The sequence below is a fragment of the Bacillus sp. R45 genome, assembly GCF_021729365.1.
In the GTDB taxonomy this organism is placed as follows: domain Bacteria; phylum Bacillota; class Bacilli; order Bacillales; family Bacillaceae; genus Bacillus; species Bacillus velezensis.
In genome coordinates, this window is record NZ_CP091421.1 from 1,077,533 (window position 1) to 1,133,038 (window position 55,506).

Consider the following 55,506-nt stretch of genomic DNA (forward strand, 5'->3'; position numbering starts at 1 on the left):
GAACTGGTATAGAAGAAAGAAGAATCGCCGCTGAAGATATGTATTCATCCGGCATGGCCGCTGAGGCTGCGCAAAAAGCGCTTGATCAGGCCGGCATTTCCGCTGAGGAGCTTGATATGATCCTTGTGGCGACGGTTACTCCTGACCAGTCTTTCCCGACCGTTTCCTGTATGATACAAGAGAAGCTCGGGGCCAAAAAAGCGTGCGCGATGGATATCAGCGCCGCATGTGCGGGTTTTATGTACGGTATCGTAACCGCCAAACAATTCATTGAATCGCAAACATACAAACATGTCCTCGTGGTCGGCGTGGAAAAGCTCTCAAGCATTACCGACTGGGACGACCGTAATACGGCTGTGCTGTTCGGAGACGGAGCCGGAGCGGCGGTCATCGGACCGGTCAGTGACGACAGAGGCATACTTTCATTTGAGCTCGGAGCAGACGGTACAGGCGGTCAGCACTTGTACTTAGATGAAAAAGGGCATACAATCATGCATGGAAGAGAAGTATTCAAATTCGCCGTCCGGCAAATGGGTGAATCGAGTGTAAATGTTATTGAAAAAGCCGGCCTCTCCAAAGAGGACGTAGACTTTTTGATTCCGCATCAGGCAAACATCCGCATCATGGAAGCGGCACGGGAACGTTTGGAGCTTCCGGTTGAAAAGATGTCTAAAACAGTCCATAAATATGGAAACACATCCGCAGCATCCATTCCGATTTCATTAGTAGAGGAACTGGAAGCAGGCAAAATTAAAGACGGCGACGTCATCGTCATGGTCGGTTTCGGCGGAGGATTGACATGGGGCGCCATAGCATTACGCTGGGGACGATAAAAAAAGGTGAGGTGCACACAAGATGAGTAAAAAAAGAGTAGTCGTTACAGGGCTTGGAGCCTTGTCTCCGCTTGGCAACGACGCCGAAACAAGCTGGAAAAATGCAATCGGCGGCGTATCCGGAATCGGACCGATCACACGTGTGGAATCGGACGAGTATCCGGCGAAAGTAGCTGCTGAATTGAAAGATTTCAATATTGAAAATCACATGGATAAAAAAGAAGCGCGAAAAATGGACCGCTTCACGCAATACGCTGTCGTAGCCGCGAAAATGGCCGTTCAAGATGCCGGTCTGAACATCACAGACGAGATCGCGCCGAGAGTCGGCGTTTGGGTCGGGTCCGGAATCGGCGGTCTTGAAACGCTTGAATCCCAATTCGAAATCTTCCTGACAAAAGGGCCGAGAAGGGTCAGCCCGTTCTTTGTTCCGATGATGATTCCGGATATGGCGACAGGCCAAATCTCAATCGCTCTCGGAGCAAAAGGAGTCAACTCCTGTACGGTGACGGCATGTGCGACGGGAACGAACTCTATCGGTGACGCGTTTAAAGTCATTCAGCGCGGCGATGCCGATGCGATGATTACGGGCGGAACGGAAGCGCCCTTGACAAGAATGTCATTTGCGGGCTTCAGCGCAAACAAAGCCCTTTCTACAAATCCTGATCCGAAAACGGCAAGCCGCCCGTTTGATAAAAACCGTGACGGCTTTGTCATGGGAGAAGGCGCGGGGATCGTCGTGCTTGAAGAGCTTGAGCATGCCCTTGCCCGCGGTGCGAAAATCTACGGGGAAATTGTCGGCTACGGCTCAACGGGTGACGCCTACCACATTACCGCGCCTGCCCAAGACGGGGAAGGCGGTGCGAGAGCGATGCAGGAAGCAATCAAAGATGCGGGCATCAAGCCTGAAGAAATTGATTACATCAACGCTCACGGCACAAGCACGTACTACAATGATAAATACGAGACAAAAGCCATTAAGACCGTTTTCGGTGATCATGCGTACAAGCTTGCCGTCAGTTCGACAAAATCAATGACGGGTCATTTGTTAGGCGCTGCCGGAGGAATTGAAGCAATCTTCTCCGTCATGGCAATTAAAGACGGCATTATCCCGCCGACGATTAACATCGAAACACCTGATGAAGAGTGTGATTTAGATTATGTACCGGACAAAGCGCGCGAGCAGGATGTCAACATCGTTCTCAGCAACTCGCTCGGCTTCGGCGGACATAATGCCACTTTGATCTTTAAAAAATATCAATAATACAGTTTTTGACCGGCTGCCTGAAAAAGGTGGCCGGTTTTTTTGTGCGTGCATATGATAACAACAAGAGGAGGCGAACCGGTATGAGCGTCAAGCAGACATATCAATGGATGGAAAAGGCGGCATCCGTAAATGACCTGGCCCCGCATCTTTTGCCGCTTTTTTCAGGGGCCGATAAGAAAGAGTGGAAGCCGATACTCGGGATGCTGCAAAACCACGGCATGTTCCGCCATCTGAAGGACGGCGTTAGGACCAGTAAACGGCTGAAAGAAAAAGGATGCTACAGCCATATACAAAAAGAGGAAGCCTATTTAAAGGAGAAGTGGAACGGGCCGGACGTGCCGATCGTAGTTTTGCCCGTTGATGAACGAAACCGGAAAATCCGTCAGGAATTCGGATCAAAATCCGGTCTGGCCTTTCGGAACAAAATGTTCCTCTTTCTATCGTCGGATAGTTCCAATTCAGCTGTATCCGCCCTTATGACACATGAATATAATCACGTCTGCCGGTTAGAACATGTGACAAAGGACGAAAAAGATGAGACATTTCTTGATACAATCATGATGGAGGGGCTGGCAGAATATGCTGTATATGAGCGGTTCGGCTCAAGTCTTACGGCGGAATGGACGTCCTACTATACGCCTGAGCAGCTTGATTTTTTGTTTGAAAAAAGAGTCAAGCCGAACCTCCGCTTAACGAGAGACAGCAGAATGTTTTCCCAGCTGTTATACGGAAAAGGATACTTCCCCTCAATGCTTGGCTATGCCGTCGGATTCAATATAGTAAAAAAATATTTAACCGACCATCAAAAAACAGTAAAAGAAGCATTGGCCATCCCTTCAAAAACCTTTCTGGAAGCAACGCTTTAATAGATTAAAAGAATGGAAATTATTTAAGGATATTACATTTATCCTAAAAAATTCTTGCTTTTGTAATAATGATGTAATAATATACAACTATAAAATTTTTCGACTATTCTATATTTTGTGATAGCGAAACGTATGTTTCCCTCTGCTTCAGCGGAATGAGAAAGGGGCGTATCATGAGCACACTATTAGAAGTGAATAATTTAAAGACCTATTTTTTCAGAAAGAAACAGCCGATCCCTGCAGTCGACGGGGTTGATTTTCACATTAACAAAGGCGAAACCGTCGCTCTTGTAGGAGAATCCGGCTCGGGCAAAAGCATCACCTCGCTTTCTATTATGGGACTTGTCCAAAGCTCGGGCGGAAAAATTATGGACGGCTCGATTAAGCTGGAAGGCAGGGACCTGGCCTCCTTCACCGAAAACGAATATTGCAAAATCCGCGGAAATGACGTCTCTATGATCTTTCAGGAGCCCATGACTTCCCTGAATCCGGTGCTGACCATCGGCGAACAGATTACCGAAGTGCTTGAATACCATAAAAAAATGAATAAAAAAGAAGCGGCTAAAAAAGCCGTTGAGCTTCTGGAACTCGTCGGATTCTCCAGAGCGGAACAAGTGATGAAAGAATATCCGCACCGTCTTTCCGGAGGGATGAGACAGAGGGTGATGATCGCCATTGCGCTCAGCTGCAATCCGAAGCTTCTGATCGCTGATGAGCCGACGACGGCGCTTGATGTGACGATACAAGCCCAAGTATTGGAGCTGATGAAAGACCTCTGCAAAAAATTCGATACTTCTATTCTGCTGATCACTCACGATTTAGGTGTGGTTTCCGAAGCCGCCGACAGGGTGATCGTTATGTATTGCGGACAAGTCGTAGAGAGTGCGGGTGTGGAGGACTTATTTTTAAACCCTCTTCATCCGTATACCGAAGGGCTGTTAAACTCCATACCGGTGATAGATGGAGAGATTGATACATTAAAAGCGATCAAAGGCAGTGTCCCGACACCGGATAATCTTCCGGAAGGCTGCCGATTCGCCCCGAGGTGTTCAAAAGCGATGGACAAATGCAAAACAGGGCAGCCGGAGCTGATAACGCATGAAAGCGGCCGTTCTGTAAGATGTTTTTTATATGAGGAAGAGGGTGCCCAATCAAAATGACAGCTGCAGGCCAAGAAACGATTTTAGAGCTGAAAGACGTAAAAAAATATTTCCCGATCCGCTCCGGTTTTTTTCAAAGGAAAGTCGGTGATATAAAGGCTGTTGACGGCGTTTCTTTTTCACTGAAGCGCGGGGAGACGCTCGGCATCGTCGGTGAATCAGGATGCGGCAAATCAACGGCGGGAAGGACGATGATCCGTTTATACAAGCCGACAGACGGCCGGATTCTTTTTAAGGGGCAGGATATCTCCGGCTTATCTGAAGAAAAGCTGAGAAAAAGCGTCCGCAAAAACATCCAGATGGTCTTCCAAGATCCCTTCGCATCCCTTAACCCGAGGAAAACGCTGCGTTCCATTATTAAAGAGCCGTTCCAGACTCACCATATGTACAGCATGAGCGAGCGGAACGAGCGAGTGGAGGAGCTGCTGGCGAAAGTCGGCCTTCACCCGAGCTTTGCAAACCGCTATCCGCACGAATTTTCCGGGGGGCAGCGCCAGCGGATCGGGATTGCGCGGGCTCTGACGTTGAATCCCGAGCTGATTATTGCGGATGAACCCGTTTCCGCACTCGATGTCTCCATTCAGGCCCAAGTCATCAATCTGATGGAAGAACTGCAGGATGAATTCAACCTGACCTATTTGTTTATTTCTCATGATTTGAGTGTTGTCCGCCATATCAGCGACAGAGTCGGCGTCATGTATCTGGGAAAAATGATGGAGCTGACCGATAAACACGAGCTGTACGGCAATCCGCTTCACCCTTATACGCAAGCGCTTTTGTCTTCAGTGCCCGTCACGAGAAAAAAAGACGCCGTCAAGCGGGAACGAATCATCCTGAAAGGAGAACTGCCAAGCCCGGCAAACCCGCCGAAAGGCTGCGTGTTCCACACGCGGTGCCCGATGGCCAAACCGATCTGCAAGGAACAAATCCCGGCATTTGAAGAAGCCGCTCCCGGCCATTACGTCGCCTGCCATTTATATGCCTGAAATGACAAGCATCGAGAGGGGGTATGCCGGATTACATAACCAGTTTGCTGCATATATATCACAAAGGGGGAATTGATATGAAATTACGTAAAAGCGCACTGATGATGCTAAGTGTTTTTATGGCGCTCGCCATCTTCCTGTCAGCCTGCTCCGGCTCAAAATCCACAAGCACCGAATCCAAACCGGCAGGAAAACCGCAAAAAGGCGGAGATTTGGTTGTCGGGTCAACCGGGGAACCCACACTTTTTAATCCACTTTATTCTACCGATGTTGCAAGTTCTGATATTGAAGGCATGATTTACAGCACATTATTGGAAACGGATGAGAAATTAAACGTCAAGCCGTCGCTGGCTGAAAAAGTAACAGAAGCTGACGGGGGATTAACGTATGATGTAAAACTGAAAAAAGGCGTTAAATTCCATGATGGAAAAGAGCTGACGGCCGATGATGTTGTTTTCACCTACAGCATCCCTCTTAACAAGGATTACAACGGTGAGCGTGGCTCGGGTTTTGAGTCCCTTAAATCCGTAACGAAAAAAGGAAAATATGAAATTCAGTTTAAAATGAAGAAAAAAGATGCCTATTTCTATAATGTCGTTCTCGACAGTTACGGCATTTTGCCAAAACATATATTGGGTAAGGTGCCGGTTGCAGATCTGGGAGAGAATGAATTTAACCGTAAAAATCCAATCGGCTCCGGTCCGTTTAAGTTTGTTGAGTGGAAAAAAGGTGAGTATGTCAAACTGGAAGCAAATGATGATTACTTTGGCGGCAGACCTTACCTTGATACAGTGACAGTCAAAACAATTCCTGATTCTAACGCGGCCGTGGCCCAGTTAAAAGCGGGAGATATTGATTTCTTCGTTGTGCCGGGCACAGATTTTGATACGGTTAAAACGTTTGGAAACGTGAAGGTCAAATCTGATCTTGGCTTAAACTACAGCTATATCGGCTGGAATGAGAAAAAAGAGCTTTTTAAGGACAAAAAAGTGCGTCAGGCATTGACTTACGCTCTTGACAGGCAGGCAATGGTGGATCAAGTGCTGAACGGAGACGGTAAGGTAGCGGATGTTCCTGAGAGTCCGCTGTCATGGAATTATCCGAAGTCTAAAGTGCCGACATTTGATTATAATCCGAAAAAAGCAAAGCAGCTGCTAAAAGAAGCCGGATGGGAAGACCATGACGGTGACGGCTACCTTGATAAAGACGGAAAAAAATTCTCATTTGAAATTAAAACGAATCAAGGCAATAAAATTCGTGAAGATTTAGCTGTTGTCGTTCAGCAGCAATTAAAAGAAGTGGGAATCGAGGCTAAACCGCGAATTGTTGAATTCAGTGCGTTAATCGAACAGACAAGTGCCCCTAATTGGGATTATGACGCTCTTCTTCTCGGATGGAGTCTTGCAACGTTCCCGGATCAATTCTCTATCTTCCATTCAAGCCAATCGAAAAACGGGCTGAATAATATCTGGTATAAAAACCCGAAAGTCGATAAGCTGCTTGAAGAAGCGAAGACAATTACAGACAGAAAAGAATACCAAAAGAAGTATGAAGAGATATACAAATTGATTGCTGAAGATCAGCCGTACAGCTTCTTATTCTATTACAATTACCACAGAGCGATGCCGAATAATTTACAAGGCTATGTATTCCACCCTAAAAATGACTTGTACAATATTGAAAAATGGTGGCTGGATCAAAAATAGCAAAAGCCCTGGAGAGGGAAGGAGGTTCCTTTCCTCTCTTATCCTATTTAAAAAGGGGACAAGAATATGGTTACATATATTTTACGGCGAACATTAATGTCCTTGCCGATTCTCTTAGGCATTACAATTTTGTCGTTTGCCATCATGAAAGCAGCGCCGGGAGACCCGATGTCACTTATGATGGACCCTACAATCAGTCAAGCGGACAGGGCGAAATTCATTGAAAAATACGGGTTGAATGATCCGGAACCTGTTCAATATGTGAAATGGCTGGGGAATATGCTGCAAGGGGATTTTGGGACTTCTATCGTCAAGAAAGGCACTCCGGTTTCTGAACTTATCTTATCCCGCTTACCGAATACGATTGTGCTTATGCTTTTCTCAACCCTTGTCGCTCTTCTGATTTCTATTCCATTTGGTGTTCTGTCAGCGAAACGTCCTTATTCAAAATTGGATTACGGGATAACTGTTACTTCATTTTTAGGGCTTGCCATTCCGAATTTTTGGTTCGGTTTGATTTTAATCATGGTTTTATCTGTAAATCTGGGGTGGTTTCCCACTGGCGGAGTAAGCACTTTGAATGCTGACTTTAACATATTTGACCGATTGCATCACTTGATTCTGCCTGCTTTTGTGCTCGCCACGGCAGACATGGCAGGGATAACGAGATACACAAGATCCAGTATGCTTGATGTGTTAAAACAGGATTATATACGAACGGCGCGTGCGAAAGGATTCCGAGATAATAAAGTGATTTTTAAACACGGTTTGAGAAACGGACTTCTTCCTGTCATCACTATTTTTGGTTTGATGATACCGTCATTTATCGGGGGAGCGGTAGTGGTAGAACAGATTTTTACTTGGCCGGGTCTCGGCAAATTGTTTATTGATTCAGCCTTTTCGCGGGATTATCCGGTTATCATGGCCATGACGGTCATTTCAGCTGTTTTGGTTGTAGTGGGGAATTTAATTGCGGACATCTTATATGCGCTGGTTGATCCCCGCATTGAATATTAACAAAGAGAGGTGAGAGGTCAAATGTTACAGCCAAATACCGGCACACCCCCCAGCGAAGTGAAATTAAAGGAAAATATTCAATCCAAACCGGAAACAATGACGAAGATTTTTTTCGAAAAGTTCTTTCAAAATAAACTAGCTGTAATCGGAGCCGTTATATTAACCATCATTATCTTGTCAGCTTTATTCGCTTCGGTAATCGCTCCTTACTCTCCGGAGAGTCAATCTCTCATCAATCGTTTGAAGCCGCCGAGCTTAAAACATCTAATGGGAACTGATAAATTCGGAAGAGACATCTTTACGAGGGTTCTGTACGGGGCGCGCGTCTCCTTGCTTGTCGGATTCGCTTCTGTGATCGGCGCGATTACAATCGGGACAGTTGTCGGAGCCGTTGCCGGATATTTTAAAGGGTTTGTCGATGCCGTTCTCATGAGAACCGTTGATATCGTATTATCCATACCTGATATATTTTTGTTAATTACACTTGTTACGATTTTTCAGCCCGGAATGGATAAATTAATTTTAATTTTCTCCCTTACAGGCTGGACAACAACGGCACGCCTTGTCCGAGGAGAGTTTTTATCGCTTCGTTCCAGAGAGTTTGTATTAGCTGCAAAGACGATCGGTACAAAAAACCATCACATCATCTTTTCTCATATACTGCCGAATGCGCTCGGACCGATTATCGTCTCAGCCACATTAAAGGTGGGAACGGTTATTTTGGCGGAATCTACATTAAGTTATCTCGGTTTCGGGATTCAGCCACCGATCGCAAGCTGGGGCAATATGCTTCAGGATGCACAGAACTTTACGCTTATGATACAGGCTTGGTGGTACCCGTTATTCCCGGGTTTGTTGATCCTTCTTACCGTATTGTGCTTCAACTTTGTCGGAGACGGGCTGCGTGATGCGCTTGATCCGAAAAATGTGAAATGATCTCCCGGACGAACGGGAGATTTTTTTGTTGCAATGCAGTCGGAAATCCAGCTCCGTAAAACGGAAATCTCATATTGAAATGGAATAATTTATCTATCCCTTGCCTATACTGTGGACAACAGTTTTTATAAAGTGAGGGGTCGAATATGTTATTTCTTCATGATGTATGGGTTAATTGGTTTGAAGGGGAAGAAAACGGCTACAATGTATGCCATTTTCACGAATGGCGGAAGGAAGACACGGTTGAGCTTTTGGATCAGACGCCGCTGCTCAGAGTGCCGTCGGTATTATTTCATTACATAGAAAACGACTTATCAGAGCTTCCGAAAGAGCTGCTTGACCAAGTCCACCAGAAGTCATACGTGCGAAAAAATCATGAGCGGACAAAGCTGGAGTACTGTTTTGTCGTGACAGACGGGATCGGCATCATTGCCGTGGATACGATCGGGTATACCATTCCGGTCAGAAAGAGCCGCCTGATTCCGAGACAGGAGCAGCTTGTTTATGAAATGGTAAAGGATGTAGAACCGGAATTGTTTCAATTTGAGCCGTCGCAATTGGAGTCTTCAAAGGAATATCACATTTTGTCATTGGCGCCGGAGCATGTCAGAGGTCTGACGAGAAAAGAGCGGCAGATCAAGCAGCTGATGTTTATGGCGCTCGACCAGCTGAAAGGGCTGAAAAACCGTGCGGAAATTGTGTATTGGTACACGGAATGGAATCCGCATATGTATGAGCAGATCAAACGGATGAGTTTTGAAGAGATCTGGGACATGCTTTACAATGAAACAATTGAAGGCTGGTCGGATAAACATCTTGCGTTCTGTGAAAATTTGATTAAAGGGCAGCCGTTTTTCGAAAAGCTTTGGGAAATGGAACAGGAATCAAAAGTGAACTAAAAAAAGAGGCGGGGATTCTCCCGCCTCTTTTTTTTATCTTCTTTTCCGTCCGAGACCCATGGCGTTTTCCATTTTCTTCACCATTTTGCCGGCCGTTTTGTTTGCGCGCGCCGCCCCTTCGTCGAGAATGCGGTCAAGCTCGTCGCTCTCAATTAATTCACGATAGCGCTCTTGGATCGGTGTCAATGCGCCGATAACGACTTCGGCTAAATCGCTTTTGAATTCACCGTACCCTTTGCCTTCATATTTAGCTTCTAATTCTTCAATTGATGTGCTTCCTAAAATAGAATAGATCGTCAAAAGATTAGAAACGCCCGGTTTGTTTTCTTTATCATACTTTACAATGCCTTCAGAATCAGTCACGGCGCTCTTGATTTTCTTCTCGAGCTGCTTCGGCTCATCAAGCAGCGTGATGAATGCCTTTTGGTTCGGATCTGATTTGCTCATTTTTTTGAGCGGATCAGCCAGTGACATGATGCGCGCGCCTGATTCAGGAATTTTCACCTCAGGAATCGTGAAGATGTCATTGTATTTTTTATTAAAGCGTTCCGCCAGGTTGCGGGTCAGTTCAAGATGCTGTTTTTGGTCTTCTCCGACCGGAACAAGATCCGTTCCGTACAGTAAAATATCGCCGGCCATCAGCGGCGGATAGGTTAACAGTCCGGACACGACGGCTTCTTTGCCCTTTGACTTATCCTTAAATTGCGTCATCCGCTCAAGCTCGCCGATATATGCGACGCATTGGAGCATCCACCCCGCCTGGGCATGAGCGGGAACCTCCGACTGGATAAAGAGGGTCGCTTTCTCGGGATCAAGTCCGACGGCCAAATAAAGAGCCGCGAGATTGCGGATGTTCTTCCGCAGCTCAAGCCGATCCTGCGGAACCGTAATCGCATGCTGATCGACAATACAGAAGTAGCCGTTGTAGTCATGCTGCAAATCAACAAATTGCTTCATTGCGCCGATGTAGTTGCCGAGGGTAACGGAACCGCTCGGCTGAATGCCTGAAAAAATCGTTTTCTTCATAGTTCTTACCTCATTTCTTAAAACATAATAAAAAAAGCCCATTCTTCCCGTAGAAAAAAGGGACGAATGAACCGTGGTGCCACCCTGATTATTCCATTACAATGGAATCGCTCGAGACGTTGGTAACGGAGGCTGCTCCGGCTGGGCCTACTAACGTTCGGTCAGCTGCTCAGAAGTCCATTCCACATCGCCCGTTACCTGCTCCCAGCACCGCAGACTCTCTTCAAACGGATGAAAATGTGTACTACTCTTCATCATCGCAATCACAACAAATGTATTTGATTGATCTATTATAAATCAATTATAGCCAAATGTCATCAGAGGAATACAAGCTTATTTCCAGTTTACTTTAGAGGTGGAAATCCTCAAAAAGAACTGAAAATGCTTAAATGATAACGTATATCAACATTTCGTATAACGAATATTATATGTAAAAAGCAATATGAACTGGAAATTACATTAAAAAAATTTAGTTAGGTCATGCTTTAAACTATAGAAGTGTATCACCTTTTTGACAGAAAAACTGACCAAATTTAAATATTTTAAATTGAGAAAATAGTATTGCAATAAATTATTCATTTCATTATAATGAACTTGTTCACTCTATTGTTACAGCTTCTTTACATAAAATAATCAGAAAAGACGGAACACAATTAAAGTTTAGAAAAATATTAAGTTATTTTGTCTGATATTTCTGAGTATTTAGTAGTAAAGGCTGAAAAATTTGATTAGGGGGTTAGTGCATGAAAAAGCGTTGGTCTATTGTAGGTTTGATGCTTATCTTCTCGCTTGTATTAAGTGCGTGCGGCGGATTCAGCGGCGGATCAGGCGGCGGTAAAAAAGACACCAAAGGACAGACTTCACTTAATATCAATATTAAAACCGAGCCGTTCTCATTGCATCCGGGTTTAGCGAATGATTCCGTTTCAGGAGGCGTAATCCGACAGACTTTTGAAGGATTGACACGCGTAAACTCCAAAGGTGAGCCTGAAGAAGGAATGGCATCTAAAATTGAAACAAGCAAAGACGGAAAGACCTATACATTTACGGTTCGTGACGGTGCGAAATGGTCTAACGGCGACCCTGTGACGGCGCAGGATTTTGAATATGCATGGAAATGGGTGCTTGACCCGAACAACGAATCACAATACGCTTATCAGCTCTACTACATCAAAGGCGCTGAAGCTGCCAATACAGGAAAAGGCAAGATTGATGATGTAGGCGTAAAAGCCGTAAATGACAAAACATTAAAGGTTGAACTGAATAACCCGACACCTTATTTCACGCAATTAACTTCATTCTATACGTATATGCCGATCAACAAGAAAATCGCCGAAAAACATAAAAACTGGAACACAAACGCGGGCGAAAATTATGTGTCAAACGGCCCGTTCAAAATGACGGCCTGGAAACACAGCGGTTCCATCACGCTCGAAAAGAACGATCAATATTGGGATAAAGACGCTGTGAAATTGAAGAAAATCAACATGGTGATGATTAACAATAACAACACCGAACTGAAAAAATTCCAGGCCGGTGAGCTTGACTGGGCAGGAATGCCGCTCGGCCAGCTTCCGACTGAATCTCTGCCGACATTGAAAAAAGACGGATCTCTTCACGTTGAACCGATCGCAGGCGTGTATTGGTACAAATTCAACACAGAAGCGAAACCGCTGAACAATGTTAACATCCGTAAAGCCCTTGCTTATGCGATCGACCGCTCGTCCATCGTGAAAAATGTAACCCAGGGCGAACAAATCCCGGCCATGGCTGCGGTGCCGCCGTCAATGAAGGGATTCAAGGATAACACAAAAGGTTACTTCAAAGACAATGACGTCAAATCAGCTAAAGAATTCTTAAATAAAGGACTGAAGGAATTAGGCGTCAAGAGTGCCTCTGACCTTCCGGCGATCAAGCTGTCCTACAATACGGATGACGCGCATGCGAAAATCGCGCAGGCCGTACAGGAAATGTGGAAAAAGAACTTGGGCGTCAAAGTTGAACTTGATAACTCCGAATGGAATGTTTACATCGACAAGCTGCACAGCCAAAACTACCAAATCGGGCGTATGGGCTGGCTCGGCGATTTCAACGATCCGATCAACTTCCTTGAATTGTTCCGTGATAAAGAAGGCGGAAACAATGATACCGGGTGGGAAGATCCTGAGTTTAAAAAGCTGCTGAACCAATCTCAGCTTGAAACGGATCCGGATAAACGTATCGAAGAGCTGAAAAAAGCAGAAAAGATCTTTATCGACGCAATGCCGGTCGCGCCAGTTTATTTCTATACGGATCCTTGGGTGCAGGATAAAAACCTCAAAAATGTGATCTTGACAGGAACAGGCGAAGTTTACTTCAGAAACGCTTCTTTTGAATAAAAGCCGGTTCTGAAAACAAAAGACCCAAGGTATATGGGGAGGATGTCCCCATATACCTTTCTTACTGATTACGTATAAAATTGTAAAAAACATGGAGGTGTTCACCTTGCTGAAATATATCGGTAAACGATTCATTTACATGATCATCACATTGTTTGTGATTGTGACCGCCACGTTCTTCTTAATGCAGGCAGCGCCGGGCGGACCATTTTCCGGCGAAAGAAAGCTGCCGCCTGAAATTGAGGCAAACTTAAACGAACACTATGGTTTGGACAAGCCTCTTTTCGTTCAATATGTCAGCTACTTAAAATCTGTGGCGATGTGGGACTTCGGGCCTTCTTTTAAATATAAAGGCCAAAGTGTTAATGATTTAATCAATTCAGGCTTCCCCGTCTCATTCACTCTCGGTGCAGAAGCTATTCTCCTCGCTTTAGCGTTCGGTGTGCTTTTCGGGGTGCTTGCTGCCCTGTACCATAATAAATGGCAGGATTATACCATTGCGATTTTAACGATCTTTGGGATCTCAGTTCCGAGCTTTATATTGGCGACGATTTTGCAATATATTTTCTCAATTAAATTAGAACTGTTCCCGGTCGCAGGGTGGGAATCCTGGGCATACACCTTTCTGCCCTCCATTGCGCTCGCTTCCATGCCGATGGCGTTCATTGCCAGACTCTCCCGTTCAAGCATGATTGAAGTGTTAAACAGCGATTACATACGGACTGCAAAAGCTAAAGGACTTTCCCGTCCGTCAGTCACCGTGCGCCATGCGCTGCGAAACGCGCTTTTGCCGGTCGTGACATATATGGGGCCGATGGCGGCATCCATTTTAACGGGAAGTTTCATCATTGAATCCATTTTCGGAATTCCCGGTTTAGGCGCGCATTTTGTAAACAGCATTACAAACCGTGATTATACGGTCATTATGGGAGTTACCGTGTTCTTCAGCGTGCTCCTGCTTCTATGCGTATTAATTGTAGACGTGCTGTACGGATTAATCGATCCGAGAATCAAGCTTTCCAAAGCAAAGAAAGGAGCCTAGACCATGCAGAACATTCCTAAAAATATGTTTGAACCAGCTTCAGCTAATGCCGGCGATGCCGAAAAAATAAATAAAAAAAGCCTTTCCCTCTGGAAAGACGCCATGCTCCGCTTCCGCAGCAATAAGCTTGCGATGGTCGGGTTCGTACTGATCGTTCTTATTATTCTGATGGCGATTTTTGCGCCTATCTTTTCAAGGTATGATTATGCCACTACCAATCTATTAAATGCGGATAAAGCGCCGTCGAAAGATCATTGGTTCGGCACGGATGACCTTGGAAGGGATATATTCGTCCGGACATGGGTGGGCGCGCGGATTTCCATCTTTATCGGTGTCGCAGCTGCCGTGCTTGATTTATTGATCGGCGTAATCTGGGGCAGCATTTCCGGATTCCGCGGCGGACGCACAGATGAAGTGATGATGCGCATCGCCGACATTCTGTGGGCTGTTCCTTCATTATTAATGGTTATTTTGCTGATGGTTGTCCTGCCGAAAGGATTGCTCACCATTATCGTCGCCATGACGATCACGGGCTGGATCAATATGGCGAGGATCGTCCGCGGACAGGTGCTGCAATTAAAGAATCAGGAGTATGTGCTTGCTTCACAGACACTCGGTGCCAAAACCGGCCGGCTTTTGTTTAAGCATATCGTCCCGAACGCGATGGGCTCTATACTCGTAACGATGACACTGACGGTTCCGACGGCGATTTTTACAGAAGCGTTTTTAAGTTATTTGGGCCTCGGCGTACCTGCGCCGCTTGCGAGCTGGGGAACGATGGCCTCAGACGGATTGCCTGCATTAACCTATTACCCTTGGCGTCTGTTCTTCCCTGCCGGCTTTATCTGCCTGGCGATGTTCGGCTTTAACGTTGTCGGCGACGGGTTAAGAGACGCGCTGGATCCTAAGTTACGCAAATAAGGAGTGATATGAGTGACACGTTTGCTAGAAGTAAAAGACTTAGCCATTTCATTTAAAACATACGGCGGAGAGGTACAGGCAATCCGCGGCGTCAATTTCCATTTGAATAAAGGAGAGACGCTGGCGATCGTGGGGGAGTCGGGTTCCGGAAAAAGTGTGACCTCCCAAGCGATTATGAAGCTGATTCCGATGCCGCCGGGCTACTTTAAAAGAGGACAGATTCTTTTTGACGGACGCGATATCGTGCCGATGTCCGAAAAAGAAATGCAGGCCATCAGAGGAAAGGACATCGGAATGATTTTCCAAGATCCGATGACCTCTCTGAACCCGACGATGAGAGTCGGCAAGCAAATTACGGAAGTGCTTTTCAAACATGAAAAAATCTCAAGTGAAGCGGCGAAAAAGCGCGCCATAGAGCTGCTTGATCTCGTCGGAATTCCGATGCCCGAAAAACGGATCGGCCAATTCCCCCATGAATTTTCAGGCGGTATGAGACAGCGTGTCGTCATCGCGATGGCGCTTGCGGCAAATCCGAAACTGTTAATTGCCGATGAACCGACAACAGCGCTTGATGTGACGATTCAGGCACAGATCCTTGAGCTGATGAAAGATCTGCAAAAGAAAATTGATACGTCTATCATTTTTATCACGCATGATCTCGGCGTTGTCGCCAATGTCGCCGACCGGGTCGCCGTCATGTACGCGGGTCAGGTCGTCGAATCGGGCACGGTGGATGAAATCTTTTATGATCCGCGCCATCCGTATACGTGGGGGCTGCTTGCCTCAATGCCGAGTCTGGACAGCACCGATCAGGAAAAACTGACGGCCATCCCGGGTACGCCGCCTGATCTGACGAATCCTCCGAAAGGGGATGCATTTGCGCTCCGCAGCTCATATGCGATGAAAATTGACTTTGAACAGGAACCGCCGATGTATAAAGTGTCTGATACGCATTTTGTGAAATCGTGGCTTCTGCATCCTGATGCGCCTAAGGTCGAGCCGCCTGAAGCGGTGAAGGCTAAAATCCGTCAGCTTCCGAATACGTATCAGCATCCTGTTTTAATGAAGGAAGGTGAAAAAAATGACTGAGAAACTTCTCGAAATCAAACACTTAAAACAGCATTTTTTCACGCAGAAAGGAACGGTAAAAGCCGTAGATGATTTGTCATTTGATATTTATAAAGGCGAAACGCTCGGCCTTGTCGGAGAATCGGGCTGCGGTAAATCAACGACGGGCCGCAGTATTATCCGGCTGTATGAGGCAACTGGCGGGGAAGTTCTCTTTAACGGGGAAAATGTCCACGGGAAAAAATCCCGCAAGAAGCTGCTGGAGTTTAACCGGAAAATGCAGATGATTTTCCAGGATCCGTACGCATCTTTAAATCCGAGAATGACAGTCGCCGACATTATTGCCGAGGGAATAGATATTCACCGCCTGGCAAAAACGAAAAAAGAGCGGATGCAGCGGGTTCACGAACTGCTGGAAACGGTCGGTTTAAATAAAGAGCACGCCAACCGCTACCCGCATGAATTTTCAGGCGGACAGCGCCAGCGTATCGGAATCGCCAGAGCGCTGGCGGTTGATCCGGAGTTTATCATCGCGGACGAACCGATTTCGGCGCTTGATGTCTCCATTCAGGCGCAAGTCGTCAATTTAATGAAAGAATTGCAGAAAGAAAAAGGGCTCACTTACCTGTTTATCGCCCATGATTTATCAATGGTCAAATACATCAGCGACCGCATCGGCGTCATGTATTTCGGAAAATTGGTGGAGCTTGCGCCGGCGGATGAGCTTTACGAAAACCCGCTTCACCCATATACGAAATCATTGCTGTCCGCTATCCCGCTTCCTGATCCGGACTATGAAAGAAATCGCACGCGAAAGAAATACGATCCGGCAGTTCATCAGCTCCAAGAAGGAGAAAAAATGGAATTCAGAGAAGTGAAACCGGGACATTTTGTCATGTGCACAGAAGCTGAATTTAAAACCTATCTATAAACGTATCATCCTCCAAGACTGAGTCTTGGAGGATTTTTTTGCGCACATTCAAGTTTATTAAGCCTGCTCCCGTTTTTCTATAATGGAAAAAAAGGGGGAGATCAGTATGAAAACCATTTTGTGCGCCATTTGTGCGGGACTGTTTATCAGTGCAGCCGCTTATCCGGCCCATGCCGCTGTGAAAGAGGAGCAGCCGCTTGTAAAAGTAGCGCTGGCTGAAAAAGAATTGCCGAAATCAAATGCACGGTTCGCTTATCCGTCAGGGCTGCATTTTTCACATCCTGATAAGGTGCGGGGCATTTACGTCACAGGGCATTCAGCGGGAGGAAGCAAATTCGGGGAGCTGACAGACTTTGTGGACAAAACGGAACTCAATACAATGGTCATTGATGTCAAGGACGACAACGGGAACCTCACCTTTAAGCCGGACGGCCATTCTGAGTATGCAAAAATCGCCAAGCCGTACATCAAAGACCCAAAAAAGATGATGAAAAAGCTGGAGGAAAAAAAGATCTATCCGATCGCGCGTATTGTCGTATTTAAAGACAGCGAACTCGCGAACAAAAAGCCCGAGTGGTCCTTTAAAGAAAAAAACGGAAGTGTCTGGAAAAACGGCCGCGGCGAATCGTTCGTCAATCCGTTTATGAAAGAAGTATGGGATTACAATGTAAAGATTGCAAAACAAGCCGTAAAGATGGGTTTTCAAGAAATTCAGTTTGATTATGTCCGTTTTCCTGAAGGGTTTGAAAAACGTGATGACGAACTGACATACGGACACGGCGATTACGGAAAAACAGCAGACAGCAATGTGCAAAAACGCGTTCACGCCGTCACCGATTTTGTCGGTTATGCGAAGAAAAAACTCAAGCCGTACGGCGCGGATGTGTCGGTTGATATTTTCGGCTATTCAGCCACGCTGCCTGAAGCGCCTGGTATCGGCCAGAATTTCAGCAAAATTTCAGACCAGGTCGATGTCATTTCATCCATGATTTATCCGAGCCATTGGACAAGCTATTTCGGCATTGATAAACCGGATCTTGAGCCCTACAATGTCGTCAAAGAATACGCGAAGGTGGAAAATAAAAAGCTGTCCAAGCTGAAACACCCGCCTGTATCGCGTCCGTGGCTTCAGGACTTCACGGCATCATATCTCGGCAGCGGAAATTATCAAAAGTACGGGAAACGCCAGGTGGAGGACCAGGTTAAAGCGCTGCATGATGAAGGAATTGACGAATTTTTATTGTGGGACGCGGCAAACCGTTATACCAAAAACGTCGATTACACACCATTTTAAAAAAATTGAAACCATGTTAAAGGATCACACGTCTTAATAGATGTAAGATTGTTTAAACAATCGGAAATGGGGTATATCTAAAAGTGTGAAGACAACGAACCCATAAGGAGCAAATGAATGAACTGGTACGAAAAGCTGAGTGAATATTTTCCGATTGAAGAAATGAAATCAAAAGCGCATATGGAAGCTCTGTTAAAGGAGCAAAGCGATGTTTATCATAAAGAAGAGGGGCAGTACCACGTGCTGATGTATGCGGAATTTGACTCTTTCATCTTTATTGATTACCTGTTTGTGTCAAAGAAATCCAGAGGACAAGGCCTCGGAAGCAAGCTGATCGGCAGACTGAAAAAGAAGAACAAGCCGATTCTGCTTGAGGTGGAGCCTGTTGACGAGGATGACACGGATACACAGAAACGCTTGCGTTTTTATCAAAGAGAGCATTTCAAGCACGCGCAGTCAATCGGGTATCGGCGCCGGTCATTGGCTACGAATGAAGTGAACAAAATGGAGATTCTGTACTGGTCACCTAAGACGGAATCAGAAGAAGAAATATTTGAAGCGATGAAACAGACATATGAAAACATTCACACTTATAAAGATGAAAAATGGTACGGAGAATCATACGAAAAAACGGATGAAGTTCTCAAAGTCATTGATGAGAAAAAACAAAAAAACATTTTCGATCAGCTGAGCTAATTGAGAATGGAGAAAAATCCTCCAGCCGTAAATTTGCCGGATTGACACATTTTTTTCTCAGGAGACTGTTCACACTTACTTTTTTATAGTATAATACCTATAAAGATTCCTTTTTTAAAGTCATTTCAATTTGAGAATACAAACATGTTCATCCTACTAATTAGAGGAGTGAAGATTAATGGTTACATTATACACATCACCTAGCTGTACGTCATGCAGAAAAGCAAGAGCTTGGCTTGAAGAGCACGAGATTCCGTTTGTAGAAAGAAACATTTTCTCCGAGCCGTTATCAATTGATGAGATCAAGCAGATTCTGCGTATGACTGAAGACGGTACGGATGAAATTATCTCTACCCGTTCTAAAGTATTCCAGAAACTGAACGTAAATGTTGAATCTATGCCGCTTCAAGACTTATATACTTTGATCAATGAGCATCCGGGACTGCTCCGCCGTCCGATCATCATTGATGAAAAACGACTGCAAGTCGGCTATAACGAAGATGAAATCAGACGATTCCTGCCAAGAAAAGTGCGTTCTTTCCAATTAAGAGAAGCACAGCGTCTTGCCAACTGATATAAGCTTACGATAAGCATGGAAAAAGCCCAAAACCATCGCGGTTTGGGCTTTTTGTTATTTTTCAGTCTGCTGGTAAATCATACTGGCGAGGATCACAAAAACAACGGTCAAAATCGGCAGCATCATCTGTATCATGCCGTGTTCTGCCATGAAAAATGACAGCTTGCTGTCTCCGGCAATCATTTCACCGCCGGTAAATGCGAGAAGACCGCTCCCGGCATACATCAATAAAGGCATTTTTTCCATGGCGGCATGAACGAGCTTGCTGCCCCAAATAATAATCGGCACCGAGATGAAGAGACCGATCACTACTAGTGTCAGCTCACCGTGAGAAGCGCCGGCTACTGCGATGACATTGTCAAGCGACATAAAGATATCAGCCAGAACGATTGTGCGGATGGCTTTCCAAAGAGAAGAACTGCTTTTCACATGCTGCGCATCTTTCTTCTCAATCAGAAGCTGATAGCCGAGATACAATAAAAATACCCCGCCTGCGCATTGTAAAAAAGGAACATTCAATAAATAGACCGCAGCGCTCGTCAGAACGATTCTCAAGACGACTGCGATAAATGTTCCGAAGATGATCGCTTGCTGTCTTTGTTTATGGGCCAGATTCCGGCTGGCCATCGCGATGACGACGGCATTGTCACCGCCGAGAATAAGGTCAATCCCGATAATAAGCAGAAGGGACAGCAGATAATCGTGCGGCATGGTAACACCTCGCTTATAGATCGATTGCTTGTACAGCTAATATATGAAGCAATGCGCTATTTATGATGGGAACCGGGAGAAAGCCTGTTTTTCGGTGTGAAAATGCTTTTTTATTTCTTTTATAACTGTTTTATCATAAAATAGAAATATAAAGAATTTGCGCTGTCTTCTATAAGGTTAAGATGTGGACGGAATGGGTAAAGTGTAGTAAAGTACTATTCATCGGGAGCTTAGATGTCCCTTCAACATCTTATAAAGAAGGGAAGGTTGGCAAAATGGAAATAGAAAGAATTAATGAGCATACTGTAAAATTTTATATGTCTTATGGTGATATTGAAGATCGCGGTTTTGACAGAGAAGAAATCTGGTACAATCGCGAGCGCAGTGAAGAACTGTTCTGGGAAGTCATGGATGAAGTGCATGATGAAGAGGAATTCGCTGTCGAGGGTCCTCTTTGGATTCAGGTTCAGGCATTGGACAAAGGACTGGAAATAATCGTAACAAAAGCCCAGCTTTCCAAGGACGGACAAAAACTCGAACTGCCGATCCCGGAAGATAAAAAACAAGAGCCGGCAGATGAAAATCTCGATGCTTTACTTGATGATTTCCAGAAAGAAGAGCAGGCCGAGAGCCGGGAAGATAAGGAGCAAAAGCTTCAGTTCACTTTGCGGTTCGATGATTTTGAGGATCTCATCTCGCTATCAAAATTGAATCTTAACGGAATCAAAACGACCCTGTATTCGTTTGAAGACCGATATTATTTATATGCAGATTTTTATGAGCAAACTGATGAAGAGGTTGAAAATCAGCTAAGCATCCTGTTGGAGTACGCGCACGAATCATCAGTCAGCATTCACCGTCTTGAAGAATACGGAAAATTGGTGATCGCTGATCATGCGTTATATACAATAAAAAAACACTTTGCATCATAACAAACCGATTTCTCTCAGCAGAAATCGGTTTTTTTTGTTCTGAATGACAGGATGAACGGCTGAAAACCGTATAACTGCTCTCATCCGCAAACAGGATTATGCCTTCTTCCTGCTGAATACAACAAGATTCAGGAAAGGAGAAGATGCAACATGTTCAGTGCAGTGACTGCCGACGGATGGCTCATTCAGCTGGCCGGAAGCTATTCAAAGGAAAAAGCGGCGGAGCTGAGAAAGAAACGCTGGTTCTGCCCCGTTTGCAAAAGTGAGCTTGATATCAAACTGGGACGCGAAAAACTGCCGCACTTCGCTCATAAAAAAAGCAGGCTGTGTCCCGGGGAATCCGAACCTGAAAGCGAATACCATCTGGAAGGAAAAAGACAGCTTTTTCTCTGGCTGAAGACACAAGGGTGCAGTGTCAGCCTGGAACCGTATCTGACTTCCGCTGGACAGCGGCCTGACTTGACGGCAGAAAGCGGAGAAGAAAGGCTGGCTTTTGAATTTCAATGTGCGAACCTTTCGGCGGACTCTTTAAAGAGCCGGACGGCAGGCCTGAAAAACGCCGGGTACCGGCCGGTCTGGATCATTGGGGCAAAACGGTTAAAACGGATGGCCGCGCAATTTTTCCGGCTTTCTGCTTTTCACTGGCAGTTCTTTGAAGTCAATTCATTTTCCTCCTTAATGTTTTACTGCCCCGACGTCCGCTCCTTTTACAGGCTGCATTCCATCACTCCGTTTTACACCGGCTATTCTTATGCCGGCTTAACCACAATCCCTCTTCACAAAGCAAACCTGAAAGACATTTGTCATCCGGAAGGGCGGCACAGCGTCAGACTTTCCTCGTGGGGGCGTGCCGTTGCCGGCTTCCGCAACAAAGGCGGGCGGTTTTTATCTGAAGATGCCGGTCTTATCCGGCGTCTTTTTTACGAAAGACATCAGGTTGCATTTCCATTTCTCCCCTCTGAAGTGTTTATTCCCGTTTCAGCAGGCTTTGTGTTTGCAAGTCCCGTTTTTGTGTGGCAGGGCCATTTATACTTGCGGCTTGCGGAACTTTCTAAAAAAGGCGCGCCGATCCGATTATCCGGCATGGTTCATGATTTACGGCAAAAAATCAGGCATAAGGAGATCCGGATGCGGTATGGTTCACAAGACAGCCTTATCGGAATGGCGGTAAAACAATATGCTGATTTCTTATGCTTGCAGGATTTTTTAAGGGAAATTGAGAATGAAGTATATATGCCCTCATCTCAACAGAAGCACCCTCAAACGGCAGAAGAGCTGCGCCGGCGGGACCTGCTCTTTTTTGGGGAATGAGAATGCTTCATTTCGTTCACCCTAACGTCAAGGTGGTGGCGAATGTGAGGGGCGTACAAGCATTTTGTTTTCGTTTTTTCACTGTATTATTGGTATGCTCGGTCTTATATGCCGCATATGATTTGACAAAAGGCAGTGAAAAGCCGGAAGATAATCACAACACAAGTTTTTGGAGAAACAATCGTTTTTTCAATTGGCTTGAAGTAAAGAAAACGAGGGGGATCACCATGACTGAGGAAAATAAAGCAGCACAGCTGCCTGACAGAAGTGAAGTAAAGGCAGAGCATACATGGAGACTAGAGGATATTTTTCCTAGTGATGAGGCCTGGAATAAAGAATTTCAAGCAGTTAAAGAATTAATTCCGAATTTATCTTCATTTAAAGGCACGCTTGCTCATTCGGCTGATAATTTATACGCGGCGCTTACGGCACAGGATGAAGTGACGAACCGCCTTGGGAAACTTTATGCATACGCGCATATGCGCTCAGACCAGGATACGGGAAATTCTTTCTACCAAGGGCTGAACGACAAAGCCGCAAGCCTGTATTCTCAGGCTGCCAGCGCGACTGCTTACATTGAACCGGAAATTCTGGCGATTCAGGAGGACAAGCTGCACCAGTTTATTCTGGAAAAAGAGGAGCTTAAGCTTTACTCCCATGCAATTGAAGAAATTACAAAACAGCGTCCGCACGTGCTGAGCGAACAAGAAGAGGCCCTGCTTGCGGAAGCCTCTGAAGCGCTGTCTTCGCCTTCCAATACATTCAGTGTTTTAAATAACGCCGATATTACGTTTCCGTCGATTAAAGATGAAAACGGCAAGGAAACTCAAATCACACACGGCAACTTTATTAATTTCCTGGAAAGCAGCAATCGTGAAGTCCGCAAAAACGCATTTGAAGCCGTATATAAAACATACGGACAGTATAAAAACACGATGGCGACTACACTCAGCGGCACTGTGAAAAAAGATAATTTTTACGCCCGTGTGAAAAAGTATAAATCAGCACGGGAAGCGGCTTTATCCAATAACAGCATTCCTGAAGAGGTTTACGATAACCTTATCAAAACGATCAATAAACATCTTCCGTTATTACACCGTTACATTGACCTGCGGAAAAAGGTGCTCGGCCTTGATGAAGTCCATATTTATGACCTGTACACACCGCTTGTAAAAGATTCGGGAATGAAGGTCACATATGAGGAAGCGAAAGATTATATGCTCAAAGGACTTGCTCCGCTGGGCGAGGAATACGCGTCTATTTTAAAAGAAGGACTTGAAAACCGCTGGGTCGATGTATACGAAAACAAAGGAAAACGCAGCGGTGCTTATTCGTCCGGTACATACGGCACGAATCCGTACATCTTGATGAACTGGCATGATAATGTCAATAATCTGTTTACGCTCGTTCACGAGTTCGGCCATTCCGTGCACAGCTACTATACGAGAAAATATCAGCCGTATCCGTACGGTAACTACAGCATTTTTGTCGCTGAAGTCGCTTCAACGACTAATGAAGCGCTGCTCGGTGAATATATGCTGAACAGCTTAAAGGATGAAAAACAGCGTCTGTACCTGCTCAACCACATGCTTGAAGGATTCAGAGGCACAGTGTTCAGACAGACGATGTTCGCTGAATTTGAGCATCTGATTCATACGAAAGCGCAGGAAGGCGAGCCGCTAACGCCTGAACTGCTGAACGAACTTTATTATGATCTGAATAAAAAGTATTTCGGTGACAACATGGTGATTGATAAAGAAATCAGTCTGGAATGGTCAAGAATTCCGCATTTCTATTACAATTATTATGTGTATCAATATGCGACAGGCTACAGTGCGGCCCAAGCGCTGAGCAGCCAGATCTTAAAAGAAGGCAAGCCTGCGGTGGAGCGCTATACCGAATTCTTAAAAGCGGGAAGCTCGGAATATCCGATCGACATACTGAAAAAAGCGGGAGTCGATATGACATCGCCTGAACCGATCGAGGCGGCCTGCAAAATGTTTGAAGAGAAACTGAACGAAATGGAAGAGCTTCTTTCGAAAGTGAACCCTTCGTAATTCAAAAAAGCCTGTGCATAAGATGCGCAGGCTTTTTCTAAAACCCCTTAAACGTTTTTCGGTGATTCAGCCGGTACAGGGCAAACAATATGGACAGAAACAGCAGTGGAGATGTAATGTAAATCGGCAGCATGTGCATCATGGCCAGCAGGTTTAAAAAGAAGAAAAACACAATCATTCCGATGATCAATACGGTGCGGAGCATTGATTTCCCTCCTTGTTTATGATTGATATATTCTATGAAAACAAGCAGTCAGTTATGTTTTGTGACAAAAATATGAACATTAATCTTATGGCTTGTCAAAACTCGACAAGATTTGATATGATAAGGATGTGAAATTGATCACAAACAAACATTACCCCTTTGTTTGACCGTGAAAAATTTCTCCCATCCCCTTTGTTGTCGTTAAGACATATGAAACCGCGCTTATCCCGGCGCGGTTTCTTTATTTGCACAAAAAAAGCCGGCTCCGTAAGGAATCAGCTTTTTTTAATGGTCACAACAGGTGACATCCTCCTGGGTGCCGGCCAGAGATTTCCAAAACAGACCGTGCTTTGCTTCCACTCTGGCGACCTTTTTGGCGAATGCCAGTTTTTTCATTTCTTTTTCAACTTCTTCTAGACTCAAATCATAAACGAGTGCGATTTCTTTCGATGCGACAAACCGGAAATATTCAATGAAACATTCCAAAGGCGGCGTTTCAGAAGGCTTCGGTTCATCCCCGAGCATTTCGAATAAGATCTCTTCGTATACGTCATAAGAATAGTTGCCGGGAACCTTCAGCCCTTCATCATCATGCAGGCTGTTAAAGAACGTCAATGTCGGATTGACGGTGACGTCCATTTCCGCCGCGATTTTCATATCGCACTGAAGCGCTTTTACCGCGCTTTGCGAATGGAGGTCGCGCTTGAATTCTTCAACATCCAATTTCGTCTTTTCAGCAATTTCTAAAAGAACGTCTTCATCCGTAATATTCTGCTTGGAGACAAACAGGCTTTCCTGCATGCTGCGGAGAAACAGAATGCCCGCTTTTCTTCCCTGCAGTTCGGCCGCTTTTAAAGCGAGTGCGGCAAGGTAGGGCGATGCAAGAGGCTGATCCTGCTCAAGCCAAAGGCTTCCGTCACAGGGCATCCCGGAACGGTTCGCAATTTTTTCCCAAGCTTCGGCAAGAAGGTGTTTTTTCCGCTTTTGCTTATTCAGCGATGTAATGCTCGCGGAAACAATGATCCGCAGGGTGAAAAAACGTCCGTATTTGATTTTTAATTTTTTTATGGCGGGCTCCAGCGACCAGCATTCAGGACATAAAGGGTCGACAAACATGTAAATTTCGAGCGGTTTTTTTGGATGTCCGTGGCAATGGGCGAAGTATTGCTCATGCTGATAATTCGTCAATATGATCGATCCTCCGCTTCTGACTGGTTTACCATATGCCTGGCCGTCAGTTCCAGACGCCCGTACAGAAATTCACGAATATCGCCCTCCAGCCCGACCTGATCCATCGCTTTGCTCATACAGCTTAGCCACGCATCAGCCCTCTCGTCCGTAATCGGAAAGGGGAGATGCCTTGCCCTGAGCATGGGATGTCCGTGCTCTTCAGTATAAAGAGGAGGTCCGCCCAAATACTGGGTTAAAAATTGCTTTTGTTTTCTGGCCGTTTCAGTCAAATCACTTGGAAATATCGGCTTCAGCAAGGGATGAGACGAGACACGCTCATAAAAAGTATCAACAAGTTGCGATAGAAGTTCCTCTCCAATCGCTTCATATGGTGCGTTAAACGATTGTCCCATGTTGACTACTCCTTTATATGGCTAATAGGAATCATAATTCCCATTGCGAATTTATCTTTCAGTTTTACTATCTTCAGTTACTGTATATTTTAGCAATAACATTTTATTTCTACAAACAAAGTGCCTTTCTGTCAGGCGCTTGTATTTCATATCATATCACATCGTCTTCATTCATGTGTAAGATTTCACTCCGCAAAAAAACCAGAGGGCGAAGGAAGCCTCTCTGGTTTACGCGTAATACTGCCGGGTTATGTTTTTGACATATTGCTGTGTTTCCTTAAACGGCGGAATGCCTCCGTACCGATCTACGTTGCCGGGGCCTGCGTTGTAGGCGGCTAACGCGAGAGATACATTTCCGTCGTATTTCGTGAGCATCTGCTTTAAGTACTTTGTGCCGCCCTCAGCGTTCTGGACGGGATCAAGCGGGTTTGACACCCCGAGTGATTCTGCCGTAGAAGGCATGAGCTGCATCAGCCCCATTGCCCCCGCACCGCTGACCGCTTTCGGATTAAAGCCTGATTCCTGTTTAATAACCGCGCGGATCAGTTTTTCGTCCACTCCGTATTTTTCGGCTGCTTTCTGAATGGCGCTGTCTATTGAAAAGTTTCCGGTGCTGATGTCAGAAGCCGCATCCGCAGACTTTATGCTCGGGGAAGGGGTCTGTGAAGCAGCCGCGGAATCGGATGAAACAGGAATTCTCGGTGAATATGAAGCGTGAGCGGTCCGCACACCGTTTAAAATCCCTGATTCCGGCTGCTGCCGGACGGCTGTGTCCGTATACTGGCTGAGCAGCGCGCTGAAATTGGCAAGCGGGCTTTCTGAAGATTGTCCGCCTGAATCCGTGCTTGTATGAGAGATTGATTGCAGCGCCATTGACTGCAGCTGGAGAAGGGCCGCCCAATTCGTTATATTCACTGTGTCATTCCACCTTTTTTTGTTTCTGTTCATAAAAACGCTGGATTTTATTTTTCGTGATCCGCTCTGGGATGCCGAATTGCTTGAGCAATTGTTCAAACGCCCGTTTTCCTTCATCCCAGTCAGCAGTCTCGAATTCCAATTCAAAGTCTTCTTTCTCTAAATATCGGCTGTGATCTAAAATGATTAAGCCTTTTTCTGATTCTTTTTCCGCGCGTGCGGTCGACAGTGTTCCGAAGCAGCAAATGTGTTCTGAACGGATACCTAGACCGTCCAGCTGCCGTTTGACGGGGCCATCCGGAATCTTGAAGACGTCAAGATCCGGTGCCGCCGCAAGCTGTTGGTGCGTTTCCAGCAGACCGACCGCGGCAGGTTCTTTTAAAGTCAGAACGAACGAGCCGTCTTTTTCTCGGATGCGGAGTGCTGATTTTTTTTGTTTCAGGGAAAAATCTTTCGTGTCGAAATAATGATTGACCTGCTGTTTAAAATCATATTCTTTCATGCAGAGTGCTTCACTCAGCTTCAGAAATTCTGATTTTGTCAGCAGGTTTTTGAATTCAATTTCTATTTCTTGGGTCATGACAGTCTTCCTTTCAGGACGAAAAATTGTATAATTCCCATTATCTCTTTAGAGGTTACGTTTATCAATATCGACCTTGATATGATAAAATAAATGCTGTACTTTGTTAAAAAAGGAGAACATTATGCAAAAGAGAATTGAAATCCAGAATGCATCATTAACAGAAGACGCGCTCCGCTTGAAGTGCGGAGAAGACTTAAGCGGAGCGGAACGCAAAGCCTCAGGTCAAATGCTTGTTGATTCCGATCACTTTGCTTTTGTATACATACTTGAATCAGCTGACTCTTTTGAATATGTCATTATAAAAGAACATGTCTGGCCGGATCTGAAAGAAGCCTTAGACCAAGGAAAACCGGCGGTCCTTGAGGCCGGCGCGAAAACGGTTGAACTTTCAGGGCTGCATGAAGAACTCGATTATCTTCTTGAAAATATTAAAGATAATGCAAACTACGGAGATATGGAAGAAAAAGTGAAAAACGTATTTCTTTAGAACAGGTTCGGAATTGGGGGATGTACGATGGATGACAAACAATGGGAGCAATTTCTAGCGCCATACCGCCAGGCTGTTGAAGAATTAAAGGTGAAGCTGAAAGGCGTCAGAACCCTTTATGAGTATGAAGATGACCACTCACCGATTGAGTTTGTGACAGGCCGCGTGAAGCCGGTGGCGAGCATACTTGAAAAAGCGAGACGAAAAAGCATACCGCTTCATCAGATTGAAACGATGCAGGATATCGCGGGGCTGCGTATTATGTGCCAATTTGTCGATGATATCCAGATCGTCAAAAATATGCTGTTTGCCAGAAAAGATTTTACCGTTGTCGATAAGCGGGATTACATAGCAGAGCATAAGGAAAGCGGATATCGGTCTTACCACCTTGTCGTTTTATATCCTTTACAAACAACGTCCGGTGAAAAGCACGTTCTTGTGGAGATACAGATTCGGACGCTTGCCATGAACTTTTGGGCAACCATTGAGCATTCACTGAATTACAAATACAGCGGGAACATTCCCGAAAAAGTAAAGCTGAGGCTGCAGCGGGCCTCAGAAGCCGCATCCCGGCTCGATGAAGAAATGTCAGAAATCCGCGGAGAAATCCAGGAAGCCCAAGCCGCGTTCTCGCGAAAGAAAAAAGCGGGAGACCGCCAGTAGGAAGGAAAGGAGGGGAATGGCATGAAATTTGCCGTTTCTTCAAAAGGAGACGAGGTTTCAGATACACTGAAAAGCAAAATACAGGCGTATTTACTCGATTTTGATATGACCTTGGATGAAAAAGAGCCGGAAATCGTTATTTCCGTCGGCGGTGACGGAACGCTTCTTTACGCATTTCACAGGTACAGCGACCGTCTTGATAAAACGGCTTTTGTCGGAGTTCACACGGGGCATTTGGGTTTTTATGCCGATTGGGTTCCGCAGGAGATAGAAAAGCTCGTTCTGGCCATTGCCAAAACGCCGTATCATACCGTGGAGTATCCCCTTCTTGAGGTGATTGTCACATATCATGATGAAGAGCGTGAGGAGCGGTATCTGGCTTTGAACGAATGTACGATCAAAAGCATAGAAGGCAGTCTCGTCGCGGACGTGGAAATTAAAGGCCAGCTGTTTGAAACGTTCAGGGGAGACGGTTTATGTCTGTCCACGCCTTCCGGAAGCACAGCTTATAATAAGGCGTTAGGCGGCGCAATCATCCACCCTTCCATCAGGGCGATTCAGCTTGCCGAAATGGCATCTATCAACAACAGAGTGTTCAGGACTGTCGGCTCGCCGCTTTTGCTTCCCGATCATCATAACTGTGTCATCAAACCGAGAAACGACGTCGACTTTCAAGTCACAATTGATCATTTAACCTTGCTGCATAAGGATGTCAAGTCCATTCTATGCCGTGTGGCAAATGAAAAAGTCAGATTTGCAAGATTCCGCCCTTTTCCGTTTTGGAAAAGGGTGCAGGATTCCTTTATCGGAAAAGGCGAATAGAAAGAGGAAACGGATTGGACAACTTTTTTATCCAAAAGAACATGACTGCCCGGGATGCCGGCATGACGGTAAAAGAATATACGGCGCAGCTCGGCATTTCAAAGCGGCTTCTCGCTGACATTAAATTCGGCGGGGGAGACCTGCTTGTGAACGGAGAGCATGTAACCGTCCGCGCCGTGTTAGCGGAGGGAGACGTGCTTAAGATTGAATTTCCGAAGGAGCATGTGAGTGAAACGCTTTTGCCTGAGCCGGTTCCGCTTGATATTCTTTATGAAGATGACCATGTGCTTGTGGTCAATAAACAGCCGTATGTCTCCTCAATTCCATCAAGAGAACACCCGTCGGAAAGCATCGCTAACGGAGTGATCAGCCACTACCGAAAAAGCGGCGTGCAATCAACGGTTCATCTTGTCACCCGCCTTGACAGGGATACATCGGGGGCGATGCTCATCGCCAAACATCGGCTTTCCCATTCTCTTTTGTCGGCAGCACAGAAAAAGGGGCTTGTCAGCAGGCGATATCTCGCTGTCGTACACGGGATCATGCTGCAGAAGGAAGGAACGGTGGACGCGCCCATCGGAAGAAAACACGACAGTATTATTGAGCGGATGGTAACGCCGGATGGACAACGAGCGGTGACGCATTTTCAAACGGAAAAAGCGGGACATGCGTTTACGCTTGCAGCCCTGCGGCTGGAAACGGGGCGGACGCATCAAATCCGGGTGCACATGAGCTACCTCGGCCATCCGTTAGTCGGTGATACATTGTACGGCGGAAAAAATGAGGGAATTGCCCGGCAGGCTCTTCACAGTGAGCGGCTTTCATTCGTACACCCCATGACCGGAGAAACGCTCGTTTTTCACGCTCCGGTGCCTGACGATATGAAAACATTAATTGAACACATGTAAAGCCCGAACCGTTTACCGGTTTCGGGCTTTTTTTCATGCCTGCCTGCCGTGATCCTCGCGAAATCGTGAAGCATCATACGGCATAGAGCTTTCCACAGAGACGGTTTCATGCTCGGGAAAACGAAAGCCTGTCAGCTGATTGCCGAAGACACAGCCTGTATCAATGTTGACCGTACGGTTGACGATCCGGGGGCGTTTTACCGGGGTATGGCCGTACACAACCCACGCCTTGCCTTCATAGTCGGCAGCCCAGTCTCTTCTGACGGGTCTGCCGTCGGGATGCGTTTCACCCGTAATATCGCCGTACAGAACAAATTCTTTTACCTTACGCGAGTATTTACCGATATCGTCAGCTTTTATGCCGGCGTGGGCGACAACGAGATCGCCATTATGTAAAATGTCATAAAGCGGCGCTGACTCATATAATCGGATAAATTGTCCGGAGACCTCCGTTCTGTCGGCAGGAGACAACTCTTTCAGTTCGGCTGCCGTCGTTTCCAGTCCGTGCATCACTTTTACGGGGTTTCCTTTTAAGTAACGATACAGTTTGTTGCAATGATTTCCCGGGACATAACGGACGGTTCCTTTTTCATATGCTTTTGCCACAAAACGCATCACTTCTACGGATTTTGGGCCTCTGTCCGTTAAATCCCCCGCAAAGACAAGCGTTCTGCCTTCAGAATGGACGGGCGTTCCGTCTTTCACTTCATATCCGAGCTTTTGCATTAAGGCGATCATTTCGTCATAACATCCGTGTATATCGCTGATGATGTCATAAGCCATTCGTTTCAGCCTCCTTATTAACGGTTTTTTATTTATTATGGGGCTAATTCCTATACCTAATTACGCTGTTTTGGTACAAATTAAAAAAAGAATTGAAGAAATAAAGCCTTATCACTTTTTTTTCGCGTTCAGCCTTGTTAGAATATGCGTTATGTTTTTAAAAAAAGTAAGGTTTCGTCCGCTTAAAGCGGGCTTTTATAACCCTTGTTTTAAGGAGGTATTTACAAATGGAACACACATCAGTCGCATCTTTAGTCGTCGTTCTGATCGTCGCTTTTTTGACGCCGCTCCTTTTACATCGGTTTAAGCTCAGCATCCCCGTCGTCGTCGCGGAGATCATCATGGGGCTTATTATCGGAAAAAGCGGCCTGAATCTTGTCGTTCAGGGAGACACGTGGCTGGAGACGCTGTCTGTTCTCGGCTTTATCTTTTTAATGTTTTTAAGCGGCTTGGAAATTGATTTTTCTTCATTTGAGAAAGGGAAGAAAAAACAATTCCTTCCGAACGGCAAGGAAGCGCCCAACACGTTTTCTGCCGCGCTGATTATCTTTTTCGGCATCTTTATTTTATCATTGCTGCTGTCCTATGCCTTTGTATTAGCCGGTTTTATTCAAAACGCATTTTTAATGACGCTTATTATTTCAACAATATCACTCGGTGTGGTGGTCCCGACTTTAAAGGAAGAACGGATCATGACCTCCAATATCGGCCAGATCATCCTGCTTGTCGCCGTTATCGCAGACTTGGCTACAATGATTCTGCTCGCTTTCTTCTCTTCTCTTTACGGAGAAGACAGCGGAAATATGTGGCTTCTGTTGATTCTCTTTGCCGCGGGGGTCGTGCTGTATTTCTTCGGCAGGATCTTTAAACACCGTTCATTTGTGCAGTCGATGTCTAAAGGCACTGTGCAGATCGGCACGAGAGCCATTTTCACACTGATTATCGTGCTTGTCGCTTTATCGGAATCTCTCGGGGCGGAAAATATTCTCGGCGCGTTTTTGGCAGGCGTTCTGGTATCGCTTCTGTCTCCGAATAAAGAAATGGTGGAACAGCTGGATTCCTTCGGCTACGGGTTTTTAATTCCGATCTTTTTCGTCATGGTCGGGGTGAAATTGGATATTTGGACGCTTTTCCAAGATCCGAAAACATTAACGATGATTCCGCTGCTTCTGCTTGCGCTGTTTATCAGTAAAATGTTCCCGGTGTTTTATTTAAAGAAATGGTACGACAAAAGAACCGTGTTTGCTTCGGGCTTTTTGCTGACGTCCACGCTGTCGCTTGTTATCGCGGCGGCTACGATCGGAGAAAGGCTCCACATTATCAGCGCCAATATGTCCGGCGCGCTGACTTTAGTTGCGGTTATTGCCAGCATCATCACGCCGATTGGCTTTAAGAAATTATTCAAACGGCAAAGCGCGCCGCAGGAAAAAAAGCGCATTACATTTATCGGCGCCAACCAAATGACGCTCCCGGTTACGCTGGAATTGCCTGAGGAGGAATATGAAGTACGGGTCGTCCATGTGTATCAGGAAAATGCCGGGGAAACGCTTGCGGAATCCGTTTTTTCGGTTGACACGATTTCTGATTACGAGCCCGGCACGCTTGAGTCGCACGGTATTTTCAAAACGGATATTCTTGTCGTGGCGACGGGAAATGAAGATGTGAACGCTGAAATCGCCTTACTAGCGAAAGAGAAAGGGACTGAGCGTATCATCGCAAGCGTCGGCTCGGTTGAGCATGAAACAAAACTGAAAGAAGAGGGCATCAGTATTTTTTCTATCCTTCTGTCTACAAAAACGCTGCTGCGCGCGTTAATTGAGGCGCCGGGCGTGATGAGCCTCCTGACGAATGAGGAGTCTTCGTTATATCAGATCAATCTGGAAAACCCGGCGTATAACGGCATCATTCTGCGGGAATTTCCGCTGATGGGCGATGTGATTTTCGTCCGGATTTTCAGAGGTGTGGACAGCATCGTTCCGCACGGAGACACACGGCTGAAAACAGGAGACCGTCTCATCGTCACAGGCTCGCGCAACTACGTGTCAGAACTGAGAAAAATCCTTGAAGCTTGACCAAATTGCAATTCGTGATAATATAGAAGGCATAACAAATAAATCATTAATCGTATGACCACTAGGGGTGTCCTTCATAAGGGCTGAGATAAAAGTGAGACTTTTAGACCCTCATAACTTGAACAGGTTCAGACCTGCGTAGGGAAGTGGAGCGGTATTTTTTTGGAGTTCCTTTTATCCATTTAAATTCCAAACCACTTTTCCGATGCGGGAAAGTGGTTTTTTTATTTTATCAGGGGGGAAGACATGATGACATTTTCTGAAGAATGCAGACAGGCGGCAACCGAATGGTGGGACGGAAGTTTTGTTCATCCGTTTGTAACGGGAATCGGTGACGGAAGCCTGCCGATAGACCGTTTCAGCTATTACGTGCTGCAAGATTCCTACTATTTGACGCATTTTGCAAAAGTTCAGGCGTTCGGCGCCGCATATGCCGAAGACTTGTTTACGACGGGCAGGATGGCGGGCCACGCTCAAGGGACATATGAAGCGGAAATGGCGCTGCACCGCGAGTTTACGGAGCTTTTAGGAATTACGGAAGAAGAGCGTGCGGCATTTAAACCGGCACCGACCGCCTATTCTTATACGTCACATATGTACAGATCGGTGATGAGCGGCAATTTTGGAGAAATATTAGCTGCGCTTCTGCCTTGTTATTGGCTTTATTATGAAGTCGGCGAACACCTAAAAGAGTGCAAACCGGAGCATCCGATTTATGAAAAATGGATCGGTACATACGGCGGAGACTGGTTCAGACAGCAGGTCGAAGAACAGATCAGCCGTTTTGACGAGATTGCTGAAAACAGCACAGAGGAAATCCGCGCGAAAATGAAAGAGAATTTTGTGATTTCAAGCTATTATGAATATCAATTTTGGGGAATGGCTTATCAAAAAGAAGGCTGGTCCGAGAAGGACGGAAAAGAGGTGGAATCCTTTGGAGCTGCACGCGGTAACTGATAATCGCAAACCCGTTGCCGAGCTGGCCGAGGATATTCTATCGATTCAGCGCGAAGTGAGCTTTATCCATATCCGTGAGCGGGATAAAACAGCGGGAGAGATCATGCAACTTTTGTCCCTTTTGAAAAAGGGCGGTGCGGATAAGGACAAATTGATCATCAATGACAGGGCGGATATCGCGCTTTTTGCCAACATACACCGTGTTCAGCTTCCGTCCCGCAGCTTTTCCGTAAAGCAGGTGCGAAGCAGATTTCCCCATCTTCATATCGGACGTTCGGTTCATTCGCTGGAAGAAGCCATCCAAGCTGAAAAGGAAGATGCGGATTATGTGGTGTTCGGCCATATATTTGAAACCGAATGTAAACAAGGACTTGAAGCAAGAGGCATCAGCCTGCTTTCAGAGATCAAACGCACGCTTTCCATCCCCGTTATCGCAATCGGCGGAATGACACTGCAGACGATCGGACACACAAAGCAGGCGAAGCCGGACGGAATTGCCGTCATGTCAGGCATTTTCTCAGCTGAAAATCCCGAGGAGGCGGCAAAACGGTATGCACGCGCGGTAAGGGAGGCCGATTATGAAGAAGCACTATGATACGGCGGTGATCGGCGGCGGAATTATCGGGTGCGCCATTTCTTATGAGCTGGCGAAGACGCAGCAGAACGTTGTCTTGTTTGAAGCCGGAGAAGTCGGCCGAAAAACGACAAGCGCTGCCGCGGGAATGCTGGGCGCTCATGCGGAATGTGAAAACCGGGATGCGTTTTTTAATTTTGCCATGCACAGTCAAAGGCTGTATGAAGCGGCGGGGCAAGAGCTTGAGGAAGCTAGCGGCATTGACATCAGGCGCCATAACGGCGGAATGCTTAAACTGGCGTATACCGAAGAAGATATCGCCCGTTTACGGAAGATGGATGATCTGCCTTCCGTCACTTGGCTTTCAGCGGAAGATGCCCTTGAAAAAGAGCCTTACGCTTCAAAAGACATTCTCGGCGCAAGTCTTATAAAAGACGATGTCCATGTCGAACCGTACTATGTTTGCAAAGCGTATGCAAAAGGAGCGCGGCGCTATGGCGCTGACATATGTGAGCACACACAAGTCACCTCCGTAAAACGGGTGAACGGAGAATATTGCATCACAACGTCCGGCGGGGATGTTTATGCTGACAAAGTCGCAGTTGCAAGCGGTGTATGGAGCGGCCGGTTTTTCAGCCGGCTCGGCTTGGGACAGCCTTTTTTTCCTGTGAAAGGAGAATGCCTTTCCGTGTGGAATGACGATACCCCGCTGACCAAAACCCTTTACCATGATCATTGTTATGTCGTCCCGAGAAAAAGCGGCCGGCTTGTCATCGGCGCCACGATGAAACAGGGCGACTGGAGCGATACGCCTGACATCGGAGGAATTGAGGCCGTCATTGCAAAAGCGAAAACCATGCTTCCCGCCATCGAACATATGAAAATAGACCGGTTTTGGGCGGGGCTCAGGCCGGGAACAAGAGACGGCAAGCCGTTTATCGGGCAACACCCTGAAGACAGCGGCATCATCTTCGCCGCCGGCCATTTTCGGAACGGCATCCTGTTGGCGCCGGCAACGGCTGAAATGGTGCGGGATATGATCATGGAAAGACAGATTAAACAGGAATGGGAAGAAGCGTTTCGAATCGATCGCAAGGAGGCTGTTCATATATGATCCTTCAGCTGAACGGAAAACAAATTGATTGGAATCGAAAAGAGGGGACGGTTCAGGATTTGCTTGAATCGTACCAGCTTGACCAAAGAATCGTAGTTGTGGAGAGAAATAAAGAAATCATTGAAAAAAAGAATTATGAAAATACAAGTTTGTGTGACCGCGATGTCATAGAAATTGTCCATTTTGTAGGAGGCGGATGAGGATGTTAACAATAGGCGGAAAACAGTTTCGGTCAAGATTGCTGTTAGGAACGGGAAAATATCCGAGTTTTGAGATTCAGAAAGAGGCGGTGGCCGTCTCGGAATCAGATATTTTAACCTTTGCGGTGCGGCGGATGAACATCTTTGAAGAGTCTCAGCCTAACTTTCTCGAACAGCTTGATTTGTCTAAATACACGCTTCTGCCGAATACGGCCGGCGCCGCAACGGCTGAAGAGGCGGTCCGAATCGCAAGGCTTGCCAAAGCTTCAGGGCTTTGTGACATGATAAAAGTAGAAGTCATCGGATGCAGCCGGTCACTTTTGCCTGATCCGGTTGAAACGCTGAAAGCATCAGAACAGCTGCTCGAAGAGGGATTTATCGTGCTTCCGTATACGTCGGACGATGTCGTGCTCGCAAGACGTCTTGAGGAGCTCGGAGTGCATGCCATTATGCCGGGCGCTTCGCCGATCGGTTCCGGTCAGGGAATTTTAAATCCGCTGAATCTTTCCTTTATCATTGAACAGGCGAAGGTGCCGGTCATTGTCGATGCCGGCGTCGGATCTTCAAAAGACGCCGCCTACGCGATGGAGCTCGGGGCTGACGGCGTGCTGTTAAATACCGCTGTGTCAGGCGCAGATGATCCGGTCAAAATGGCCAGGGCGATGAAGCTTGCCGTAGAAGCTGGCCGTCTTTCTTATGAAGCCGGGAGAATTCCGGTGAAAGATTACGGAACTGCAAGCAGTCCGCGAGACGGTCTTCCGGTATGACGGACAGATATTCCAGACAGGAGCTGTTTCAGCCGATCGGTCCCACCGGCCAAGAGAAGCTCCGGTCGTCTCATGCCGTGATTATCGGCGCAGGTGCGCTTGGGACGGCAAGTGCGGAGATGCTTGTCAGAGCAGGGGTCGGGAAGGTAACGATCGCTGACAGAGATTATGTGGAGTGGAGTAATCTCCAGCGCCAGCAGCTTTATACCGAAGACGATGTCAGACAGGAAATGCCGAAAGCCGCGGCGGCTGAAAAACGGCTTCGGTCTATAAATAGCGATGTAGAGGTCGAGGGATTTGTCATGGATGTCACTGCGGAAAACGCACCCGGATTGATTCGTGATGCCTCCCTCATCGTGGATGCCGCCGACAACTTTGAAACGAGGCTGATTGTGAATGATGCGGCTGTGCAGAAAGGGATTCCCTTTCTGTACGGCGCCTGTGTCGGCAGCTACGGGCTCTCTTTTACCGTCATTCCCGGTGTCACGCCGTGCCTTCACTGTCTGCTTGAGACATTGCCTTTAGGCGGTATGACATGCGATACGGCGGGAATCATCAGCCCGGCTGTATTGCAGACGGCCGTTTTTCAGGCAGCAGATGCGCTGAAGCTGTTAACGGGCGGATCTATCGAGCATGTTCTCCGTTCCTTTGATTTATGGAAAAATGAACGGTCAGAAATAAACGTCGCCCGTCTTAAGTCGGCTGATTGCCCAAGCTGCGGCACAAACGATTTTCCGTTTTTATCCTATGAAAATCAGACAAAAGCGGCGGTTCTGTGCGGGCGGAACACGGTGCAGATCAGAACCGGGATTTCCGAACAGTTTGATCTGCAAAATCTTGCGGGGCAGCTCAGACGGGCAGGGCTTGATGTTTCAGCCAACCCGTATTTAATTTCGTTTTGCACAGACAATTTCAAGATGGTACTGTTTCGTGACGGCAGAGCATTAATACACGGCACAAGTGATATCAGCAGAGCGAAATCTTTTTATCATAAATGGATCGGATAATGTGAAAGGAGCGAAAAACATCATGAGCATATGCAAAGCATTGACGATTGCCGGATCAGACTCAGGAGGCGGCGCCGGTATACAGGCGGATCTCAAAACCTTTCAGGAGCTCGGCGTTTTCGGGATGTCAGCCCTGACAGCGGTAACCGCCCAGAACACGTTAGGCGTTCACGGCATTTATCCGCTCACCCGGGAGGCGCTGGGCAGCCAGATTGACGCGGTGGCGGAAGATTTGCGGCCTGATGCTGTAAAAACAGGAATGCTGTGGAGCGCGGAAATGATTGCGGAAATTGCGGAAAAAACGGATCAGTACGGGCTTGATCATCTCATCACCGATCCCGTCATGATTGCCAAAGGAGGCGCTTCCCTGCTGCGTGAGGAATCTCAGGCCGCGTTAAAAGAGCTGTTAATTCCGCGCAGCTATGCGGTGACGCCGAATGTTCCGGAAGCTGAGGTATTGACGGGGATGGAAATCCGCACGTTTGAGGACCGGAAAAAAGCGGCCGAACGCCTTTGCAAGCTTGGGGCAAAGCATGTCATCATAAAAGGCGGACATCAGCCTGAACAGGGGAGAATCGTTGATTTATTATTTGACGGTTCGTCTTTTACCCAAATCAGCCACGCTTATATTGACACGAAACACACCCACGGAACAGGCTGCACGTTCGCAGCCGCGCTGACGGCAGAAACGGCAAAGGGGAAAAACATTCAGACCGCGTTTGAGACAGCTGTCAATTTTGTGCGGGAAGCCGTGGAACATACACTCGGCATCGGAGCGGGACACGGCCCGACCAATCATTTTGCCTTTAAAAGGAACAGTCTGCAGACGAGATAAAAAAGAGACCGCTTCAACATCCGCGGTCTTTTTCCCATGCTTTCAATCTGGACAAGGTTATGATATGATAAAAATTAAGATCAGGTACTAAAACTATGTCTTTAAGACGATTACAGGAGGCTTTATACATATGAATTTCTCACTTGAAGGCCGCAACATCGTTGTGATGGGCGTTGCCAATAAACGCAGTATCGCATGGGGAATCGCCCGTTCGCTGCATGAAGCCGGAGCGCGCCTCATTTTCACTTACGCGGGAGAGCGCTTGGAAAAATCAGTTCATGACCTTGCGGCTACATTAGAAAGAAATGATTCCATCATCCTTCCGTGTGATGTGACAAATGACGCTGAGATCGAAACTTGCTTTGCAAGCATTAAAGAGCAGGTCGGCGTGATTCACGGCATCGCGCACTGCATCGCGTTCGCAAACAAAGAAGAGCTTGTCGGCGAATATTTAAATACGAACCGCGAAGGATTCCTGCTTGCGCATAACATCAGTTCTTACTCTCTGACAGCGGTCGCAAAAGCGGCGCGCCCGATTATGACTGAAGGCGGAAGCATCGTTACACTCACTTACCTCGGCGGAGAGCGCGTCGTTTCAAACTATAACGTAATGGGTGTGGCAAAAGCGTCTCTTGATGCGAGCGTGAGATATTTAGCCGCTGACTTAGGAAAAGAAAACATCCGCGTCAACAGCATTTCAGCAGGGCCGATCCGTACGCTGTCTGCAAAAGGAATCAGTGATTTCAACTCTATCCTGAAAGAAATTGAAGAGCGCGCGCCGCTGCGCCGCACGACAACACCTGAAGAAGTGGGCGACACGGCTGCATTCTTGTTCAGTGACCTGTCAAGAGGCATCACGGGCGAAAATCTTCATGTGGATTCAGGATTCCATATTACCGCACGTTAAATAACAAGCAGTCCCTTTCAGGGATTGCTTTTTTCTTTCTTCTGATTTTAATCATTCCGTCATATAAATAAAACATGACAGAATCGGAGGGATGAAGATGTCAAAACAAAACAGAAACGCGGAAAAAAAACCGCTCATGTATATTGTTCAGGCGGATTATTCAGACACGCAATCATCAATGCAGGACATATTAATCAAAAAAAGGAAAGCGCCGCAGCCGCCGGAAGAAGAGCCGATGCATGGAAAGCGGGAGGAAGAATGTAAAACTCAGCCTGAAGGAGCAGTGGCTGTCGAACCAGAAAAGCAAGTACCTGAACAGCACAGCCGCTCAGAAGAAGCCGTTCAAGAAGTTCCGGCGCAAGCGGAGCAGGACACTGCCAAGCCTGAAGCCGCTAAAAAAGAGCCTGAAGCCGCTGAAAAAGAGCCTGAAGCGGTTCACAATGCCGCCCCAGAGGAAAAGATCCCGCCAAAGCGCGTGAAAAAGCCGATGAGCAGAATGTCTATTCTTGAAAAAATTGATTTCTTAACGAAGCTGCCGCATAATATGCCGCGGACCCTTTGTCTGATAGAAGCTAACGGGAAAACCTACAGAGGCGTAATCGTCGGAAGAAAAAATAATGCGATCTTCCTGCGGACGACAAGCAACGGAGCGCCGGCAGAACTCGCAATAGACGATATTACCTCGCTGCATCCGCTTGGATTTTAACCATACAAAAAGCTGCCTGAATTCTTTAATCCGGCAGCTTATTTTTATGCTTTTTGATTTAAGAATGTGTGCGGTTGATCAGTCTCGGGTTCAGGCAATTGATGGCGCAGAAGCTATGGAGATCGACTTCAACGCAATAGTTCGTTTTTTCTAAACGGAATACATCGCAGAGAGAGTCTTTATCTGTAAAATCAAGAATGTGCTTATGCTCGTCAAAAGCAATAAGCAGGCTTAATGTGGCACAGCCGTCACAGACCCTTTCAACTCTGAAAAAAACGGTGTTAAAACACGGACCGTTATCCAGCTCGCCGACATTTCCGAATGCGGTAAACGGTGATGATTTAGAAGTGAAAAGTACAAACGGCACTGTATCGCCTAATGAAAAACCCGGCGATAAAAGGTTGGAATAGCATCCGGCCGGGCAATCTTCCTCGACCGCATTTTGAAGGTCTTCAATATTTTCTACCGCTTCACGCACACAGTATGTTGTATGCTTGCTCATAATATCCCTCCTGACTTCACGTTTTATATACCGGATTAAACGATATCGGAGAGTCAGCCGCCCGGAAGTCCGGGCGGGCTGATGATTGCATCTGTAATAGAAGGTTGGAAGGGGATTCTTCTTTAGGAAAGATGCGAATCAATGACTATCCGTGATGCTTTTTCTCTTTGTGCGGCTCAGGCCGGTCAACAAGCTCCGGTGAAAGGCATTGAATGGCGCTGAAGCAGCTCAGATCAACTTCAATGCAAAAATCTGTTTTTTCTAAACCGAAGAAATCCGGGTCACAAGGATGGCAGACGCTGAGGGTGTCGCCGTGCACATCTACGGGGCGCAATACTGAAAGCGTTGCGCAGCAATCACAAACTCTTTCTGCCCGGAAGAAAATAGACTCGAAGCACTGGCTGTCATCCGCAAATCCTCCGACGTTCCCGAATGTGGAGAACAAACCGCCTTTTTTATCAAACAAGAGAAACGGGATGGTATCTTTACCGGTAACCGTCGGGCTTAACAGATTGGTATAGCATCCAGTCGGGCATTGTTCTTCAACAGCCTCTTGTTCTGCTAAAATCTTCTCGACTGCATCGCATACACAACTTTCATCTCGGCCATGGTGTTTTCCGCAGCTCATGGATTTCAGCTCCTTCTTTTAGGGTATTTGACTTTTGTCTTTAACAACATATGTACGCGAGCCTCACTTGGTGTGGGTGAACGTCTATATATTCATCATATGCGGAGAAAATAAGAAAAAGCAGAGCATTTTTAGCTCTGCTTTTTCTTTTTAGAGGACAAGGGTGATGACTAAGACGGCAATCAGTAAATTTGTCGCTGTTGAGATCAACACTGCGATATCGGCATCTACTGTTGTCACGTTTACGCCGCGGGAGTTTTCGATGAGCAATTTTTGACGGTTGATTTGTTTGTTAGCTGTTAGCTGCAATAAGTCTTGTGCGACCAATTCAGCGATGACTCCGTCAGCAATTGAAGTGAGAGTGGCCGTTACGACTGCTGCATTAATCGCTGTCATGACTGAAGCGACTGCTTGAACGTCTGTTGACGTTACGTTAATATCACAAGAGTCTCTGATAATAATCGCTTCTTCAGAAACTTGTTTGTTGATATTCGCCTGAGCCAGGTCTTGGTCAAGGAAGGCATTATCTTCGCCAAATCCATGTCCGTTACAGCAAACACTGCATCTTCTTCCTTCTTTTTCTTCTTTTTCTTCTCGCGGATGTTCGCATTCAGGATCAAGTGCAACCCAAGAGTATGGTCTGCTTTCCATATCTATTCCTCCTTTTCTTTTACTATTATTAAATGAGCCGGCCCCTTATTTTGACTCAGGCATCTATCCTGATAAAAATCACTATTTTTTAGTTATTGACCGGGATTTTGGCGTCTTTGCCGGAGCTGTTCGATTAATTGTTCTCTGCGGGTTTGCGGATTTGTCTGCTGTTCTTGCGCTTTTTCCTGCTCTTTTTTCTGTTTCTGGCTTTCAAGAAAAGCTTCTGTTTTCGCCTGCATGTCTTTGACTAATGCGATCAGCATTTCTTTTTCTTCATCAGGGATTTCCCGCATTTTATCCTTTGTCACGCCGTGTTTTTTGAAGACATTGCTGACAAGCACCTTTAAAAGCGGATCCACTTCTGGTAGATTTTCGAGTTCTTTTTTTAATTTTTCGTTATCTGCCATTTGTTCTCACCTCTATTTAAATATTTGAAAAGAAAGGTTAAAGGATGTCTAGTTCAGCAAAAAGTATATTTAATAATTGAAACAAAATTTGTACAAAGGCCATGATATCGTCTGCTGTCAGTGTGATTTTAATATTGCGGCTGTTCAGGACTTGAATGACGGTCCTCTTTTTTATTTGGCAATCATCCAGGATCAGCAGTTCGGTTGCGATTTGGTCGGCTGTGTCTTCATCTGCGATCGCGAGCTGTGTCGCGAGGATAATCGCCGTAGTAACTGAGGCTTGTATAGAAAGAGCGGCCGTTATATGTGTTGTATCTATTGTGACATTTTCGCAATCAATCACTTCGATCGTCTGCTCGAATTCGTTGGATAATTGTTCGTATATTTGCGGTTGCAGTGTTTCGACTTTTTCTTCAAACGACATAACCTTCACTCCTTTCTCATTCATACTCTATATAATGCAAATGAAACGCCGAGCGGAATAAGAAAAACAACTAAACCGCACCTATTTTTTTACCGGACAAGGTGCGATTCATGAAGATCAGGGTTTTCGCATATGTATAAAGAGGTCAAGTTTTGAAAAGGAGTGAACAGGTGGTTATCAATTGGCTTTCATTTATTCTGTTATCGTTTGCCGTTTTCCGGCTGGCCAGGCTTTTCGTATTTGACACCATTATGGCGCCGCTTCGGAGCCTTTTTCACGAGGAAAAAACAGAAACCGCACCCGACGGCACGACAGAAACCTACATTGTCATAAAAGGAAAAGGCATCAGGGCATTTATCGGTGAACTTCTCAGCTGCTATTGGTGTACGGGCGTATGGTGCGCCGCCTTTTTAATTGCGGCGCAGATTGTGATCCCCGAGGCTGCGCAATGGCTGATTTTGCTGTTAGCCATAGCCGGCGCGGCCGGGATCATTGAAGCTGCGGTTTCTCGTCTTCTGCAGGAATAAGGCGGTTCCACCAGCAACTTACCGTCACTTTCGGCATAAACTGGCATATATGACATAAGGAAAGGAAGGATCACCATGAATCAATCAAGCAAACCTTCCCAACACTCTCCATACAAATCAACTGTGCATCAGCCTTACGAAAAAAAAATTAAGAAAAAAGGCTGCGGCTGCGGCCAAAAGAAAAAACCGAAATAGCCGTTTTCAAAAAAAACCGGAGCTTCCGGTTTTTTTGTTTTTTGCCGAACGCCGGCCTCTGCCCGGCATAGATCATAGGAGGAGGGGATGTTATGAATATATTTGAATCATTCATAAACGGTAAATACCGCCGGCACAATCAAAATCAGCGGGAGCATGACAACTATATCTTATCTATTGAAAAACAGCTGTCTGAGTTTGATGAAGCGGGATCGCGCTTTGAGGAATGGATAGATGTGTTTGCCGCCGAAACAGAAGCGAAACTGAAGAAAAATGAGCATTCTCAATAAAATGAAATGAAATCCGCACCGGCCCTATGCATTTATCCAAGCCAAACAAGTCGGCTCACATAGAGTATAGAGAGTAAAGGAGGTGCTTAAATATGGGATTCGGATATGGCGGATTCGGCGGCGGCTACGGCGGTTACGGCTGCGGCGGCGGCTGCGGATACGGAGGCGGCTATGTCGGAGGCGGATACGGCTCAACATTTGTTCTTGTTGTCGTATTGTTCATCCTTCTGATCATTGTCGGTGCATCCTTTTTTGGCTAAACCTTAATAAGACTTTGGATAAGCGCGGGACCGTTCAGTCCCGTGCTTCCCTAATGTATGAAGGATAGAGAAGGAGATGCGGAATTTTTTCCTTGTCTTACGGGCACACGTTCCGCCCTTTATTCATACAATATCGTATTACTCCACAAAAGGAGGCACACCATGGATAATCAATTTTTTAAAAATATTGAGAAGAAAACAGGCGTCAGCATGAAGGATGTCATGAACCTTGCAGGATCATTGCAAAATGCCAATTTCAAAGATGAAAACACGGTGAGAGGCGTCATTCAGAAGGTGTCCCAGCTGGCTAACAAGCGTGTTCCGAAAGAATTGGAAGACAAAATCGTTCAATCGATTACAAGCGGTAAAGAGAAACTTGATTTTGGCACCATTTCTAAAATGTTGAACAATAAATAGGCGTCAGCCGGCCTTGCTAAAAAGGCCTTTTTATGTGAGAAGAACCCGGCAGTGATCTGCCGGGTTCTTTATATCCTGAGTGCGCTCCGTCTGTCCGTCCGAAGAAGGGGCTCGAGAAATCTTGAGCTGCGCGCTGTTTTTCCCCGCCTGTACGCGGGACAAGATACATATAAATGCTGCATGGCCCTTGTCATGGCGACATACAGGAGCCGTCTTTCTTCTTCGAGCGGAGCGGGATCGCCCTGTCTCGCCGTCTCAAGCGCGAAGTCATGGGGGATCGAGCCGTCAGCCGCGCCTAAAATATAGACTGTATTGAATTCAAGACCTTTAGAGCGGTGAATGGTCAGCAGTTCGACGCCGTTTTCATCGGTTTTCTGATTCTCAGCGGCGCGCATATGATCGACATGCGCAAGAAAATCGGGAATGGTTTTGAATTTTTTGGCGGCCACTTTGACATCCCTGAGATCATCAGAGCCTTTTTCCAGTTTGTTTCCCTCATTGCCCCGTTTTTTTAAATACTCGGAAAAACCCATTTTGCTTTCTGCAAAGGTGATGGCTTCAACGGGCTTCATTGTCCGGATGCTTGCGAAAAACGGAACGATCTGCTTGATCTTTCCTATTTGAAAAGGCTTCAGGTCAGGCAGTTTCGTCAGTGCCTTAATCATCGTGCAATCTTCCGTGATTGACAGCGCCTTTAACGTTTGCAGGGCGGATTGCTTTAAAAATAAGGCGGGCAGCAGATCTTTCACCGCATCCGTATCATCTTCATTCTGACTCGCATATAAGTAGGCGAGGATCTGGCGTACGATTCTGCGGCTGTAGAACGTCTGCACGCCACGGTCGGCATGATAAGGAATCGATGATTGGTGCAGTCTTTCATAAATGGCCCGTCCGGCGCTGTTTGTCCGGTAAAGCACGGCAAAATCATCAGGACTCGCCCCGTTTTGAATTTTCTCTTTCATATCCGAAACGATCATGGTCGCTTCTTCTTCTTCATCGTAAGGATAAAACATCACAGGATTGTGAACGCCGTCTTTGACGGCAGAAAGTGTTTTTTCATACCGTTTTTTATTTTTCTTTACGACGGCATGAGCGCTTGAGACGATCGGATGCGGCGAGCGGTAATTTGCCGTTAAGTAAATGGTCTTTGCTGCCGGATAATCCTTTTGAAAATCAAGAATGAAAGACGGGCTGCTGCCGCGGAACGCATAAATGGATTGGTCGTCATCACCCACGCAGCACAGGTTATTCTCCGGGCTTGCGATCATTTGCATAATGTTGTACTGGACAGGATTAATATCTTGAAACTCATCAATCAAAATATGAGAAAATCTGTTTTGGTACTGCGCGAGAATATCAGGCCGGCTTTGAAACAGTTCATAACAGCCTTGGGCCATGTCATCAAAATCAAATTGCCGTTTTTCCCGCTTCTGCCGTTCGTAATGTTCGTAGAGCCGGTACACTTTTTTCTCCCAGTCGTCCGCAAGCGGAATGGTCTCATGGGGGAGATACGTGTTTTTCCAGCAGCCGATAAGCTGCAGCGCCTGGTCGACGGGAAACTCTTTTTCATCCAAATTTTCTTCATAGAGCGCCTTTTTCACATATTGCTCTTTTTGCCACTCCATTTTTAAAAGCTGGCTGCCGTTCCATTTTGAAGAATCATAATGATAGAGTATTTTATAGAAAAAACTGTGGAATGTTCCGGTCACGAGACGGGAGACTTTTCCGGCTGCCAGCCCGTACTCATTCGCCATCCGCTCTTTCATTTCGGCGACGGCTTTTGTCGTAAAGGTCACAAGCAGCATATTCTCAGGTGAAATGCCGAGGTGTTCAATCATATGGGCGGCGCGGGCTGTCAGCACCCTTGTTTTTCCGCTTCCCGCTCCGGCAAGCACCAGCAGGGGGCCGTCCGTTTCCGTGACTGCCCGCATCTGTTCGCGGTTCAGGCCGATGCCGGGGAACAAAGATGTATCAGCTGCCTCGGATGTTGGTGAAAACGGTTCGGCCGCAGGCACTTTTTTCGGGCTTTTCCATTCTGAGACGATCGGTTTCGGATTCTCTGAAATCGCTTTTCCTTTCGGCAGGCGGAACATGCCTGCCTCCTTATACTCTTCTTTTTCTTTCTCCGCTTGTGGTTCCTCGGCGGCGCATGCTTTTTCACAGGCGGTGAAGTCTCCCTTTTGCCGGTGATAAAATGCCGGCTGCTCTAAAATCGAAAGCCGCATCAAGACAGGCTGGTCACAATGTGCGCAAAAAATATTTCCTTTCTGAGCTTCTTCAAAAAGGAATTGGTAATGTTCTCTAGAATATGTATGTAAATGTATCGTTCGGTTATTCAGTCGGGCGCATTTCAAAAAGGGGTCCTCCCATTAAAAGGTGTTCATCCATTTGATAGACAAAGAATATCATAACAAAAGAACCGCGTTTCAAAAAGTAAGATTAAGGGAAATGAAAAGCGAAGGGGAGGGGTACATATGATTTATGCAGGACGGATTCAAAACCAGCAGTATTCTCAATACGCAAACCGGGCAGCGGGTTATAAGCCTGATTACGCCGGCATTACGAAAGCGGCCGCCCTCGCCAATGACAGGGTGTACAGAGAGGTGGAGCGCCGCCAGGAAAACACCGCAGCCGCAGAAAAGAAAATGCATGAGGAAAAACGTAAGCGCTCTCTTTCCCGTCTGCCGCAAATTATGGGAAAAGGCCGGTTGATAAATCAATATGTGTGAAAAAGCCCGGAAATCTCCGGGTTTTTTTGAGCCGTATATATGAAAGATGCGGAAAGGAATGATTCAATTTGAGAAAGCTTTCATTATTAATTGCGGGGTTATTTCTATTCGGCCTCTTTACTGCCGGAATGAAACCGGCACACGCGGCGGAGAGCTCCGCAGCAAAAGATGTCACTCTCACACAGCTGGCGCCGCATGTCTGGATGCATACAAGCATCGGTACGGCAGACGGAAGTCCCGTCCCTGCGAACGGATTGCTTCTTGAAACTTCCAAAGGAATCGTACTGATTGATACTCCGTGGAATGACAGTCTCACAGAGCAATTAATGACACAAATAAAACAGCGGTTTCCCGGCAAAAGGATGACCGATGCCATTGTGACACACGCCCATGACGATCGCATCGGCGGGCTGAACACACTGTACAAATACGGTGTAAAGGTGCACAGCACAAAGCTGACCGCCGACTTCGCCCGGCAGCAGGGATATGACCGGCCGCTCGGAGATTTGAAAAACGTGACAAAGCTGCAGTTTGGCGATATGAAAATTGAAACGTTTTATCCGGGAAAAGGGCATACGGAAGACAATATTACCGTCTGGCTGCCTGAGGATAAGCTCTTATTCGGCGGTTGCTTAATCAAGGCTTTAGAAACAAAGGAAATCATACCAACTCCGGGCTTTTATCCGGATCAGTGGCCGCGCGCCGTCCGCAAAGTCATGAAAAGATATCAGGACATCAGCATTGTCGTTCCGGGCCATGGCAGTCCGGGGGATGACCGTCTGCTGCCGCATACGATAAGCCTTCTGAAAGAAACGTAAAAAAGAAGACCGGCGCTCCCATTACGGAGTGCCGGCTTTTTTAACTCTTCCTGATTTTTATAAAACTGAGGAAAGCAAGTGCAAGCGCCAAAACGGTATATCCCGCTATCGGCCAAATATGCTGATGAAAGGAAGAATAATCTCCGGATATGACTTCCTGAGCCAGCTCGATCGAGTGGATAAACGGTAAGGCATAAGCGATATGTTTGAATGTGTCACCGAGCAGGCTCACCTCCATCCAAGCCCCGCCCAGAAATTGCACGAGTGTAATATAAATCGTTCCGATACCTGAAATTTGTTTGTCCGTAAACACAGCCCCTAAACATAAACCGAAGAAAACGGACATCATCGCAATCGGCAGCAAGACAGCGATACCTGCGAGAAGATTCATCCACTCGGCGGATAAACCGGCAGCAGCAGCTGCGATAAAACAAATGACGATTTGTAAAATGGCTAACGGAAGCATCGGCAGTGCGTAACCGATGACATAATCGGCTGTTTTTAAAGGGGAAGCAAACAAACGGGTCAAAAGGGCGGTCTGTTTGTCTTTTGCGATCAGCAATGCAGAGAACATCGTAAGGAAAGCGAAACCGAAAACAATGAGTCCGGGTGCTAAATGCTGAATTTTAAAGGTATCAAGCGGCGCATTTTTTTCAATCGCCGTAAACAGAAACAATAGAATAACAGGCAGTGCGATTCCAAGGATGATAGATAAGGGATCACGAAAAATCTCTTTGCGGTTGCGAATGGCGAAATCAAGCATAAAGACCCGCCTCTCCGTCACAAATCGCTAAAAAGGCATCTTCAAATGTGGCTGAATGAGTTTGTTTTTTCAGATCCTCCGCCGTGCCCAGTGCTTTTAATGTCCCATTTTCTAAAATGCAAATACGATCTGCCAGTGCTTCAGCCTCTTCTAAATAGTGTGTCGTTAAAATAATCGTCATGTCTCCCTTTAATGTCTCAAGATTTTTCCACAACTCGCGGCGTGAACGGACGTCCAGCCCTAATGTCGGCTCATCTAAGAAATAAATATCCGGTTTCGTAATCATGCCCATTGCGATGCTGAGGCGGCGCTGCATTCCTCCTGATAAGGTTTTGGTTTTTGCTCTTTCTTTCTCTTTTAATTGAAACAATTCGAGCATCTCATCTGTTCTTTTTTTTGCTTCTTTTTTCGGAATTCCGTAGACTCCGGCTATAAACTCTAAGTTTTCCCGTACGGTTAGATGAGGAGCGATGGCTGTTTCCTGCGGGGACATATTCAATTTCGGTTTTATTTTATCCAAATCAGTCGAAATACTGTGTCCAAGCACTGATGCATCACCTTCATCCGGAGAAAGGAGTCCGCAAAGCATATTGATTAATGTCGTTTTTCCGGCTCCGTTCTCACCGAGTAAAGCGAAAAATTCCCCTTTCTCAACTGAGAACTCAAGACGGTCAACGGCGGCGGTTTCTTTATAATGTTTCGTTAATTGCTTCAGCTCAATCGCGTGCATTTACTCATCCTCGCTATCTGCGTCGATTTGCTTAGCGTTTAAAATATCTTTTGCAAACTCGAAAAAGAGTTCTTGTTTAACAAGTGCGATACCTTGCTGGTCATCCCCAAGCATAAGCAGTGAATCCCCCGGATTTATATCGAAAACATCTCTTGCTTCTTTAGGAATGACAATCTGTCCTTTTGTGCCCACTTTAACAGTCCCGAATATGTGTTTTCCTTTTGGTGCCGTCATGTTTATCCCTCCGAAATATGAATTGTATTTTTTGTATGAATTGTAATACTTCGTATACTAAACATACATTAACCTTCCATAAAATGCAATAAAATTCATTAAACGGTATTGTTTTCATAAAAAAAGCACTCCTGCTATATCAACAGGAGTGCTTTTGATTTTATTGTTTGTATTCCTTTATCATTTCCAGATGGGGGATGCCCGCATCGAGAAATTCTTCGCCGGATGTGACGCGGTATCCTTGTTTTTCATAAAACGGGACCGCCTGCGTCTGCGCATGTAAGATAAAGCTGCCGGCGCCCTTGGCTGCCGCCGCTTTTTCAAGCGCCTGCATTATGATGGCTCCGACGCCTAAAGAACGATGGCTTTTCATTACGCAGATGCGCTCTAATTTTCCATGCCCGTCTTTCAAGCGCCATCTGCCGGCTCCGACCGGCTGGCCGCCGTCATATATGACTATATGCTCTGACGTGTCTTCGAATTGATCAATCTCTTCTTCTTCCGGAACGTGCTGTTCTTTAACAAAGACCTCTTTTCTGACGAAAAAAGCGTCGTTCAGCTGTTTTTCAGTTTTTACGATGATGGATTCCAAGCAGTTATTCTCCTCCGCCTAATAAAAATGTTTCGTACACAGTCCATGAGCCGTTATCCAGCTGATAGAGCAGGTGAAATCGGTCGATGACTTCTTCGTGGGAAATGTCCTGCATTTTTAGCTGTCCGAGTACGTCGGAATGTTCATCTGACGACAGCTTCTGGCCGACCGTGACATGCGGAACGAAGCTGTATTCCGGCTCGCCGGATAATGCTCCTGAGTAGCATTTCTCACTCAGAGATTTTAATTCCTCCGTCGGCTCTGCTTTCATATATATCACATTATTCACAGGAGAAAACGAGCTGTATTTTGTGATTTTCAGAACGAGCGGATGCGACTCTTTCGCCGTCTGTCTCAGCTGTGATACGACCTGCTCGATTTCCTGTTCTGTCGCTTCAAACGGATCTCTTACCGTCAGATGCGGCGGAATGAGCGCGTAGCTCGGGTCGTAGCGTTTCCGGTACGAATTTGCGAGATCCTGTAATTTTTTTGATGGAAATAAAACAATACCGTATTTCATGAAAGTTCCCTCCTTAAATGAATGGTTACAGCATTTTTTTCAGCGCCGGCGTGATGAGCGGCTGCCAGTAGGTCCATTTATGATCCCCGTCGAAGGTTTCATACGTGTATTCAGACTGTTTGCTTTCCAGCAGCTGTTTGAGCTCTTCGTTCGGCGCGGTGAAATCAAGAACCTGGCCGTCCGTCGTGTGAACGCCGGTTTCTTTTTCTCCGATTTGATGATAAACGGAAATCTGTTTGAGATCCTCCGACTGCCGGACGGCATCCAGCACGTGCCCGTCAACATACGGAGACTGCATGATGACGTTTCCAAACATATTCGGATAGTCAATCGCCGTCATGAGCGAAACGGTTCCGCCGAGGGAATCCCCGATCATGGTGCGGCCGTATCCGACTTGATAAGTCGGGTATTCTTTGTCGATAAAAGGAACGAGCTCATTGGCGATAAACCGCTTATATGAGGCGAACTTAGAGCCTTCTGGATGGTATGTGTTTCTTCGCTCCCGCACATTTTTATAAGGGACGCCGATAATGATGCAGCGGTCAATTTCCCCTTTTGACATAAGCTCTTCCGCCTGACGCCCGATTCTCCCTAATCTGAAATAATCATGGCCGTCCTGAGCGATGACCGTATGATATTTATACAGAGGGGAGAAGGTGGCGGGCAGGTAGACCAAAACGGTCATTTCCTCTTCAAGCTCATGGGAGAAAAGTGTTTTCTCATGAATGATTCCGTTTTTTGATGCCACTTCGCATTCCTCCAGGCCGCTTCTTGTCTTGATGGTTTTTTCCTATTGTACCATGAATTATTAGAAATTTCTTTCTTCAGATGCACTTCTTGCGAGAGTTCAGATAAATAAAAAGTTGTTGAAATCTATTTTATAGTGCGTTAATATAGAACAATCAGAAAATACAAAACAATATTCTTATCACGAGAGGTGGAGGGACTGGCCCTTTGAAACCTCAGCAACCGGTTTGCTTTGCCGCGGGAAGGCAAAGTGCCAAGGTGCTAAATCCAGCAAGCGATTCACGCTTGGAAGATAAGAGGAAGAGAAAAGCTCCTTCTTCTTATGAAGAGGGGGCTTTTTTATTTTTGAAAAAGGATGGTGCTTACTGATGACGCAGCATGTTGAAACAAAATTAGCCCAAATCGGAAATAGAAGCGAAGAAGCAACGGGAACGGTCAGTCCGCCGATTTATCTGTCCACCGCTTACCGCCATAGAGGAATAGGAGAATCTACAGGTTTTGATTACGTGCGCACGAAAAACCCGACACGCCAGCTCGTCGAAGACGCCATCGCCGTGTTGGAAAACGGTGCGAGAGGATTTGCTTTCAGCTCGGGAATGGCAGCCATTCAAACCATTATGGCTCTATTTAAAAGCGGGGATGAATTGATTGTATCCTCCGATTTATATGGAGGCACGTACCGTTTGTTTGAAAACGAATGGAGAAAATACGGCTTAAGCTTTATTTACGATGATTTCAGCGATGAAGACTGTTTACGCTCCAAAATAACGGAAAACACGAAAGCGCTATTTGTTGAAACACCGACAAACCCGTTAATGCAGGAGGCGGACATTGAAAAAATCGCCCGGATTACGAAAGAAGCCGGCCTGCTTTTGATTGTGGATAATACGTTTTATACCCCGGTCATCCAGCGTCCGCTTGAACTGGGAGCGGACATCGTCATTCACAGCGCCACAAAATATTTAGCGGGGCACAATGACCTCCTTGCCGGTCTGGCTGTCGTTAAGGATGAAGAGCTCGGCGACATCATGTTTAATCACCAAAATGCGATCGGCGCCGTTCTCCCGCCGTTTGATTCGTGGCTTTTAATGAGAGGGATGAAAACACTCGGACTCAGAATGCGCCGTCATGAAGAAAACGCCCGTGAACTTGCAGAATTTTTAGAACAGGAAGAGGAAATTGCCGACGTGTTATATCCCGGAAAAGGCGGAATGCTGTCTTTCCGGCTGCAAAAAGAAGAATGGGTCAATCCGTTTTTAAAGGCGCTGAAAACGATCTGTTTCGCAGAAAGTCTCGGCGGGGTGGAAAGCTTTATTACATACCCCGCGACACAGACGCACATGGACATTCCGGAAGACATTCGTATCGCAAACGGCGTCTGCAACCGTCTGCTGCGTTTTTCAGTGGGCATTGAACATGCAGAAGATTTGAAGCGGGATGTAAAGCAGGCATTACAGCAAGTAAAAGAGGGGGCCGTGTCATATGAGTAATCACAATTGGACGCTGGAAACCCAGCTCGTGCACAATCCATTTAAAACAGACGGAGCCACCGGAGCCGTCAGCGTCCCGATCCAGCATGCTTCCACATTCCATCAGTCTTCATTTGAAGAATTCGGGACATATGACTACAGCCGATCAGGCACACCGACAAGAACAGCGCTTGAAGAAACGATCGCAGGTCTTGAAGGCGGAACGAGAGGTTTTGCTTTCAGCTCCGGTATGGCGGCGATTTCGACGGCGTTTCTGCTCTTATCCCAAGGCGACCATGTTCTCGTCACGGAGGATGTGTACGGCGGAACATTCCGCATGGTGACTGAGGTTCTGTCCCGTTTCGGAATCGAACATACCTTTGTCGATATGACGGACACAGAAGCGGTCGCCCGCGCCATCCGGCCGAACACGAAAGCCATTTATATGGAAACACCGTCAAACCCGACGCTCGGCATCACGGATATTAAGGGCGTCGTCAAACTGGCAAAGGAACACGGCTGTCTGACATACCTTGACAATACATTCATGACGCCTGCTCTGCAGCGTCCGCTTGATCTCGGTGTAGATATCGTGCTTCACAGCGCGACGAAATTTTTAAGCGGCCACAGTGACGTGCTGTCAGGCCTTGCCGCCGTAAAAGATGAAGAGCTCGGCAATCAGCTGTATAAGCTGCAAAACTCGTTTGGAGCGGTGCTCGGTGTTCAGGACTGCTGGCTCGTATTGAGAGGCTTAAAAACATTGCAGGTCAGACTGGAAAAAGCGAGCCGGACGGCTGAGCGGCTGGCTGCCTATTTTGACGGGCATCCCGCCATCAAAAACGTTTACTATCCCGGCCTTGCCGGACACCCGGGAGCCGATACCCATAAACGTCAAGCGAGCGGAGCGGGCGCCGTCCTGTCCTTTAAATTGGAAAGCAAAGAAGCCGTCAAAAAGCTGGTCGAAAACGTATCGCTTCCGGTATTTGCCGTCAGCCTCGGCGCTGTCGAGTCCATTCTCTCATACCCTGCAGCCATGTCGCATGCCGCCATGCCGAAATCAGAGAGGGAAAAACGCGGCATCACAGACGGCCTTCTGCGCCTGAGCGTCGGAGTCGAAAACGCCGAAGATTTAGAACGCGACTTCGAACAGGCATTGAAAAAAATAACCCCCGCCCAAGTGAGATCATAAACGAAAAGGGCGCCGTCAATTTTGCGACGCGCCCTTTTTTATTTTAGATAAAAAAAGTGTTGACGAATGAGAAATCAGGATATATAATTATAAATGTCAGAGAGACAACAACATACCCAGCAACACATACATATCATGATTCCGTAGCTCAGCTGGGAGAGCGCTACCTTGACAGGGTAGAGGTCGCTGGTTCGAGCCCAGTCGGAATCATAGCCGAAACCCTTGCGTAGCAAGGGTTTTTTACTTTCTCTTAATAAAGCCGGTTTATCAAATTCGCAAACTGTTGGCGAACTGTTGGCGAACTTGATTTTTTGGCTCGAAATTTATTGTCCGTATCTCTTTTTAGGATCAAAATTGTTGAAAAGTTCAGCTGGTGATGCCGTCAAGTAGATCCAAACCGCACTGTCGGTATTGCATTTCTATCCGGCCACAAACTTCGGTATCAATATAAAAAGGCCCTCTCATAAAATGGGGGCCTTCAGTGTTCTTTTAAAGAGCTTCTTTTAGTTGTTCTATTACACTTTTCAACCATTCTATAGGTGGTAAGCCAATTGTCGGGAAATATATTTCTGCATTACACTTTATAATGTCTTCCTTTTCTTCTATAGTTAAATCGCTATTTAGAAACTCTTCGCAATACTTTACTGTAAATAGCAGACCTTCTTTACTAATTTCCTCAATAAATTCGTCTAAGGCGTGTTCAGGGGATTGGATA

Annotated in this window: 63 protein-coding genes, 1 tRNA gene, 2 riboswitches and 1 other annotated feature (2 of these 67 only partly in view); of the genes, 43 read left to right on the forward strand and 21 right to left on the reverse strand. The window is 46.4% G+C overall.

Annotated features, from left to right (window positions below):
• The 9 genes from L3V45_RS05570 to L3V45_RS05610 all read left to right on the forward strand — a co-directional run.
• On the forward strand, positions 1-833 hold the 3' portion of the coding sequence (locus L3V45_RS05570) for a beta-ketoacyl-ACP synthase III (RefSeq protein WP_003155057.1). The gene continues 106 nt to the left of window position 1, outside the view; the window shows 833 of its 939 coding nt (coding positions 107-939); the start codon falls outside the window, past its left edge; it ends in the stop codon at positions 831-833.
• Between the two features lie 22 nt (positions 834-855).
• The gene (gene fabF / locus L3V45_RS05575; protein ID WP_003155056.1) at positions 856-2,094 is read left to right on the forward strand and encodes a beta-ketoacyl-ACP synthase II; all 1,239 of its coding nucleotides are present in this window, start codon (positions 856-858) and stop codon (positions 2,092-2,094) included.
• Between the two features lie 83 nt (positions 2,095-2,177).
• Positions 2,178-2,963, forward strand: a complete 786-nt coding sequence (locus L3V45_RS05580; protein ID WP_003155055.1) for a DUF2268 domain-containing putative Zn-dependent protease — start codon at positions 2,178-2,180, stop codon at positions 2,961-2,963.
• Between the two features lie 173 nt (positions 2,964-3,136).
• Entirely contained in the window at positions 3,137-4,123 is a 987-nt protein-coding gene (locus L3V45_RS05585) for an ABC transporter ATP-binding protein (RefSeq protein WP_003155054.1), read from the forward strand.
• The gene (locus tag L3V45_RS05590; protein ID WP_003155053.1) at positions 4,120-5,109 is read left to right on the forward strand and encodes an ABC transporter ATP-binding protein; all 990 of its coding nucleotides are present in this window, start codon (positions 4,120-4,122) and stop codon (positions 5,107-5,109) included. Before L3V45_RS05585 ends, L3V45_RS05590 begins: the two co-directional genes overlap by 4 nt.
• A gap of 77 nt (positions 5,110-5,186) precedes the next feature.
• Complete coding sequence (locus L3V45_RS05595; protein WP_003155052.1) at positions 5,187-6,815, forward strand: peptide-binding protein; 1,629 nt, start codon at positions 5,187-5,189, stop codon at positions 6,813-6,815.
• Positions 6,816-6,881: 66 nt separating this feature from the next.
• On the forward strand, positions 6,882-7,832 hold the full coding sequence (locus tag L3V45_RS05600; protein ID WP_003155051.1) for an ABC transporter permease: 951 nt from the start codon (positions 6,882-6,884) through the stop codon (positions 7,830-7,832).
• A 21-nt stretch (positions 7,833-7,853) separates the two neighbouring features.
• Positions 7,854-8,768 carry an oligopeptide ABC transporter permease gene (opp4C, locus tag L3V45_RS05605; protein ID WP_003155049.1) on the forward strand — a complete coding sequence of 305 codons (915 nt, stop codon included), beginning with the start codon at positions 7,854-7,856 and terminating at the stop codon, positions 8,766-8,768.
• A 146-nt stretch (positions 8,769-8,914) separates the two neighbouring features.
• The gene (locus L3V45_RS05610) at positions 8,915-9,667 is read left to right on the forward strand and encodes a YjbA family protein (RefSeq protein ID WP_003155047.1); all 753 of its coding nucleotides are present in this window, start codon (positions 8,915-8,917) and stop codon (positions 9,665-9,667) included.
• A gap of 33 nt (positions 9,668-9,700) precedes the next feature.
• On the opposite strand, the gene trpS is transcribed toward L3V45_RS05610, so the two are convergent.
• Positions 9,701-10,693, reverse strand: coding sequence for a tryptophan--tRNA ligase (gene trpS / locus L3V45_RS05615; protein WP_003155045.1), 993 nt, complete (start codon positions 10,691-10,693; stop codon positions 9,701-9,703).
• A 55-nt stretch (positions 10,694-10,748) separates the two neighbouring features.
• Positions 10,749-10,960, reverse strand: a binding site (T-box leader).
• A 476-nt stretch (positions 10,961-11,436) separates the two neighbouring features.
• On the opposite strand from trpS, the gene L3V45_RS05620 reads away from it, so the two are divergent.
• The 8 genes from L3V45_RS05620 (at position 11,437) to spx (ending at position 19,597) form a co-directional block, all read left to right on the forward strand.
• A complete protein-coding gene (locus L3V45_RS05620; protein ID WP_094760565.1) occupies positions 11,437-13,071 on the forward strand; it encodes a peptide ABC transporter substrate-binding protein in 1,635 nt (544 codons plus the stop codon).
• A gap of 106 nt (positions 13,072-13,177) precedes the next feature.
• Complete coding sequence (locus L3V45_RS05625; protein ID WP_003155043.1) at positions 13,178-14,113, forward strand: ABC transporter permease; 936 nt, start codon at positions 13,178-13,180, stop codon at positions 14,111-14,113.
• A 3-nt stretch (positions 14,114-14,116) separates the two neighbouring features.
• On the forward strand, positions 14,117-15,034 hold the full coding sequence (gene oppC / locus L3V45_RS05630; RefSeq protein WP_003155041.1) for an oligopeptide ABC transporter permease OppC: 918 nt from the start codon (positions 14,117-14,119) through the stop codon (positions 15,032-15,034).
• A gap of 12 nt (positions 15,035-15,046) precedes the next feature.
• On the forward strand, positions 15,047-16,123 hold the full coding sequence (locus tag L3V45_RS05635) for an ABC transporter ATP-binding protein (RefSeq protein WP_003155039.1): 1,077 nt from the start codon (positions 15,047-15,049) through the stop codon (positions 16,121-16,123).
• A complete protein-coding gene (gene oppF / locus L3V45_RS05640; protein ID WP_003155037.1) occupies positions 16,116-17,033 on the forward strand; it encodes an oligopeptide ABC transporter ATP-binding protein OppF in 918 nt (305 codons plus the stop codon). Before L3V45_RS05635 ends, oppF begins: the two co-directional genes overlap by 8 nt.
• Positions 17,034-17,139: 106 nt before the next feature.
• Entirely contained in the window at positions 17,140-18,327 is a 1,188-nt protein-coding gene (locus tag L3V45_RS05645; protein ID WP_003155036.1) for a putative glycoside hydrolase, read from the forward strand.
• Between the two features lie 117 nt (positions 18,328-18,444).
• Entirely contained in the window at positions 18,445-19,023 is a 579-nt protein-coding gene (locus tag L3V45_RS05650) for a GNAT family N-acetyltransferase (protein WP_003155035.1), read from the forward strand.
• Between the two features lie 178 nt (positions 19,024-19,201).
• Positions 19,202-19,597, forward strand: a complete 396-nt coding sequence (gene spx / locus L3V45_RS05655; protein WP_003155034.1) for a transcriptional regulator Spx — start codon at positions 19,202-19,204, stop codon at positions 19,595-19,597.
• Between the two features lie 57 nt (positions 19,598-19,654).
• Here the strand turns inward: spx and L3V45_RS05660 are convergent, their stop codons facing one another.
• Entirely contained in the window at positions 19,655-20,311 is a 657-nt protein-coding gene (locus L3V45_RS05660; protein WP_003155033.1) for a TerC family protein, read from the reverse strand.
• Between the two features lie 275 nt (positions 20,312-20,586).
• Between L3V45_RS05660 and mecA the strand changes: the two genes are divergently transcribed.
• The 3 genes from mecA to pepF all read left to right on the forward strand — a co-directional run bounded on the left by mecA (position 20,587) and on the right by pepF (position 24,611).
• A complete protein-coding gene (mecA, locus tag L3V45_RS05670; RefSeq protein ID WP_003155032.1) occupies positions 20,587-21,243 on the forward strand; it encodes an adaptor protein MecA in 657 nt (218 codons plus the stop codon).
• Positions 21,244-21,393: 150 nt separating this feature from the next.
• Positions 21,394-22,554: a competence protein CoiA family protein gene (locus L3V45_RS05675; protein ID WP_003155030.1), complete on the forward strand. Its 1,161-nt coding sequence runs from the start codon at positions 21,394-21,396 to the stop codon at positions 22,552-22,554.
• 227 nt (positions 22,555-22,781) lie between these two features.
• Positions 22,782-24,611 carry an oligoendopeptidase F gene (gene pepF, locus L3V45_RS05680; RefSeq protein ID WP_003155028.1) on the forward strand — a complete coding sequence of 610 codons (1,830 nt, stop codon included), beginning with the start codon at positions 22,782-22,784 and terminating at the stop codon, positions 24,609-24,611.
• Between the two features lie 37 nt (positions 24,612-24,648).
• Here pepF and L3V45_RS05685 read toward each other — a convergent pair whose 3' ends face one another.
• From L3V45_RS05685 to L3V45_RS05705, 5 genes are all read right to left on the reverse strand, one after another.
• Entirely contained in the window at positions 24,649-24,816 is a 168-nt protein-coding gene (locus tag L3V45_RS05685; protein WP_003155026.1) for a hypothetical protein, read from the reverse strand.
• A 285-nt stretch (positions 24,817-25,101) separates the two neighbouring features.
• Complete coding sequence (gene spxH / locus L3V45_RS05690) at positions 25,102-26,004, reverse strand: protease adaptor protein SpxH (protein ID WP_024085126.1); 903 nt, start codon at positions 26,002-26,004, stop codon at positions 25,102-25,104.
• Complete coding sequence (locus tag L3V45_RS05695; RefSeq protein WP_003155023.1) at positions 26,001-26,399, reverse strand: globin domain-containing protein; 399 nt, start codon at positions 26,397-26,399, stop codon at positions 26,001-26,003. The genes spxH and L3V45_RS05695 overlap by 4 nt, the downstream gene beginning before the upstream one ends.
• A gap of 228 nt (positions 26,400-26,627) precedes the next feature.
• Positions 26,628-27,314, reverse strand: coding sequence for a lytic transglycosylase domain-containing protein (locus tag L3V45_RS05700; RefSeq protein WP_046559488.1), 687 nt, complete (start codon positions 27,312-27,314; stop codon positions 26,628-26,630).
• Between the two features lie 4 nt (positions 27,315-27,318).
• Positions 27,319-27,894 (reverse strand): CYTH domain-containing protein, encoded by a 576-nt coding sequence (locus L3V45_RS05705; protein WP_046559489.1) that lies wholly within the window; start codon positions 27,892-27,894, stop codon positions 27,319-27,321.
• Positions 27,895-28,018: 124 nt separating this feature from the next.
• Here L3V45_RS05705 and L3V45_RS05710 point away from each other — a divergent pair, with 124 nt between their 5' ends.
• The 4 genes from L3V45_RS05710 to L3V45_RS05725 are packed head-to-tail and all read left to right on the forward strand — an operon-like array spanning position 28,019 to position 30,777.
• Positions 28,019-28,384 carry a UPF0738 family protein gene (locus L3V45_RS05710; protein ID WP_025851933.1) on the forward strand — a complete coding sequence of 122 codons (366 nt, stop codon included), beginning with the start codon at positions 28,019-28,021 and terminating at the stop codon, positions 28,382-28,384.
• Between the two features lie 27 nt (positions 28,385-28,411).
• Positions 28,412-29,047: a GTP diphosphokinase gene (gene yjbM, locus L3V45_RS05715; RefSeq protein WP_003155019.1), complete on the forward strand. Its 636-nt coding sequence runs from the start codon at positions 28,412-28,414 to the stop codon at positions 29,045-29,047.
• A gap of 21 nt (positions 29,048-29,068) precedes the next feature.
• Entirely contained in the window at positions 29,069-29,869 is an 801-nt protein-coding gene (locus L3V45_RS05720) for an NAD kinase (protein ID WP_003155018.1), read from the forward strand.
• A 14-nt stretch (positions 29,870-29,883) separates the two neighbouring features.
• Positions 29,884-30,777, forward strand: coding sequence for an RluA family pseudouridine synthase (locus L3V45_RS05725; RefSeq protein WP_015388445.1), 894 nt, complete (start codon positions 29,884-29,886; stop codon positions 30,775-30,777).
• 33 nt (positions 30,778-30,810) lie between these two features.
• On the opposite strand, the gene prpE is transcribed toward L3V45_RS05725, so the two are convergent.
• Positions 30,811-31,560, reverse strand: a complete 750-nt coding sequence (prpE, locus tag L3V45_RS05730; RefSeq protein ID WP_003155015.1) for a bis(5'-nucleosyl)-tetraphosphatase PrpE — start codon at positions 31,558-31,560, stop codon at positions 30,811-30,813.
• A gap of 227 nt (positions 31,561-31,787) precedes the next feature.
• Here prpE and L3V45_RS05735 point away from each other — a divergent pair, with 227 nt between their 5' ends.
• From L3V45_RS05735 to L3V45_RS05780, 10 genes are all read left to right on the forward strand, one after another.
• Positions 31,788-33,632, forward strand: coding sequence for a monovalent cation:proton antiporter family protein (locus L3V45_RS05735; RefSeq protein WP_025851927.1), 1,845 nt, complete (start codon positions 31,788-31,790; stop codon positions 33,630-33,632).
• 53 nt (positions 33,633-33,685) lie between these two features.
• Positions 33,686-33,794: riboswitch (TPP riboswitch) on the forward strand.
• An 87-nt stretch (positions 33,795-33,881) separates the two neighbouring features.
• Positions 33,882-34,589 (forward strand): thiaminase II, encoded by a 708-nt coding sequence (gene tenA / locus L3V45_RS05740; protein ID WP_182275246.1) that lies wholly within the window; start codon positions 33,882-33,884, stop codon positions 34,587-34,589.
• Entirely contained in the window at positions 34,567-35,184 is a 618-nt protein-coding gene (tenI, locus tag L3V45_RS05745) for a thiazole tautomerase TenI (RefSeq protein WP_003155010.1), read from the forward strand. Before tenA ends, tenI begins: the two co-directional genes overlap by 23 nt.
• Positions 35,168-36,277: a glycine oxidase ThiO gene (gene thiO / locus L3V45_RS05750; RefSeq protein WP_003155009.1), complete on the forward strand. Its 1,110-nt coding sequence runs from the start codon at positions 35,168-35,170 to the stop codon at positions 36,275-36,277. Before tenI ends, thiO begins: the two co-directional genes overlap by 17 nt.
• Positions 36,274-36,477 (forward strand): sulfur carrier protein ThiS, encoded by a 204-nt coding sequence (thiS, locus tag L3V45_RS05755; RefSeq protein WP_003155008.1) that lies wholly within the window; start codon positions 36,274-36,276, stop codon positions 36,475-36,477. Before thiO ends, thiS begins: the two co-directional genes overlap by 4 nt.
• Entirely contained in the window at positions 36,474-37,244 is a 771-nt protein-coding gene (gene thiG, locus L3V45_RS05760) for a thiazole synthase (protein ID WP_088005363.1), read from the forward strand. Before thiS ends, thiG begins: the two co-directional genes overlap by 4 nt.
• Positions 37,241-38,251, forward strand: coding sequence for a thiazole biosynthesis adenylyltransferase ThiF (thiF, locus tag L3V45_RS05765; RefSeq protein WP_003155005.1), 1,011 nt, complete (start codon positions 37,241-37,243; stop codon positions 38,249-38,251). The genes thiG and thiF overlap by 4 nt, the downstream gene beginning before the upstream one ends.
• Before the next feature lie 22 nt (positions 38,252-38,273).
• Positions 38,274-39,086, forward strand: coding sequence for a bifunctional hydroxymethylpyrimidine kinase/phosphomethylpyrimidine kinase (gene thiD / locus L3V45_RS05770; RefSeq protein ID WP_003155003.1), 813 nt, complete (start codon positions 38,274-38,276; stop codon positions 39,084-39,086).
• 130 nt (positions 39,087-39,216) lie between these two features.
• A complete protein-coding gene (fabI, locus tag L3V45_RS05775; RefSeq protein WP_003155001.1) occupies positions 39,217-39,993 on the forward strand; it encodes an enoyl-ACP reductase FabI in 777 nt (258 codons plus the stop codon).
• A gap of 97 nt (positions 39,994-40,090) precedes the next feature.
• On the forward strand, positions 40,091-40,699 hold the full coding sequence (locus tag L3V45_RS05780) for a CotO family spore coat protein (protein WP_043866992.1): 609 nt from the start codon (positions 40,091-40,093) through the stop codon (positions 40,697-40,699).
• Between the two features lie 58 nt (positions 40,700-40,757).
• Here L3V45_RS05780 and cotZ read toward each other — a convergent pair whose 3' ends face one another.
• The 5 genes from cotZ to L3V45_RS05805 form a co-directional block, all read right to left on the reverse strand.
• Positions 40,758-41,201, reverse strand: coding sequence for a spore coat protein CotZ (gene cotZ / locus L3V45_RS05785; protein ID WP_003154997.1), 444 nt, complete (start codon positions 41,199-41,201; stop codon positions 40,758-40,760).
• A 145-nt stretch (positions 41,202-41,346) separates the two neighbouring features.
• Positions 41,347-41,829, reverse strand: a complete 483-nt coding sequence (locus L3V45_RS05790; RefSeq protein ID WP_003154995.1) for a CotY/CotZ family spore coat protein — start codon at positions 41,827-41,829, stop codon at positions 41,347-41,349.
• Between the two features lie 150 nt (positions 41,830-41,979).
• Entirely contained in the window at positions 41,980-42,480 is a 501-nt protein-coding gene (locus L3V45_RS05795; protein ID WP_003154994.1) for a spore coat protein, read from the reverse strand.
• Positions 42,481-42,572: 92 nt separating this feature from the next.
• Complete coding sequence (locus L3V45_RS05800; protein WP_003154993.1) at positions 42,573-42,887, reverse strand: hypothetical protein; 315 nt, start codon at positions 42,885-42,887, stop codon at positions 42,573-42,575.
• 37 nt (positions 42,888-42,924) lie between these two features.
• Positions 42,925-43,311: a spore coat protein gene (locus tag L3V45_RS05805; RefSeq protein WP_003154992.1), complete on the reverse strand. Its 387-nt coding sequence runs from the start codon at positions 43,309-43,311 to the stop codon at positions 42,925-42,927.
• Between the two features lie 170 nt (positions 43,312-43,481).
• Here L3V45_RS05805 and L3V45_RS05810 point away from each other — a divergent pair, with 170 nt between their 5' ends.
• The 4 genes from L3V45_RS05810 (at position 43,482) to L3V45_RS05825 (ending at position 45,000) form a co-directional block, all read left to right on the forward strand.
• Positions 43,482-43,838, forward strand: coding sequence for a DUF1360 domain-containing protein (locus L3V45_RS05810; RefSeq protein ID WP_015388440.1), 357 nt, complete (start codon positions 43,482-43,484; stop codon positions 43,836-43,838).
• Between the two features lie 287 nt (positions 43,839-44,125).
• Positions 44,126-44,323 carry a hypothetical protein gene (locus tag L3V45_RS05815; RefSeq protein WP_003154990.1) on the forward strand — a complete coding sequence of 66 codons (198 nt, stop codon included), beginning with the start codon at positions 44,126-44,128 and terminating at the stop codon, positions 44,321-44,323.
• A gap of 92 nt (positions 44,324-44,415) precedes the next feature.
• On the forward strand, positions 44,416-44,583 hold the full coding sequence (locus L3V45_RS19635; RefSeq protein WP_003154988.1) for a YjcZ family sporulation protein: 168 nt from the start codon (positions 44,416-44,418) through the stop codon (positions 44,581-44,583).
• A 162-nt stretch (positions 44,584-44,745) separates the two neighbouring features.
• Positions 44,746-45,000: a sporulation-specific transcription regulator SpoVIF gene (locus tag L3V45_RS05825; RefSeq protein WP_003154986.1), complete on the forward strand. Its 255-nt coding sequence runs from the start codon at positions 44,746-44,748 to the stop codon at positions 44,998-45,000.
• A gap of 68 nt (positions 45,001-45,068) precedes the next feature.
• Here the strand turns inward: L3V45_RS05825 and L3V45_RS05830 are convergent, their stop codons facing one another.
• Entirely contained in the window at positions 45,069-47,354 is a 2,286-nt protein-coding gene (locus tag L3V45_RS05830) for an ATP-dependent helicase (protein ID WP_015388439.1), read from the reverse strand.
• A gap of 120 nt (positions 47,355-47,474) precedes the next feature.
• Between L3V45_RS05830 and L3V45_RS05835 the strand changes: the two genes are divergently transcribed.
• Together L3V45_RS05835 and bla are read left to right on the forward strand one after the other, a co-directional pair.
• Complete coding sequence (locus L3V45_RS05835; RefSeq protein ID WP_003154980.1) at positions 47,475-47,729, forward strand: hypothetical protein; 255 nt, start codon at positions 47,475-47,477, stop codon at positions 47,727-47,729.
• A 68-nt stretch (positions 47,730-47,797) separates the two neighbouring features.
• The gene (gene bla, locus L3V45_RS05840; protein WP_032858453.1) at positions 47,798-48,547 is read left to right on the forward strand and encodes a subclass B1 metallo-beta-lactamase; all 750 of its coding nucleotides are present in this window, start codon (positions 47,798-47,800) and stop codon (positions 48,545-48,547) included.
• A gap of 40 nt (positions 48,548-48,587) precedes the next feature.
• On the opposite strand, the gene L3V45_RS05845 is transcribed toward bla, so the two are convergent.
• The 6 genes from L3V45_RS05845 to L3V45_RS05870 form a co-directional block, all read right to left on the reverse strand.
• Positions 48,588-49,310 carry an ABC transporter permease gene (locus tag L3V45_RS05845; protein ID WP_003154977.1) on the reverse strand — a complete coding sequence of 241 codons (723 nt, stop codon included), beginning with the start codon at positions 49,308-49,310 and terminating at the stop codon, positions 48,588-48,590.
• Positions 49,303-50,040 carry an ABC transporter ATP-binding protein gene (locus L3V45_RS05850; protein ID WP_014304807.1) on the reverse strand — a complete coding sequence of 246 codons (738 nt, stop codon included), beginning with the start codon at positions 50,038-50,040 and terminating at the stop codon, positions 49,303-49,305. Before L3V45_RS05850 ends, L3V45_RS05845 begins: the two co-directional genes overlap by 8 nt.
• Positions 50,041-50,274, reverse strand: coding sequence for an AbrB/MazE/SpoVT family DNA-binding domain-containing protein (locus L3V45_RS05855; RefSeq protein ID WP_003154973.1), 234 nt, complete (start codon positions 50,272-50,274; stop codon positions 50,041-50,043).
• Positions 50,275-50,434: 160 nt separating this feature from the next.
• Entirely contained in the window at positions 50,435-50,866 is a 432-nt protein-coding gene (locus tag L3V45_RS05860; protein WP_003154971.1) for a GNAT family N-acetyltransferase, read from the reverse strand.
• Between the two features lie 4 nt (positions 50,867-50,870).
• The gene (locus L3V45_RS05865; protein WP_003154969.1) at positions 50,871-51,386 is read right to left on the reverse strand and encodes a YjcG family protein; all 516 of its coding nucleotides are present in this window, start codon (positions 51,384-51,386) and stop codon (positions 50,871-50,873) included.
• 25 nt (positions 51,387-51,411) lie between these two features.
• A complete protein-coding gene (locus L3V45_RS05870) occupies positions 51,412-52,134 on the reverse strand; it encodes an esterase family protein (protein ID WP_003154967.1) in 723 nt (240 codons plus the stop codon).
• Between the two features lie 174 nt (positions 52,135-52,308).
• Positions 52,309-52,432: riboswitch (SAM riboswitch) on the forward strand.
• Between the two features lie 69 nt (positions 52,433-52,501).
• On the opposite strand from L3V45_RS05870, the gene L3V45_RS05875 reads away from it, so the two are divergent.
• The 3 genes from L3V45_RS05875 to L3V45_RS05885 all read left to right on the forward strand — a co-directional run bounded on the left by L3V45_RS05875 (position 52,502) and on the right by L3V45_RS05885 (position 55,001).
• Complete coding sequence (locus tag L3V45_RS05875; RefSeq protein WP_024085136.1) at positions 52,502-53,623, forward strand: methionine biosynthesis PLP-dependent protein; 1,122 nt, start codon at positions 52,502-52,504, stop codon at positions 53,621-53,623.
• Entirely contained in the window at positions 53,616-54,791 is a 1,176-nt protein-coding gene (metC, locus tag L3V45_RS05880) for a cystathionine beta-lyase (RefSeq protein ID WP_103695008.1), read from the forward strand. Before L3V45_RS05875 ends, metC begins: the two co-directional genes overlap by 8 nt.
• Positions 54,792-54,928: 137 nt before the next feature.
• Positions 54,929-55,001: transfer RNA gene (locus L3V45_RS05885), tRNA-Val, on the forward strand.
• Positions 55,002-55,280: 279 nt separating this feature from the next.
• On the opposite strand, the gene L3V45_RS05890 is transcribed toward L3V45_RS05885, so the two are convergent.
• On the reverse strand, positions 55,281-55,506 hold the 3' portion of the coding sequence (locus tag L3V45_RS05890; RefSeq protein ID WP_003154958.1) for a contact-dependent growth inhibition system immunity protein. Its footprint extends 65 nt past the window's final position; 226 of the gene's 291 nt are visible here — the last part of the coding sequence; its start codon lies beyond the right edge, outside the window; its stop codon occupies positions 55,281-55,283.

What these genes read in the sequence shown, in the direction of transcription:
- metC (WP_103695008.1), top strand. Translation starts at nt 53,616, where the DNA reads ATGAGTAATCACAATTGGACGCTGGAAACCCAGCTCGTGCACAATCCA.
- L3V45_RS05850 (WP_014304807.1), bottom strand. Translation starts at nt 50,040, where the DNA reads ATGCACGCGATTGAGCTGAAGCAATTAACGAAACATTATAAAGAAACC.
- L3V45_RS05875 (WP_024085136.1), top strand. Translation starts at nt 52,502, where the DNA reads ATGACGCAGCATGTTGAAACAAAATTAGCCCAAATCGGAAATAGAAGC.
- L3V45_RS05685 (WP_003155026.1), bottom strand. Translation starts at nt 24,816, where the DNA reads ATGCTCCGCACCGTATTGATCATCGGAATGATTGTGTTTTTCTTCTTT.
- oppC (WP_003155041.1), top strand. Translation starts at nt 14,117, where the DNA reads ATGCAGAACATTCCTAAAAATATGTTTGAACCAGCTTCAGCTAATGCC.
- L3V45_RS05620 (WP_094760565.1), top strand. Translation starts at nt 11,437, where the DNA reads ATGAAAAAGCGTTGGTCTATTGTAGGTTTGATGCTTATCTTCTCGCTT.
- L3V45_RS05780 (WP_043866992.1), top strand. Translation starts at nt 40,091, where the DNA reads ATGTCAAAACAAAACAGAAACGCGGAAAAAAAACCGCTCATGTATATT.
- L3V45_RS05610 (WP_003155047.1), top strand. Translation starts at nt 8,915, where the DNA reads ATGTTATTTCTTCATGATGTATGGGTTAATTGGTTTGAAGGGGAAGAA.
- L3V45_RS05590 (WP_003155053.1), top strand. Translation starts at nt 4,120, where the DNA reads ATGACAGCTGCAGGCCAAGAAACGATTTTAGAGCTGAAAGACGTAAAA.
- L3V45_RS05650 (WP_003155035.1), top strand. Translation starts at nt 18,445, where the DNA reads ATGAACTGGTACGAAAAGCTGAGTGAATATTTTCCGATTGAAGAAATG.
- L3V45_RS05800 (WP_003154993.1), bottom strand. Translation starts at nt 42,887, where the DNA reads ATGGCAGATAACGAAAAATTAAAAAAAGAACTCGAAAATCTACCAGAA.
- L3V45_RS05815 (WP_003154990.1), top strand. Translation starts at nt 44,126, where the DNA reads ATGAATATATTTGAATCATTCATAAACGGTAAATACCGCCGGCACAAT.
- oppF (WP_003155037.1), top strand. Translation starts at nt 16,116, where the DNA reads ATGACTGAGAAACTTCTCGAAATCAAACACTTAAAACAGCATTTTTTC.
- fabI (WP_003155001.1), top strand. Translation starts at nt 39,217, where the DNA reads ATGAATTTCTCACTTGAAGGCCGCAACATCGTTGTGATGGGCGTTGCC.
- L3V45_RS05595 (WP_003155052.1), top strand. Translation starts at nt 5,187, where the DNA reads ATGAAATTACGTAAAAGCGCACTGATGATGCTAAGTGTTTTTATGGCG.
- tenA (WP_182275246.1), top strand. Translation starts at nt 33,882, where the DNA reads ATGACATTTTCTGAAGAATGCAGACAGGCGGCAACCGAATGGTGGGAC.
- L3V45_RS05720 (WP_003155018.1), top strand. Translation starts at nt 29,069, where the DNA reads ATGAAATTTGCCGTTTCTTCAAAAGGAGACGAGGTTTCAGATACACTG.
- L3V45_RS05825 (WP_003154986.1), top strand. Translation starts at nt 44,746, where the DNA reads ATGGATAATCAATTTTTTAAAAATATTGAGAAGAAAACAGGCGTCAGC.
- fabF (WP_003155056.1), top strand. Translation starts at nt 856, where the DNA reads ATGAGTAAAAAAAGAGTAGTCGTTACAGGGCTTGGAGCCTTGTCTCCG.
- L3V45_RS05600 (WP_003155051.1), top strand. Translation starts at nt 6,882, where the DNA reads ATGGTTACATATATTTTACGGCGAACATTAATGTCCTTGCCGATTCTC.
- L3V45_RS05585 (WP_003155054.1), top strand. Translation starts at nt 3,137, where the DNA reads ATGAGCACACTATTAGAAGTGAATAATTTAAAGACCTATTTTTTCAGA.
- L3V45_RS05845 (WP_003154977.1), bottom strand. Translation starts at nt 49,310, where the DNA reads ATGCTTGATTTCGCCATTCGCAACCGCAAAGAGATTTTTCGTGATCCC.
- L3V45_RS05735 (WP_025851927.1), top strand. Translation starts at nt 31,788, where the DNA reads ATGGAACACACATCAGTCGCATCTTTAGTCGTCGTTCTGATCGTCGCT.
- pepF (WP_003155028.1), top strand. Translation starts at nt 22,782, where the DNA reads ATGACTGAGGAAAATAAAGCAGCACAGCTGCCTGACAGAAGTGAAGTA.
- L3V45_RS19635 (WP_003154988.1), top strand. Translation starts at nt 44,416, where the DNA reads ATGGGATTCGGATATGGCGGATTCGGCGGCGGCTACGGCGGTTACGGC.
- thiS (WP_003155008.1), top strand. Translation starts at nt 36,274, where the DNA reads ATGATCCTTCAGCTGAACGGAAAACAAATTGATTGGAATCGAAAAGAG.
- L3V45_RS05855 (WP_003154973.1), bottom strand. Translation starts at nt 50,274, where the DNA reads ATGACGGCACCAAAAGGAAAACACATATTCGGGACTGTTAAAGTGGGC.
- L3V45_RS05705 (WP_046559489.1), bottom strand. Translation starts at nt 27,894, where the DNA reads ATGACCCAAGAAATAGAAATTGAATTCAAAAACCTGCTGACAAAATCA.
- L3V45_RS05645 (WP_003155036.1), top strand. Translation starts at nt 17,140, where the DNA reads ATGAAAACCATTTTGTGCGCCATTTGTGCGGGACTGTTTATCAGTGCA.
- spx (WP_003155034.1), top strand. Translation starts at nt 19,202, where the DNA reads ATGGTTACATTATACACATCACCTAGCTGTACGTCATGCAGAAAAGCA.
- thiO (WP_003155009.1), top strand. Translation starts at nt 35,168, where the DNA reads ATGAAGAAGCACTATGATACGGCGGTGATCGGCGGCGGAATTATCGGG.
- thiD (WP_003155003.1), top strand. Translation starts at nt 38,274, where the DNA reads ATGAGCATATGCAAAGCATTGACGATTGCCGGATCAGACTCAGGAGGC.
- cotZ (WP_003154997.1), bottom strand. Translation starts at nt 41,201, where the DNA reads ATGAGCAAGCATACAACATACTGTGTGCGTGAAGCGGTAGAAAATATT.
- trpS (WP_003155045.1), bottom strand. Translation starts at nt 10,693, where the DNA reads ATGAAGAAAACGATTTTTTCAGGCATTCAGCCGAGCGGTTCCGTTACC.
- L3V45_RS05795 (WP_003154994.1), bottom strand. Translation starts at nt 42,480, where the DNA reads ATGGAAAGCAGACCATACTCTTGGGTTGCACTTGATCCTGAATGCGAA.
- thiF (WP_003155005.1), top strand. Translation starts at nt 37,241, where the DNA reads ATGACGGACAGATATTCCAGACAGGAGCTGTTTCAGCCGATCGGTCCC.
- prpE (WP_003155015.1), bottom strand. Translation starts at nt 31,560, where the DNA reads ATGGCTTATGACATCATCAGCGATATACACGGATGTTATGACGAAATG.
- L3V45_RS05865 (WP_003154969.1), bottom strand. Translation starts at nt 51,386, where the DNA reads ATGAAATACGGTATTGTTTTATTTCCATCAAAAAAATTACAGGATCTC.
- opp4C (WP_003155049.1), top strand. Translation starts at nt 7,854, where the DNA reads ATGTTACAGCCAAATACCGGCACACCCCCCAGCGAAGTGAAATTAAAG.
- yjbM (WP_003155019.1), top strand. Translation starts at nt 28,412, where the DNA reads ATGGATGACAAACAATGGGAGCAATTTCTAGCGCCATACCGCCAGGCT.
- L3V45_RS05660 (WP_003155033.1), bottom strand. Translation starts at nt 20,311, where the DNA reads ATGCCGCACGATTATCTGCTGTCCCTTCTGCTTATTATCGGGATTGAC.
- L3V45_RS05695 (WP_003155023.1), bottom strand. Translation starts at nt 26,399, where the DNA reads ATGGGACAATCGTTTAACGCACCATATGAAGCGATTGGAGAGGAACTT.
- L3V45_RS05790 (WP_003154995.1), bottom strand. Translation starts at nt 41,829, where the DNA reads ATGAGCTGCGGAAAACACCATGGCCGAGATGAAAGTTGTGTATGCGAT.
- L3V45_RS05805 (WP_003154992.1), bottom strand. Translation starts at nt 43,311, where the DNA reads ATGTCGTTTGAAGAAAAAGTCGAAACACTGCAACCGCAAATATACGAA.
- L3V45_RS05675 (WP_003155030.1), top strand. Translation starts at nt 21,394, where the DNA reads ATGTTCAGTGCAGTGACTGCCGACGGATGGCTCATTCAGCTGGCCGGA.
- L3V45_RS05710 (WP_025851933.1), top strand. Translation starts at nt 28,019, where the DNA reads ATGCAAAAGAGAATTGAAATCCAGAATGCATCATTAACAGAAGACGCG.
- L3V45_RS05835 (WP_003154980.1), top strand. Translation starts at nt 47,475, where the DNA reads ATGATTTATGCAGGACGGATTCAAAACCAGCAGTATTCTCAATACGCA.
- L3V45_RS05580 (WP_003155055.1), top strand. Translation starts at nt 2,178, where the DNA reads ATGAGCGTCAAGCAGACATATCAATGGATGGAAAAGGCGGCATCCGTA.
- mecA (WP_003155032.1), top strand. Translation starts at nt 20,587, where the DNA reads ATGGAAATAGAAAGAATTAATGAGCATACTGTAAAATTTTATATGTCT.
- thiG (WP_088005363.1), top strand. Translation starts at nt 36,474, where the DNA reads ATGAGGATGTTAACAATAGGCGGAAAACAGTTTCGGTCAAGATTGCTG.